The organism is Morganella psychrotolerans (assembly GCF_001676155.1).
Taxonomy (GTDB): domain Bacteria; phylum Pseudomonadota; class Gammaproteobacteria; order Enterobacterales; family Enterobacteriaceae; genus Morganella; species Morganella psychrotolerans.
Genome location: NZ_LZEW01000031.1, coordinates 1 through 57671 on the forward strand (window position 1 = coordinate 1; position 57671 = coordinate 57671).

Here is a 57671-nt window from a genome sequence, read left to right on the forward strand (position 1 = left end):
ACTGCTGCTTCTTTCGAAGCTGCTGTTTTGGTCACTCTTCAAGACTTCTCAAAAATAATATTTTGCGATATGTCCTGTGAGTGCCCACACAGATTGTCTGATAAATTGTTAAAGAGCGTTGCAAACACACGCTGCCGTTGCCGGTCTTCTGCGTTGTTGCGAGGCTGCGTATATTACGCTTTTCACCTCTGAAGTCAAGCATTTGTTTTTCAACTTCGTGCTGTTCTTCTCACTGTCGGCGCGCTTGTCAGCGTGTTGTTCCGTGTCAGTGGGGCGCATTATAGACACTCGTTCAGATCTGGCAAGTGTTTATTTAAAAAAAAATGTGTGTTCGCGTTTTTTTTTAGACAAAACCTGTATATTTGGACTTTTATTCACCAGTTTTGTCATCAATATGCGTCATAATAGCCCTTATTAGTCATTCTCCTGCTTTGTTAATGCATCACGTCAAGGAATCCGAATGCAGTTTTCAGAACAACTCAACGCCTCACAAAAGAATCTGTCCTATCTTCTGGCCGAAAAACTGGGAAAACAGATTTTATCCGGTCACTATCCGCCTGAATCTATATTGCCGGGTGAGATTGAGCTGGCGGCTCAATTTGAAGTCAGCCGGACCGCTGTCCGTGAAGCCGTCAAGATGCTGGCGGCGAAAGGGATGGTGTTACCCCGCCCACGCATCGGAACCCGGGTTATGCCAACCATCAGCTGGAATTTTCTTGATCACGATTTTATTAAATGGTGGCTGAGCAGTGGTGACCAACGCCGGGTACTGACGTATTTCCGCGAGCTGCGTATCGCCATTGAGCCACAAGCCTGTGCACTGGCGGCTGTTAATGCCGCCAAAGAACAAAAACAGTCTCTTTCTTTTCTTTTAAAGGAGATGACATTGTTGTCAGATGATTTTGAGCGCGAAAAATGGATTGCTGTTGATCACCGCTTTCACCATTTGATTTATCAGGCATGCGGAAATCCGTTCTTTGCCTCTTTCGCCAATTTATTCGATTTTGTGTATCACAACTTTTTTGAATCCATCACGACAAACCAGGTAATAGAGGTTGATCTCCATAAAGAGATAGTGGATGCCATTCTTGATGGTAATGGTGAGCGGGCCCGCCATGCTTGTCAGTTGTTGTTGAGCAAGGTATGAATGTGTAATAGTCACGTTCATGACTGTTCATTAATAGCTATATAGTAGTGTAGTAATGACAGAAATAATTACAGAGATAATGCATTAAGGGAAAATATGTTTAAAACAGCCCGGAATATGGCGGGTCTGCCGTGGATTGCCGCAATGGCGTTCTTTATGCAGGCGCTTGATGCCACCATTCTGAATACGGCTTTGCCGGATATCGCCAGAAGTCTGAACCATTCACCACTGGCGATGCAGTCGGCTGTCATCAGTTATACACTGACAGTGGCATTGCTGATCCCGGTCAGCGGCTGGCTGGCAGACCGCTTCGGCACACGGCGTGTATTTATTATTGCTGTTATTCTGTTTTCCCTGGGGTCTTTATTATGTGCCTTTTCCCCTAATCTGCCATTTTTAGTGACATCCCGGGTTATTCAGGGGATTGGCGGGGCGATGATGATGCCGGTTGCCCGACTGGCGTTATTACGTGCCTATCCGCGCAGTGAATTACTGCCGATTCTTAACTTTGTTACGATACCCGGGTTAGTCGGTCCTGTGCTTGGACCGATGTTAGGCGGGATCTTAGTCACCTATGCGACCTGGCACTGGATTTTTATCATTAATATCCCTATCGGGATTTTAGGGATTATCTACGCCATCCGCCACATGCCCGATTTCACTATGCCTAAGCGCCGGTTTGATACATTAGGGTTTGCGCTGCTCGGAGCCGGGTTGGTTTCGCTTTCTGTCAGTCTGGATTTGTTCGGAGATAACGGACAGATCCCCGCCATGCCATTCCTCGTCATGGGCGGTGGTTTTCTGTTACTGGTCTTTTATGCGCTTCATGCACGACGTATTACCGCACCGATTATTCCGTTAAGTCTGTTCCGCACGCGGACATTCAGTGTCGGGATCGCCGGCAATGTCGCCACACGGCTCGGCACCGGATGTATTCCGTTCCTGATGCCACTGATGTTACAGGTTGGATTCGGCTATCCGGCCGTTGTCGCCGGAATGATGATGGCACCGACCGCTATCGGGGCTATTGTCGCCAAATCCGCTGTCACACAAATATTACGCCGCTATGGTTATCGCCTTACATTATTTGCTATCACATTGGTGATCGGGTCAATTATTTCTTCTTTCTGGTTCCAGTCGCCGGGCATGTCGATTTATCTGCTGGTTCTGCCACTGTTTGTTTTAGGGATGGCGATGTCTACCCAGTTTACCGCAATGAACACCATTACACTGGCAGACCTTACGGATCACAATGCCAGCTCGGGGAACAGTGTGCTGGCGGTAACACAGCAGCTTTCTATCAGCTTCGGGATTGCGGTGAGCGCATCGGTATTGCGCTATTTTGAATCGCAGGATGAAGGGTCGGTTGTGGATAATTTCCATGCAACCTTTGTGACGGTCGGTGTGATGACGATTTTGTCCGCGTTTGTATTCTTGTTCCTCAGCCGGACTGACGGACGGAATCTGATTAAAAAGAAAACCCGGCCCACGGATACCCCGGCAACACACCGGTAAAATCAGCGGGCAATCACCGAGCCCCGGTCCACCAGCACCGGGGTCAGTACCAGCAGGTCAGATGGCGCGTCTGCATCATCCATACGGCGCAGTAATTTATCCACAGCCAGTTTACCCAGCTCATCTTTCGGCTGATGAACTGTTGTCAGCGGCGGCGTAAGATAAGCCGCCAGATCGATATCATCATAGCCAATCACCGCGATATCCTGTGGGACACGCAGCCCTTTCTGATATATCGCCTGATATGCCCCGACCGCCATTGCATCATTTCCGGCAAAAACCGCCTGCGGCAATACCGGCAGTGATAACAGCTTATTCATGGCGGTAAAACCGCCGCTGAACTCAAAATCACTTTCCAGCACATACTCTGCGGGCACATTCAGTCCGGCCTGTGACATTGCACAGTAAAAACCCTCCAGGCGGGATTTTGCGGGTGATTTATCCAGCGGACCGGCAATACAGGCGATACGGGTAAATCCGTTTTCAATTAAATGATTTGTGGCAATTTCACCGCCGAGAAATGAATTATCCTGAATAATATCGCCGCCGTATTCAAATGGTGACCAATCCATCATCACCATAGGGATGCGCGGATAGCGGCTGAAGACATCCGGCGACGGTCCCCGGGTTTCCGTACACATTAGCAGTAAACCATCCACCCGCTTTTGTAGCAGCGTTTCCAGGCTGCTGTTCATCCGCTGGTGATCCCCTTCCGTATTACAGAGGATCAGGCTGTAACCCCGCTCATAACAGCTGCGCTCAACGCCACGGACAACTTCGGCATAAAACGGGTTATTACTGGTGGTGACCAGCATCCCGATAGTTTGAGTGCGGTTCATTTTTAAACTACGCGCCAGCGCAGACGGTGCATAATTCAGTTCAGTGATGGCATCATCAACTTTCTTGCGCACACCATCACTAACAAAACGATTGTTATTAATAACGTGGGAAACTGTTGAGGTCGAAACACCCGCCAGCCGCGCCACATCTTTCATTGTCGCCACAGTCTTAACCACGCGCTGCTAAAAAAGCATCAATTTCTTTACGCCATGGCACAGAAGGCTGTGCACCGCGCCGTGTGACTGAGATTGCAGCAGCAGCATGAGCAAAACGCACAGCATCATCCGCCGGTTTACCTTCCAGCAGCGCGGTCACATAAGCACCATTAAATGTATCACCTGCCGCAATCGTATCGACTGCATTAACTTTAAAGCCAGGGATGCAGCGCCCTTCCCCGTTAATACTCAGCCAGACACCCCGGCTTCCCAGTGTGATAAGCACCTGCTCAATACCTTTGTCATGCAGCGCCTGTGCCGCTTTCGCCGCACCGGTTTCATCACTGACGGAAATCCCGGTCAGTTTTTCTGCTTCGGTTTCATTCGGTGTAATGACATCAATCAGGCTCAGCAGGCTGTCAGGTAATTCACGCGCCGGTGCAGGGTTTAAGATAACTTTTGTCTGATTTTTTTTTCGCGATTTCAGCCGCCGCGATTACTGTCTCCAGCGGGGACTCCAGCTGCATCAGCAATGCATCTGACTGTGCCACAATCATCTGATACGGAGAGAACCGTGCCGGCGTCAGTGCGGCATTAGCTCCGGCACTGATCCCAATCACGTTTTCGCCTTCGCCGTTAACAAAAATCATCGCAACACCAGTGGTGGTTTCCGGTATCACATTGATTGCCGCAGTATGAACGCGGTCATGCTTTAATTGTGCGAGGATCTCCGCACCGATGGCATCATCACCCACACAGGCAATAAAGGTAATATCAGCACCACTGCGCCCGCAGGCAACCGCCTGGTTTGCGCCCTTGCCGCCGAATGCTGTCTGGTATTGCTTACCGATCACCGTTTCGCCGGGTGCCGGAAATTGCGCAATATTCATAATGTGATCGACATTAATACTGCCGAGAACTGTCAGACGGGATGTTGTCATTACCTTTATTTCCTTATGGCTTACAATACTGCCGGTACGATACGCCCCGGCACACATGATGCGTGCCGGGGAAATACAGTTAGTCTTTTACAATCAGTTCTAATTCAACCGGGATTGTTTTATCTGTTTTCTCACCTTTGAGAATTTTGTCCGCAGTCTGAATACCGATAATACCAATCTGGTCAGGGCGCTGTGCAACGGTTGCACTTAATTTGCCGCTTTTCACAGCTTTAATACCATCGGCTGTGCCGTCAAAACCCACCACCAGCACATCATCACGACCGGCTGTCTGTAATGCGCGCTGCGCACCTAATGCCATTTCATCATTCTGTGCAAATACCGCCTGAACAGCCGGGTGCGCTGTCAGCAGGTTCTGCATAACATTCAGACCTTTGGTGCGGTCAAAATCAGCAGGCTGGCTCGCCAGGACATTCATTTTGTGTTCTGTAACCGCTTGTTTAAAACCTTCGCCGCGCTCACGCGAAGCAGAAGTTCCGGTTATCCCTTCCAACTGAATAACTTTTGCATCATTACCGGCTTTACGGGCAATAAAATCACCGGCCAGTTTGCCACCAAGAACGTTATCAGAGGCTACGTGGCTGACAACTTCACCTTTGTTGGCAACACGGTCTAAGGTGATAACCGGGATATTCGCTTTGTTTGCCATCAGAACCGCATTACCGACTGCATCAGAGTCTGTCGGGTTGATAAGCATCAGTTTGGTGCCTTTGACGGTCAGATCCTGTACGTTTGCCAGCTCTTTCGCCGGGTTATCCATAGAATCCAGCACGATCAGGTCATAACCCAGTTTGTCAGCTTCTTTCTGTGCACTGTCTTTCATCGTGACAAAGAACGGATTGTTCAGTGTGGAGATAACCAGCGCAATTGACTCTTTTGCCAGCGCATTTGCACTGATTGTGGCACTCAGCGCAACAACAAATAAAAGGGTCGCAATCTTTTTCAGTTTCATGTGTCAGTTCCTGTAGGGTCGGGTAAATAGATTATTTACTGCTTTTATTATCAACGAGTACAGCCAGCAAAATCACAACGGCTTTGACAATCATCTGGTAATTGGATGAAATCCCCAGCAGATTCAGCGCGTTATTCAGAAAACCTAAAATCAGCGCCCCGATAAGGGTGCCCATGATGCGTCCTTTCCCGCCGGCAAGACTGGTGCCACCCAGAACCACTGCCGCAATCGCATCCAGCTCATAACCATTCCCGGCCATTGGCTGTGCAGAGGATAAACGCGCCACTTCAATCACACTGGCTAATGCCGCCAGCAAACCACACAATGCGTAAACAATAATTTTGATCTTATCAACACTGATACCGGACAACCGGGTGGCGGATTCATTACCGCCCAGCGCATAGATATGACGTCCGAGGCGGGTATGGTTCAGCAGATACCAGGCACCGGCGAAAACGACAATCATCAGCCAGACCGGTGCGGGGATGCCGAACAGACGACCGATACCCAGCCAGCTGAATACATCGGCATTATCACTGAAACCGGTACTGACCGGGCTGCCGTCGGTATACACACGGGTTACACCGCGAAGTAACAACATCATCACCAGAGTGGCAATAAACGCCTGTACTTTTCCCTTAGCGACTATTATCCCGGTTACACCACCGATTGCCGCACCCAGCGCCAGTGCGCCAAATACCGCCACAATCGCATTCACATCCGCGCCGACCATGGACGCAGCAACTGCGCCCGTCAGTGCCAGAAGAGAGCCGACAGACAGGTCAATCCCGGACGTCAGGATAACCAGCGTCATCCCCACTGCCATGATGGCGTTAACAGATGTCTGCTGAAGAATATTGAACATATTATTGAGCGTAAAAAAGGTCGGGCTGATCATTGAGACGACAAAAATCAGGATAAATAATGCGATCAGTGATTTCTGCTCAAGCAGCCATTCTTTGGTAAACCAGCGCTTAGACGCCGGGGTTGACTCTGTACGCATATCTTACTCCTGCCCTGCGCCATATTGTTTGCCGACTGCCGCGGCCATTAATGCTTCCTGAGAGACCTGGTCTGCCGCAAACTCGCCGCTTATCCGTCCCTCATGCATAACAAGGATGCGATCACTCATACCCATCACTTCCGGCATTTCCGAAGAGATAAGAATGATGCTCAGTCCTTCTTCTTTAAATTTATTAATCAGCTGATAAATTTCTTTTTTTGCCCCGACATCCACACCGCGCGTCGGCTCATCGAGGATAAGGACTTTCGGCCGGGTCATTAATCCGCGGGCAATCGCCACTTTCTGCTGATTTCCGCCGGATAAGAAGCCAATAGTCTGATCCATCCCCGGAGTTTTGATATTGAACAACTGAATAAAATCACCAACCGTCAGATGCTCTTCTTTATGATTAAGCCGCCCGGTTTTGCTGCTGAAATACGGCAGTGCGGTCAGGGACATATTTTCTTTCACCGACATCCCCAGCACCAGACCATCACGTTTGCGGTCTTCAGAGATATACACGATGCCGTTATCCAGCCCCGCTTTAGGCGATGAAATCTGACAGGTTTTGCCGTCGAGAGTCACGGTGCCGCCGGTTTTCGGCAATGCACCGTAAATGATTTTCATCAGTTCTGTGCGCCCGGCGCCCATCAGCCCGGAAATACCGAGGATCTCATTTTCATGCAATGTGAAGCTGACATCATGCACATCGTGCCCGCTCAGATTCTTCACCACCAGCTTCTCTTTGCCGCGAGGTAAATTCAGGCGCGGATACTGCTCTTCCAGTTTGCGCCCGACCATCATTTCAATCAGGGTATCTTCTGTCAGTTCAGAAACCGGTTTTTCCCCGATAAACTGCCCGTCACGGAAAACCGTCACATCATCGCAAATTTCAAAAATTTCTTTCAGGCGGTGGGAGATATACACAATGCCGCAGCCCTGCTCACGCAGTTCACGGATAACGCTGAAGAGGGATTCGGTTTCAGTGTCAGTCAGCGCGTCCGTCGGTTCATCCATAATGATGACTTTTGACTCAAAACTGAGCACTTTGGCAATCTCAACCATCTGCTGATCACCGATAGAGAGATCGGCCACCAGCCGGTGGCTGCTGTAGCGCAGATTCAGACGAGCCAGCAATTTATCGGCTTCAGCATACATTTTTTTCCAGTCAATCGCGCCGAATGCCCGGGTGAACTCGCGTCCCAGAAAAATATTTTCAGCGATCGTCAGCTCAGGAATAAGGTTCAGTTCCTGATGGATAATCCCGATCCCGGCTTCCTGAGACGATTTTGGTCCCGTAAACTGGCACTCTTGTCCCAGAAACAGAACCTGACCGGCGTCTTTTTTATAGATCCCGGTCAGCACTTTCATCATGGTGGATTTTCCGGCACCGTTTTCCCCGACCAGCGCCATCACTTTACCGGGATACACCCGTAAAGCGGCACCCGATAAAGCTTTCACACCCGGGAATGCTTTATCAATGCCTTTCAGTTCAAGTAACGGTTCCATAGCCACCTCAGAACGTGACGCCGGAGAACAACATTACATTGGCGAACGGCGTACATTCACCAGTACGGATCACCGCACGGCTGTTCTGTGTCTGTAATTTAAAAGAGGCATGAGTCACATACTGAATCTGAATCACATTGCCCTGCTGTAACTCGAGTGCTTTCAGATGCGCCACAATGGCATCATGCAACTCACTGTTACGGGTCTGAATATCTTCAGCCATTAACGCTGCTTCCACCTGCATTTCCTGTGTTACCACTTTAAATACAGACATAAAATCAGGTACGCCCTGCGTTAACGCAAGATCAATACGTGGTGTGGCAGGCGGGATTGGCAGCCCTGCATCGGCGATAGTGATATGATCCGTATGACCCAGACGCGAAATAACGGCGGAAACATCACTGTTAAGTAAAGCCCCTTTCTTCATAAAATCCTCCTGAGCGAAACGTTTCGCTTTTAATGTATGGTAGAAAAAACACAAGAAAACACAATGTTCAACAGCAAAAATTGTGATGGTGATCGAAACGTTTCGCTTATGAATATGTTAAATAAAAAACTAACTGATTGAATGGCTTATAGCTGAATGGATTCACTTCAAAAATACAGACCGCACAAACGATCACACACTGCTGACCCTGTTTAATGTTCTGTTTTCCGTAACTGACCTGCCGGTATATGAAATTCCGGTAAGCACACCTATATCGTTACTATCTCCGGGACACATAACCGGAGATCTATCATGCAAAAAAAACACATAATCATCCCCCTTATCACTATGCTGTTCACCACATCTGTTCTGGCTCACGGGTATATCACCAGCCCGGCCAGCCGTTCTGCAAACTGCAAAACGGGCAGTAACCCTGCAAAAATGTGTGGCTCCGCGCAGTGGGAGCCTCAGAGCATTGAAGCGCTTTCCGGCTTTCCTGCCGGTAATTTTCCGCCGGACGGTCATCTCGCCAGTGGCGGTATTTCCCGCTTCCTGCAACTGGATATGCCGGGTAATGACTGGCATGAGGTTCCGGTTCAGGCCGGAAAAACAGAATTTGTCTGGCACATTACCGCGTCCCACAAAACCCGTAACTGGCGGTATTACATTACCCGTCAGGATTGGGACAGCCACACACCTCTGACCCGTAACTCCTTTGAACCGGAGCCGTTCTGTGTCCATGACGGAAAAGAGAGCGAGCCGCCGGAAATCCTTTCTCATCAGTGTGAATTACCGGCGCGCACCGGCTACCAGGTTATTTACGGGGTGTGGGAGATTGCAGATACCGCCAACAGTTTTTATCAGGCAATTGATGTTCGTTTTAACTGACCACCGCCGCCGGAACTCCCGGCGGTTTTTTTTATCATTAATTGCTTCAAAAACAGAATAAACGTGATTTAACACAGTAAACACGGTAGCTTTTTTAGTTTATAAAGACAGGAACTGCATCAGTAAATTCACGGGGATCGCCATGCAACGTTCAGAACGCATTGCACTGTTAAGCCGCCATCTGGAAACCGGCCTGTATGAACGCCAGCACGCCATCCGGCTCTGTTTATTAGCCACACTCAGCGGTGAGAGTGTTTTTTTGCTCGGTCCGCCGGGAATAGCCAAAAGTATGATTGCGCGGCGGATGAAACAAATATTCAGTCATGCCCGCGCATTTGAATATCTGATGACCCGCTTTTCTACCCCGGAAGAGATTTTCGGTCCCCTTTCTATTCAGGCACTGAAAGATGAAGGGAAATATCAGCGCATCACACAAGGCTATCTGCCGGATGCGGAAATCGTTTTTCTTGATGAGATCTGGAAAGCCGGCCCGGCGATCCTCAATACACTGCTGACTGCGATTAATGAACGGAAATACCGCAATGGTAACAGTGAAGACACTATTCCCATGCGCTTGCTGGTGGCCGCGTCGAATGAACTGCCGGACGATGACAGCAGCCTGGAAGCCCTTTATGACCGGATGCTTATCCGGCTGTGGCTCGATAAGTTGCAGGAAAAACAAAATTTCCGTGCCATGCTGAGCAATACTCAGCGCGTACCCGAAGAGGTAATACCTGCTCATTTACAGGTTACGGATGAGGAATACCATCAGTGGCAGACTGAGATTGACAACATTGTGCTGACCGATCAGATATTCGAGCTTATTTACCAGTTACGCCGGGATATTGAGCGGCTGGATAACGCGCCCTATATTTCTGATCGCCGCTGGAAAAAAGCCCTGCGATTATTACAGGCCAGTGCCTTTTTTAACGGGCACAGCAGTATCACACCCTTAGATCTGATCCTGCTGAAAGATTGCCTCTGGCATGATATGACCTCACTGAAATCTATTCCGCAACTACTGACACAACTGATGAGCGAACAGGCTTACCAGCAGCGCAGCCTGCTGCTGAAACTGGAAAAACACTATCAGGAATGGCTTCTGGCGACACAAACACAACAGCTTCAGGAAGCATTCTGTGTCATCCGCAATTCAGGGCGCTTCGCGCGCAAAGCCAGTTATGCGTTACCGGATAACCAGCCGCCCGGTGCACTGACACTCTTTCTGCATACACCTCTCACATTACATGACATTACCGTTACGCATGTGATTATTGAGCGCAGTGCTTTTTATACCTTTTTTGAAAAAGGTGAGCACATCGCGGTGAAATTCAACGGGATCGGATTTACCCAGTCCGTTTCTGCCGTGATTAATGATAACGGACAGTTAATACTGCGCGATGTCAGTCTGCGCAGTTCCACACTGTTTCCAGCCGGAGAAAACCATCAGATGACGGATATTCAGAGACAAACCTGGCTCGATACTCTGTCACCCATCCGTCAGTCACTGGTACAACAGCGCCAGTTATTCGCACAGCATCAACCGGCACTGTTTATCAGCCATGAATGGATAGCCCTGATTGAAGAGAGCTTTCTGCCGGTTACAGAACGCCTGGAACAACTGACACACCAGATAAGCGGTAACCAGTGTTAAGTCTCTCGGCATTAGACCTGGCACTGGCAGTCAATGAAGGGGAGCTTATTGAAGAGATCCTCCTGACATTATTAGCCGCCCCGCAGTTAGCCTGGTTTTTTGAAAAACATCCGCGTCTGAAGCGGGCGGTATTGCACGACCTTCCTGCATGGCGGAAATCGCTGGAGGAACGGGTAAAAGAAGCGCTCGTTCCGGCCGCGCTGGCAGAAGAATTCCGCCTTTATCAACAAAGTATCAGTGCTGACCGCGTAGAGTTTTACCGCTTGTTACCCGGTGTGCTCACAGCCCTGTCAGAAAATAACTCCCCGTTTTCACCGGAAGCACACCGCCTGCACCGCGATGAACAGGAAACCACCTCGCATCAGATTCTATTTAATCAGCGCTGGCGGCTGAGTCTTATCCTGCAGGTCACGACATACCACAAAAAAAATACTGGAGCAGGAAAAAGAACAATTACTGGCTGAACTTCAGCAGCATCTGGCACTGAGCGGCAATTTAGATCCCATCATCAGTGAGAATGATCGCGCGTCCGGTAAGTTATGGGATCTGGCGAAAGGATCGCTAAAGCAACCTAAACAAACAGATGATCTTCTGCTGCGCTACAGCGAATTTCTGAAATCCCAGCCGGAGCTGGAAAAACTGGCGTCGCTACTGGGGCGCAGCCAAACAGCAAAATCGGTTCCGGAAGAGAGCCATATACTTGAGCCATTCATAGTGACAGAACAGGTACCCGATTTTACACCGGAAGAAGTCAGCGGTGTCGGGCTGAGTGATGATGTACTGCGCCTGTTGCCGGCAGAACTGGCGTTTCTCGGCATAAGCGAGCTGGAACTGGAGTTTTACCGGAAACTGGCTGAAAAACAGTTATATACCTATCGCCTGCAAGGCGACCACTGGCAGGAGCGCCAGGTAATGCGCCCGGTTGTTCATCATCATGATGAACAACAGCCACGCGGACCATTCATTATCTGTATCGATACATCAGGATCTATGGGCGGTTTCAATGAACGCTGTGCCAAAGCGTTTTGTCTGGCACTGGTGAAGATAGCGATGGCTGATAACCGTCAGTGCCATGTGATGCTCTTCTCCACAGAACAGGTGCATTATGATTTTCTGGCGCGGGATGGTATCGAACAAATGACCCGTTTTCTGTTGCAGAGTTTTAAAGGCGGGACTGATCTGGCGTCCTGTCTGGCAGAAACAGCAAAACGGCTGGAGATGCCACAGTGGCGTGATGCGGATGTGGTTGTGATGTCTGACTTTATTGCCCAGCGGTTGCCGGATGACGTGGTAAAACAGGTAAAACGTTCACAGTTACAGGGGAAACACCGCTTCCATGCGGTAGCCCTGTCCCATTACGGAAAGCCCGGTATCATGCGAATATTTGATCATATCTGGTGCTTTGATACCGGGTTAAAAACTCGTTTGCTGCGCCGGTTCAGACAGTGAGCCGCAAAGCTCACCGGGAACATTTACAGCATATCAGCGATAGTTTCGCGCACTTCCGGTGCCCAGACACTGCACTGTACCTGACCGATATGGCTGCGTTGCAGCAGTAACATCACCAGACGTGACTGACCAATCCCACCGCCGACAGTCTGCGGCATTTCACCGGCTGCCAGCGCTTTATGCCAGTCCAGCTCCATACGTACCTGCTCACCGGTCAGATCCAGCTGACGGGCAAGTGTGACCGGGTCCACGCGGATCCCCATGGAAGATAACTCAAACGCATCCTGTAATATCGGGTTCCACACCAGGATATCCCCATTTAACCCTTTATAACCGTCGCTGTTTTCAGTCGTCCAGTCATCGTAATCAGGTGCACGGACGTCGTGTGATTCACCGTGTGATAATTTACCGCCGATGCCGATTAGGAATACGGCACCCAGCTCTTTCGCGATGGCGCGCTCACGACCTTTGGCATCAAGATCCGGATAACGCGCAAGCAGTTCTTCAGAGTGAATAAAATGAATTTGGTCCGGCAGGAACGGTGTCAGACCAAATTCCGTACTTACTGCAAGTTCTGTTTCTTTTATTGTCTGATATATTTTACTCACTGTCTGCTTCAGATAAGGCAACGTGCGCTCCTCATCTGCCATCACTTTTTCCCAGTCCCACTGATCAACATACACAGAGTGGATTGGGGTTAAGCGATCCTCATCAGGACGCAACGCTTTCATATCGGTGTACAAACCCTGTCCCGGCTGAAAATCAAAACGCCCTAACGTTTTACGTTTCCATTTAGCCAGTGAATGTACAACTTCAAAGGTTGAGCCCGGCAATGATTTAACTTTCACCTGAACCGCTTTCTCACTTCCGGATAAATTATCCTGAGTACCATCACCCACGCGGCTTAAAATAGGTCCCTGAACTTCAATCAGGCCCAGTTGTTTTTCCAGCAGACGTGAAAAATACGATTTCACAAAGCTGATTTGTTGCTGCTGTCGGATGAATGATTTTTCCATGATAATAATCCTTGTTATGCGGAACATGTATTGCCTGTGAGATAGATTAAGCAACAGAATAGGGTATAAATTCAATATACTTTAGCAAAAATACCCTTTACCATTTATAAAATTCATTTTAATGGTGCTTAAAATGAATTTTCGCTAATTTAGAGGGCTTAAAATGACCGAAATTTATCAGATCGATAATCTGGACCGTGACATACTTCACGCTTTAATGGCAAATGCCCGCACACCTTATGCAGAATTAGCTAAAAAATTCGCCGTCAGTCCGGGAACCATTCATGTCCGCGTCGAAAAAATGAAGCAGGCTGGTATCATCACCGGAACCCGGGTAGATATAAGTGCAAAGCACCTGGGCTTTGATGTGACCTGTTTTATCGGCATCATCCTGAAAAGTGCCAAAGACTATCCCACCGCTCTGACAAAACTCGATAAGCTTGAAGAAGTGGTTGAAGTCTATTACACCACCGGACAGTACAGTATTTTTATTAAAGTGATGTGTAAAACGATCGAGTCACTTCAGGATGTACTTATCAACAAGATCCAGAGTATTGATGAAATACAGTCCACCGAAACACTTATCTCCTTACAAAACCCGATCATACGAACGATCCATCCGTAAGAAAAAAAATGTTATAACCACAATATCCACAGGTAGATCCCAGCTGTTTCACAGAGTACAATGGCGGCTCTTTACAGCCGGGGATCACCATGACCACAGTTACACTCATCAGCGGAAGTACAATGGGCAGCGCAGAATATGTCGCTGAGCATGTTGCAGAAATACTGGATAACAGCGGGTTTACCACCGATGTACAGCATGGTCCTGAACTGAATGATGTTCCGCAGCAGAACTGCACCTGGTTAATAGTCGCATCAACGCATGGTGCAGGTGACCTTCCTGAAAATATTCAGCCATTCGCTGACGCCCTGCGTGAGCAGAAACCTGATCTGAGCAGCGTCCGCTATGGTGCTGTCGGGATCGGCAGCAGTGAATATGATACTTTTTGCGGTGCAATCCGGACGCTCGATACCCTTCTAGCTTCTCTGGGCGCGCAAAAAATAGGTGAATCACTCGAAATAGATATCCAGAAACATGAGATTCCTGAAGATCCCGCGGAGATCTGGATCAAAGAATGGATAAATTTGTGCTGATTTGCTGATAAAAACAGCAGTCAGATGTGGATAACTCTGGGATCAACCTGCGATCAACCGGTAGTTATTCACTGAATAAGATCGCCTCTCCTACCCCCCTGTGGATAAACAGGTCTTTTAACCCCAGCTTATACGCGCCGGGATCAACGGAACCTCACAGGAAAGGATCCTTTACAGTTAAATGATCTGTATAGGGATTTTTCACTTATCCACAGAAGACCACGATCCTAATAAAAGATCTAATAAAGAGATCTTTAAATAAAAAGATCTTTAAATAATTACCCGGCTCATACCGCACATGGTCAGACACCACGAGTTGAGTTATATTCTTTCCCCCGATGCACAACTGCATTTTGTAATGAAGGTTTAACATGTTTTATCCGGATCATTTTGACGTCATAGTTATCGGTGGTGGCCATGCCGGTACTGAAGCTGCAATGGCTGCTGCACGAATGGGTCGTCAAACTCTTTTGCTGACTCACAATATCGACACTCTGGGTCAGATGTCCTGCAACCCTGCTATCGGTGGGATCGGCAAGGGACATCTGGTAAAAGAGATCGATGCGCTGGGCGGACTGATGGCACATGCCACTGACTGCGCCGGTATTCAGTTCAGAACGCTCAATAACAGCAAAGGACCGGCTGTTCATGCCACCCGTGCTCAGGCTGACCGTGTGCTTTACCGGCAAGCAGTCAGAATGGCTCTGGAAAACCAGCCTAACCTGACAATCTTCCAGCAACCGGTTGAAGATCTTATCGTTGATAACGATATTGTGACGGGCGCCGTAACCAAAATGGGACTGAAATTCAGGGCAAAATCGATTGTGCTGACAGTCGGGACATTCCTGGACGGCAAAATTCATATCGGACTGGAAAACTACAGCGGTGGTCGTGCCGGTGATCCGCCATCCGTTTCCCTGTCACACCGTCTGCGGGAATTACCGCTGCGTGTTGGTCGTCTGAAAACAGGTACACCACCACGCATTGACGCACGAACTATTGATTTTACTCAGTTGGCCGCTCAATACGGTGATAATCCGGAGCCGGTTTTCTCGTTCATGGGAAATGTGGATGAGCATCCGGAACAGATGCCGTGCCACATCACCTACACCAATGAAAAAACTCACGATGTTATTCGTCAGAATTTAGATCGCAGCCCGATGTATGCCGGTGTGATCGAAGGGATCGGGCCGCGTTACTGCCCGTCCATTGAAGATAAAGTGATGCGGTTTGCTGATCGTAATCAGCACCAGATTTTCCTGGAGCCGGAAGGGCTGACCAGCAATGAGATTTACCCTAACGGGATCTCCACCAGCCTGCCGTTTGATGTGCAGATGAAAATCGTTCATTCGATGAAAGGCCTGGAAAATGCACAAATTGTTCGTCCCGGTTATGCCATCGAATATGATTTCTTTGACCCCCGCGACCTGAAACAAACGCTGGAAAGCAAACATCTGCACGGCTTATTCTTTGCCGGTCAGATTAACGGCACAACGGGCTACGAAGAAGCTGCAGCTCAGGGCTTACTGGCAGGACTGAATGCTGCCCGTTATGCGGCTGAACAGGAAGGCTGGTTCCCGCGTCGTGATCAGGCATATATCGGCGTACTGGTTGACGATCTCTGTACACTCGGTACCAAAGAACCGTACCGGATGTTTACGTCCCGTGCGGAATACCGCCTGATGCTGCGTGAAGATAACGCAGATGCCCGCCTGACCGAAACAGGTCGTGAATTAGGGCTGGTGGATGATGCACGCTGGATCAATTTCTGCGAAAAAATGGAGTTGATCGAAAAAGAACGTCAGCGCCTGCGCGATATCCGTGTACATCCGCAATCAGAATCAGTTAAAGAGATCAACGCGATCCTGAACGCTCCATTGTCAAAAGAAGCCAGCGGGGAAGACCTTCTCCGTCGTCCGGAAATGGACTACGCCGGTCTGATGACGCTGAGTACCTTTGCGCCTGGTCTGAATTCTCCGGTTGCTGCTCAGCAGGTGGAAATTCAGGTGAAATATGAAGGGTATATTTCCCGTCAGCAGGAAGAAATCCAGCGTCAGTTACGCAATGAGAATGCCACTCTGCCGGATGATATCGATTATCGTCAGGTGTCCGGTCTTTCTAACGAAGTAGTGGCCAAGCTCATCGATCATAAACCGACATCCATCGGACAAGCTTCCAGGATTTCAGGTATCACACCGGCGGCAATTTCAATTTTGCTTATCTGGCTGAAGAAACAGGGACTTTTGCGGCGGAGTGCGTAAGTGATGAATGATTTACACCAACAATTATCTGCGTTGCTGCGCAGCGCGGATATCCAGCTGACCGATCAGCAAAAGCAGCAACTGGTCGGCTATGTGGATATGCTTCACAAGTGGAACAAAGCCTACAATCTGACATCGGTACGCCAGCCGGAACAGATGCTGGTGCGCCATATCATGGACAGCATCGTTGTTAATCCGCACCTGACCGGCAGCCGGTTTATTGATGTCGGTACAGGGGCTGGTCTGCCGGGTGTTCCGCTGGCGATTGTCCGCCCCGATGCGCATTTTGTCCTGCTGGACAGCCTGGGTAAGCGCATACGCTTTCTCAAGCAGGTTCAGCATGAGCTGGGGCTGACAAACATCGAACCGGTTCAGTGCCGTGCTGAAGAGTATCAGGGCGAACTGTTTGACGGGGTCATCAGCCGGGCATTTGCCTCGCTGGACGATATGCTCAAATGGTGCCGGCATTTATCTGCGACAGATAACGGACGATTTTTTGCACTGAAAGGAAATGTTCCGCAGGAGGAACTGACCCGGTTACCTGAAGGTATTTCTCTGGTGAATGTGGAGAAATTATCGGTTCCGCAACTTGATGAACAACGCCATCTGGTGATTCTTAAAGCAAATTGAGTTTGCTGTACATCAAAAAATTGAAATATATTTAAGGGGTCGGAGTCAGCGCATTTTCTGCACCACCCCTTTATTTTTATCGGTTTGAAAATAAAATGCGTAACGGTGACGTTACAAAGTGACAACCGGTGGCAGAGTAAATATTGGTCTGTTTTTATACCGAAAAAATGATAGCAGACAAATTTTCCCGATAATCTATTTTTTCAAAAAAAATTATTTAATTTAAAATTAATCTGTAAATATCAGATTGCCATTTAAATATTTAATTAACCTTTTGATTGGTATTACTATTTTAACCACCGTTAATCGCTATAAAATGTTAATTCAACTAATGTATTTTATGTTATGTGATTTTTATCACGTTTCAAAAATGAGTTGCGCATCGTATTCTGAGGTAAGGTAGACTCTCTTTTTTTATACGATTTGTGGTGGATGCAGAGAAATTAATTTTTTTATTCACTTTTTTCGCTACTTATTGATTGAAAACAATCTGACTGCCCGTATAATTTGCACGTTTTTGTCTCTTGACACTCTCGCGCAAAGGCAGTTTTATACATCATCAGTAAGCCTGACTCTAAAGGTGCATACGGGGAAAATAAATGTCATGTCTGTCTCCCTTTTTAACGGAAAATTGACTAAAAAACTGTTATTTTTGCAGTTTATGACGTTTGTTGTACTTAGTGCGCTTTTTTGCATAAAAAGTATCGAATGGGGTGCTTCCGCGCTGGCCGGGGGAGTTGCTGCATGGATACCGAATGCGATTTTTCTGCTGATTAGTAACCGGCAGAAAGCGCATGAGGAATTGCAGTCGTACCGGATTGCATGGTTTTTTGTACTGGGGGAAGGGTTTAAAGTTATCTTAGCGATAGCGATACTGATGGTTGCTTTAGGAGTGTTTAAAGCGGCAGTTGTACCACTTGTACTGACCTATTTAGCGGTGCTTTTTGTGCAGATTATTGCACCGGCCGTGCTAAGCCGTTAGCGGTTTTAACAACAAAGGGTAAGAGGCATCATGTCTGCATCAGGAGAAAGTTTAACCACAAAAGAGTATATCGGTGGACACCTGAATAACCTTCAGCTGGACCTGAATACTTTCGAGTTGGTCAATCCCCATGCGAACGTTACTCCATCGTTTTGGACGCTGAACATTGACTCCCTTTTCTTCTCAGTCATATTAGGTATTTTATTTTTATGGCTTTTCAGAAGAGTGGCAAAGAAAGCGACAAGTGGCGTTCCCGGGAAATTTCAGACTGCGGTAGAAATGCTTATCGGCTTCGTTGATGGCAACGTACGTGATATGTATCACGGCAAGAGCAAGGTTATTGCACCTCTCGCATTAACTGTGTTCGTGTGGGTGCTATTGATGAACGCACTGGACTTATTACCAATCGATTTCATTCCGTATATCGGTGAACACATCCTCGGTTTACCTGCTCTGCGTATCGTTCCGACCGCAGATGTAAGTATCACACTGTCGATGGCGATTGGTGTATTCGTTCTTATCCTCTTTTACAGCATCAAGATGAAAGGCGTGAAAGGATTTGCTAAAGAGCTGACATTACAGCCCTTTAACCATCCGATTTTCATTCCGGTCAACCTGATTCTGGAAGGGGTAAGCCTGCTATCAAAACCGGTATCACTCGGTCTCCGACTGTTTGGTAACATGTATGCAGGTGAGCTGATCTTCATTCTTATTGCAGGTCTGCTACCGTGGTGGTCACAGTGGTTACTGAGCCTTCCGTGGGCTATTTTCCACATACTGATTATTACGTTACAAGCCTTTATCTTTATGGTTCTGACGATTGTCTATCTGTCGATGGCGTCTGAAGAGCACTAATTTTTATTATCAATAAACTGTGATTTAACTGAAACAAACTTGGAGACTGTCATGGAAAACCTGAATATGGATCTGCTGTACATGGCTGCCGCTGTAATGATGGGCCTGGCGGCTATCGGTGCTGCGATCGGTATCGGCATCCTCGGTGGGAAATTTTTGGAAGGTGCTGCTCGTCAGCCTGATTTAATCCCTCTGCTGCGTACGCAGTTCTTCATCGTAATGGGTCTGGTTGATGCCATCCCGATGATCGCTGTGGGTCTGGGCTTGTATGTAATGTTTGCGGTCGCGTAGTGACGCGGCTTCACCCTGATATTTACATCAACTCAATTAACAAAAGAGGTATTGTGCTGTGAATCTTAACGCAACAATCCTCGGCCAGGCCATCGCGTTTGTCCTGTTTGTTTTGTTCTGTATGAAGTTTGTATGGCCACCGATTATGGCGGCCATTGAAAAGCGTCAAAAAGAAATTGCTGACGGTTTATCTTCCGCAGAACGTGCTAAAAAGGACCTGGACTTAGCGCAAGCCAATGCGACCGACCAAATGAAAAAAGCGAAAGCGGAAGCATCTGCCCTCATCGATCAAGCGAATAAACAACGCGCTCAGATTATCGATGAAGCAAAAGCAGAAGCGGAAGTTGAGCGTAGCAAAATCGTTGCTCAGGCACAGGCGGAAATTGACGCCGAACGCAAACGGGCACGGGAAGAGTTACGCAAGCAGGTCGCCATTTTAGCTGTCGCGGGTGCCGAGAAAATTATTGAACGTACCGTGGATGAAGCTGCTAACAGCGACATCGTTGATAAACTTGTCGCTGAACTGTAAGGAGGATGGGGCATGTCTGAAATCGTTACTGTAGCTCGCCCCTACGCCAAAGCAGCTTTTGACTTTGCTGTGGAAAGCCGGGCCGTTGAAAAATGGCAGGACATGCTTTCGTTCACCGCTGAAGTGGCGCGCAATGAGCAGATCGAAGATCTGATTTCCGGTTCGTTTGCACCGGAAACCCTGGCTCAGGCGTTCATCACTGTATGCGGTGATCAAATCGATGAGCATGTTCAGAACCTGGTTCGTATCATGGCTGAGAACGGGCGCTTAGTGACCCTGCCGGAAGTTTGCCGTCAGTTCGCATCACTGCGGGCTGCGCTGGAGTCAACTGTTGAAGTTGAAGTAACTTCAGCCGCTGAGCTCAATGAACAGCAGCTGGCGAAAATTTCTGCAGCGATGGAAAAACGTCTGTCACGCAAAGTTAAGCTGAATTGCAAAATTGATAAGTCTGTTATCGCGGGGTTTGTATTGCGAGCAGGTGACCTTGTCATCGACAACAGCATTCGCAATCGACTCGAGCGTTTAGCCGACGTCTTGCAGTCTTAAGGGGACTGGAGCATATGCAACTGAATTCCACCGAAATCAGCGAACTGATCAAGCAGCGCATTGCTCAGTTCAATGTTGTGAGCGAGGCTCACAACGAAGGTACGATTGTTTCCGTCAATGACGGTATCATTCGTGTCCACGGTTTAGCCGAGGTTATGCAGGGTGAGATGATCTCTCTGCCGGGTAACCGTTATGCAATTGCACTGAACTTAGAGCGTGACTCTGTTGGTGCGGTTGTTATGGGTCCGTATGCCGACTTAGCAGAAGGCATGAAAGTTAAGTGTACCGGTCGTATCCTGGAAGTTCCTGTTGGCCGTGGTCTGTTAGGCCGCGTGGTTAACACTCTGGGTGAACCTATTGATGGTAAAGGTCCGGTTGACAATGATGGGTTCTCACCTATTGAGGTTATCGCACCGGGTGTTATCGAGCGTCAGTCTGTTGATCAGCCTGTACAAACCGGTTACAAATCTGTCGATGCGATGATTCCTATCGGCCGTGGTCAGCGTGAGCTGATCATCGGTGACCGTCAGACGGGTAAAACCGCACTGGCAATCGATGCAATCATCAATCAGCGTGATTCTGAAATCAAATGTATTTACGTTGCGATTGGTCAGAAAGCATCCACTATTGCAAACGTTGTCCGCAAATTAGAAGAACACAATGCCCTGGCTAACACTATTGTTGTCGTGGCGAGTGCGTCTGAATCTGCGGCACTGCAATATCTGGCTCCGTATTCTGGTTGTGCGATGGGCGAATACTTCCGTGACCGCGGTGAAGATGCGTTAATCATTTATGATGACTTATCTAAACAGGCTGTTGCTTACCGTCAGATTTCCCTGCTGCTGCGCCGTCCACCGGGACGTGAAGCATACCCGGGTGACGTTTTCTACCTGCACTCCCGTCTTCTGGAGCGTGCTGCGCGTGTAAACGCAGAATATGTGGAAGCGTACACGAAAGGTGAAGTGAAAGGTCGGACAGGGTCACTGACTGCACTGCCTATCATTGAAACTCAGGGCGGAGATGTTTCTGCGTTCGTTCCGACGAACGTTATCTCTATCACTGATGGTCAGATCTTCCTGGAGTCGAGCCTGTTCAACGCCGGTATCCGTCCTGCGGTTAACCCGGGGATCTCTGTATCCCGTGTGGGTGGTGCTGCACAGACTAAGATCATGAAAAAACTGTCCGGGGGTATCCGTACCGCTCTGGCACAGTATCGTGAACTGGCGGCGTTCTCACAGTTCGCATCTGACCTTGATGATGCAACCCGTAAACAACTTGACCACGGTCAGAAAGTTACCGAGTTGCTCAAGCAGAAACAGTACGCACCAATGTCAGTGGCACAACAGTCTCTGTCACTGTATGCCGCTGAGCGTGGTTACCTGGAAGACATCGAATTATCTAAAGTCGTGCCGTTTGAAGCAGCACTGATTGGCTATGCCATGCGTGAACATGCTGATCTTCTTAAAGAAATCGACCAGACGGGTAGCTATAACGATGATATCGAAGCGAAGTTGAAAAACGTCCTCGATACCTTCAAGGCAACTCAGTCCTGGTAATACTAAACGGTCTGTGTGAACAACGCAGGCCGTCTGGTTCATGAGGAGAGCAAATGGCCGGCGCAAAAGAGATACGTTCGAAGATCGCCAGCGTACAAAATACGCAGAAGATCACAAAAGCGATGGAGATGGTCGCGGCGTCCAAAATGCGTAAAACGCAGGACCGGATGGCGGCCAGCCGTCCTTATGCAGAGACCATCCGCAGTGTGATTGGTCACATTGCATTAGGTAATCTGGAATACAAACATCCATACCTCGAAGAGCGTGAGGTTAAACGTGTCGGGTACCTGGTTGTTTCTACCGACCGTGGTTTGTGTGGTGGCCTGAACATTAACCTGTTCAAAAAGCTGATTGTTGAGATGAAAGGTTGGGCTGACAAAGGTGTTCAGACTGATCTGGCTCTTATCGGGTCAAAAGCAGCGTCATTCTTTTCCGCAGTGGGTGGGAATGTGGTTGCTCAGGTTAACGGCATGGGTGATGAACCCTCGCTGGCTGACCTTATCGGCTCAGTAAAAATCATGCTTCAGGCTTACGACGAAGGTCGTCTGGACAAGCTGTATATTGTAACTAACCGGTTTGTGAATACGATGTCCCAGGCTCCGACTATTGTTCAGGTATTGCCATTGCCGCCGAGCGATGATGAAACCCTGAAGAAAAAGAGCTGGGATTATATTTACGAACCTGATCCTAAAGCGTTACTGGATTCCTTATTACGGCGCTACATCGAAGCGCTGGTATACCAGGGCGTGGTGGAGAACCTGGCCAGTGAGCAGGCCGCCCGTATGGTTGCAATGAAATCTGCAACGGATAACGGCGGTAACATGATCAAAGAGCTGAATTTAGTTTACAACAAAGCGCGTCAGGCAAGCATCACACAGGAGCTCACCGAGATTGTTTCCGGTGCTGCCGCGGTTTAACAGCTAGGTTTACGAATTACGCAGAGGATTCAAGATGGCTACTGGAAAAATCATCCAGGTTATCGGCGCCGTTGTGGACGCCGAATTTCCTCAGGATGCGGTACCGAAAGTGTACGACGCGCTTGAGGTTATGAATGGTAAAGAAAAGCTGGTGCTGGAAGTTCAGCAGCAGTTAGGCGGTGGTGTTGTCCGTTGTATCGCAATGGGTACATCTGACGGCCTGAGCCGTAACCTGGTCGTAACCGATTTAGGTCACCCGATTGAAGTACCGGTTGGTGTGAAAACCTTAGGACGTATCATGAACGTTCTGGGTGAACCTATCGATATGAAAGGTGAAATCGGCGCAGAAGAAAACTGGTCTATTCACCGTGCGGCACCTACTTATGAAGAACTGTCCAGCTCCCAGGAGTTGTTAGAGACAGGGATCAAAGTAATGGATCTGATTTGCCCGTTTGCAAAAGGCGGTAAAGTCGGTCTGTTCGGTGGTGCGGGTGTGGGTAAAACCGTAAACATGATGGAGCTTATCCGTAACATCGCGATTGAGCACTCCGGTTACTCTGTATTTGCAGGGGTCGGTGAGCGTACTCGTGAGGGTAACGACTTCTATCATGAAATGACCGATTCAAACGTTCTGGACAAAGTATCACTTGTGTACGGCCAGATGAACGAGCCACCGGGAAACCGTCTGCGCGTAGCACTGACCGGTCTGACCATGGCGGAAAAATTCCGTGATGAAGGCCGCGACGTACTGCTGTTCGTTGATAACATCTACCGTTATACACTGGCCGGTACAGAGGTATCTGCACTGTTAGGCCGTATGCCTTCAGCGGTAGGTTACCAGCCGACTCTGGCGGAAGAAATGGGTATTCTTCAGGAACGTATCACATCGACCAAAACAGGCTCTATCACGTCTGTACAGGCCGTTTACGTCCCTGCGGATGACTTAACTGACCCATCTCCTGCAACCACGTTCGCCCACCTGGATGCGACCGTTGTTCTGAGTCGTCAGATTGCGTCACTGGGTATCTACCCTGCGGTAGATCCTCTGGATTCCACCAGCCGTCAGCTTGACCCGCTTGTTGTTGGTCAGGAGCACTATGATGTGGCTCGTGGCGTGCAGTCAATTCTCCAGCGTTATCAGGAACTGAAAGATATCATCGCAATCCTCGGGATGGATGAGCTGTCAGAAGAAGATAAACTGGTTGTTGCCCGCGCCCGTAAAATCCAGCGCTTCCTTTCTCAGCCGTTCTTCGTGGCAGAAGTCTTCACTGGTTCACCAGGTAAGTTCGTTTCCCTTAAAGACACCATCCGTGGCTTTAAAGGTATTCTGGAAGGTGATTACGATCATCTGCCGGAACAAGCGTTCTACATGGTGGGTACCATTGAAGAAGCCGTGGAAAAAGCGAAGAAGATTTAATCCGGTTGACAGGAGGCTGATATGTCTGCAATGACGTTTCACCTGACGGTAGTAAGTGCCGAAAAACAACTGTTTAAGGGCTTAGTCCAGAAGATTCAGGTGACAGGCAGTGAAGGTGAGCTGGGTATTTACCCGATGCATACCCCGCTGCTGACTGCCATAAAACCGGGCATGGTACGGATTGTTAAGCAATTTGGCGAAGAAGAACTGATTTATCTCTCCGGCGGTATGCTGGAAGTTCAGCCAAATGGCGTTATCGTACTTGCGGACACGGCTATCCGTGCAAACGATCTGGATGCAGCGCTGGCGATGGAATCAAAACGCCGCGCAGAAGAAAACATCCGGAAAGCACATGGTGACGTGGATTATGCTCAGGCATCAGCCGAACTGGCCAAAGCAATTGCAAAATTACGTGTAATTGACGAATTAGCCAAGAAGATGATGTAACGGCAGTAAAAAAAATGAAAGCCAGTCAGCATCCCGCTGACTGGCTTTTTTGCGTTGCGAAATATGTGGTATTTTTTTGTGTAAACAGGTTTACTTGGCACTCTAAAAGAGGAGCGATCAGATTTCTTATGTCAACGAATGCTAAAAGTGTAGTGATTCTCGCTGCGGGTAAAGGCACCCGTATGTATTCCAATTTGCCGAAGGTGTTACATCACCTGGCGGGCAAACCAATGGTTCAGCATGTTATTGATACAGCACTGTCATTGGGCGCGCAGAATGTACATCTGGTTTACGGACACGGCGGAGATCTGCTGCAAAATACGCTGTCGGATCAGAATCTGAACTGGGTTTTACAGGCTGAACAGCTGGGAACCGGGCATGCCATGCAGCAGGCGGCACCTCACTTTGCGGATGATGAAAATATTCTGATGCTGTACGGCGATGTCCCGCTTATCGCCAAAGAGACTCTGGCGCGCCTGATGACGGTAAAACCAGAAGGCGGCATTGGTTTGCTGACAGTTATTCTGGATAACCCGTCAGGTTACGGTCGAATCATTCGTGAAAATGGTCAGGTCACCGGGATTATCGAACAAAAAGATGCTACTGATGATCAGCTGAAAATCAATGAGATCAACACCGGTATTTTGGTTGCTAATGGTGGTGATCTCAAACGCTGGCTGGCAAAACTGAACAATAACAATGCGCAGGGTGAATTTTATATCACGGATATTATCGCGATTGCGCACCAGGAAGGTCGTCGTATTGAGACGGCACATCCGGAAAAACTGAGTGAAATGGAAGGCGTGAATAACCGTCTTCAGCTCGCCGCACTTGAGCGCATTTATCAGCGTGAACAGGCGGATCGTCTGTTACTTGAAGGTGTGATGATCTTAGATCCGGCTCGTTTTGATCTGCGCGGCACACTGACTCACGGCAAAGATATCACGATTGATGTGAATGTGATTATCGAGGGCAATGTTACCCTGGGTGATAATGTTGTGATCGGTGCCGGTTGTGTGCTGAAAGATTGCGCCATCGGCGATGGCTCGGTAATCAGTCCATATTCGGTCATTGAATCCTCTGAAATGGCACGCGATTGCTCTGTCGGTCCGTTTGCGCGTTTGCGTCCGGGTTCTGTTCTGGCGGATAAAGCGCATGTCGGTAACTTTGTTGAGATGAAGAAAGCGACACTCGGTGAAGGCTCCAAAGCCGGGCATCTCAGCTATTTAGGCGATGCTGAGATTGGCAGCAATGTGAATATCGGCGCAGGAACCATCACCTGTAATTATGATGGTGCGAATAAATTTAAAACGGTTATTGGTGACGATGTCTTTGTCGGATCTGATACCCAACTGGTGGCACCGGTCACAATCGGAAAGGGTGCAACTGTCGGCGCAGGAACAACGGTAACCAAAAATGTGGGTGACAATGAGCTGGTGATAAGCCGGGTCAGACAAACACAGATTGCCGGCTGGAAACGCCCGGAAAAGATTAAGAAGTAAGAAATATTAAGAAGTAATATACCCAACGTCATTCAAGATGCAGGCAGGCGGCAAGGGAAGATAGACGGGGAGCATACATCAGTATGTGACCCGGCTGGCTGACCGCGGCCAACGAACCTGCGGTTTGAATGAATAAGGGGATAATAATAATAACCCCGTATCTACATAGCCCGGGGACACGGCAAAGCCGTAAAACAATCAGGCCGGACATCGTCAAATCAGGAATGTACAACTATGTGTGGAATTGTTGGTGCAGTAGCACAACGTGATATCGCAGAAATTCTGTTAGAAGGGCTTCGTCGTCTGGAATACCGTGGTTATGACTCTGCGGGAATGGCAATTGTGGACAGCGACGGAAAACTGACACGGTTACGTGAAGTCGGCAAAGTCAGAATGCTGGCGGAAGAAGCAGAAAAAGCCGCTGTTACAGGCGGAACCGGTATCGCGCACACACGCTGGGCAACACATGGCGAACCTCTGGAGCGCAATGCACACCCGCATGTCTCCGGAAATATTGCGGTTGTTCACAACGGTATTATTGAAAACTACAGTGAATTACGTGAAATACTGAAAGGCCGCGGCTATCAGTTTACATCTGATACTGATACTGAAGTGATTGCTCACCTCGTCAATTGGGAGCAATCACAAGGCGGCACACTGCGTGAAGCTGTACAGCGCGCTATACCGCAACTGCGCGGTGCGTACGGTACTGTCATCATGGATTCACGCACTCCTGAGCTGTTGGTTGCTGCCCGTTCAGGCAGCCCGCTGGTGGTTGGTCTGGGGGTGGGTGAAAACTTCCTGGCATCCGATCAACTGGCACTTTTGCCGGTAACCCGCCGCTTTATCTACCTTGAAGAAGGGGATATTGTTGAAATCACCCGCCGCGATGTGTCTGTTTTTGACAAAAACGGTGATGCAATCGAACGGGACGTTATCGAGTCCAATGTTCAGTACGATGCCGGTGATAAAGGTATTTACCGTCATTACATGCAGAAAGAGATTTATGAGCAGCCGCTGGCCATCAAAAACACGATGGAAGGGCGTCTGCACAACGATACGATTGAGTTCAGTGAACTGGATGAAAAAGCCCGCGAAATACTGTCCGGTATCGAACATATCCAGATTATTGCCTGTGGTACATCATTCAATGCCGGAATGGTATCCCGTTACTGGTTTGAAGCGCTGGCAGGAATTGCGTGTGATGTGGAAATCGCGTCTGAATTCCGCTATCGCAAACCAGCCTGTCGTAAGAACAGCCTGCTAATCACCATTTCACAGTCCGGTGAAACAGCGGATACCCTGGCTGCTCTGCGTCTGGGTAAAGAACTGGGCTATCTGACGTCGCTGGCTATCTGTAACGTCGCCGGTTCATCTCTGGTACGTGAGTCAGACTTTGCGGTGATGACTAAAGCCGGAACTGAAATTGGTGTGGCATCAACAAAAGCATTCACAACACAACTTACCGTGTTACTGATGCTGGTGGCGTATCTGGGTCGTCTGAAAGGAAAAGGTGAGGCGCTGGAGCACAGTATTGTTACGGCGCTGCATGCATTACCGAGCCGTATTGAAAGCATGTTGTCTCAGGATAAAGTGATTGAGCAACTGGCGGAAGATTTCTCCGATAAAAGCCATGCACTGTTCCTTGGTCGCGGGGATCAGTTCCCGATCGCGGTTGAAGGCGCACTGAAACTGAAAGAGATCTCTTATATCCACGCAGAAGCCTATGCCGCCGGAGAATTAAAACACGGTCCGCTGGCACTGATTGATGCTGATATGCCGGTCATTATCATCGCACCGAATAATGAATTACTGGAAAAGCTGAAATCCAATATTGAAGAAGTGCGCGCCCGTGGCGGTTTACTGTATGTTTTTGCAGATAAAGACGCCGGTTTCAGCAACAGTGAGAATATGAAAATTATTCCGCTGCCGTATGTGGAAGAGCTGATCGCACCTATTTTCTATACCATCCCGTTACAGCTGCTCTCCTACCACGTTGCCTTAATCAAGGGTACGGATGTGGATCAGCCCCGTAATCTGGCGAAATCAGTCACAGTAGAATAAATAACAATATGCTTTAGTTTCAACTGACTAAATCAATACATCAGTAGCCCGGTAGTGCTGTCTGTCAGACATGCATTCCGGGCTATTTTTTTGTGAATTTTTCAATTGTTAAGAAAAACAACATAATTAGTTGGTTTATTATTATATTTATAGGCCAGATGTGATTAGGTTCACTGATTAATGAGCAATAGAAATTGAAATATCATGGGTAATAATCAATTATATAGAAAGTAAAAGAAATGGCTGAGTTGCCATTAATATACCTAAAATATCGAAAAACATAAGTGATGGAGTGTGTTATGCTAAAAAATACCAGTATAAGAACCGTCATCGTTATATTTCTCATCTGTAATTTCACTACAATTAATATTATATTTTTGCTACCTCTATCATTTCTGGTTAAGTTAGTCTTGCTTAACGTTGTCAGTGTTTTTACGTTTATCTCATCCTGGATTTACATCACTAAATATTTAGTTATGCCAATCAATGCCGTAAAAAACAGTATTGATGAGGTCAATGCCGGTAACTTGTCTGTGCGTATCCCTGAGTTTGGTAATAACTGTGCCGGTCGTTTGATCCCCGGTGCAAACCAACTTGCGGAAAGTATCTCAGTGTTGGTGACGGAGATCCGCACCTCTTCTGATTCTGCATCGGTATTATCAGAGCAGTTAGCTATGCGCAGCTTTGAGTTATCCGCCAAGACAGAGCAACAATCTGCGATGTTGATTGAAACCTCTGCCAATATGGAAGAAATTGCAGCAGGAACAAAGAATAATGCAGATAACACGGTGCTTGTCAGCAAGCATGCACAGGAAGCGACTCTGTTTGCCGGGCGTGGCGGTGATTTGATGGCAAATGTTGCTACGAATATGCAATCGATTAATAAATGCACGGGTAAGATGACAGAAATTATCACACTAATCGATTCAATCGCTTTCCAGACCAATATTCTGGCATTGAATGCGGCAGTTGAAGCCGCGCGTGCCGGCGAGCACGGAAGAGGATTTACGGTTGTCGCCGGTGAAGTCAGGAACCTGGCTCACCGCAGTTCTGAATCAGCAAAAAATATTAAGGCGCTGATTGATGTCACCACCGGGAATGTAAAACAGGGTACGGATATTGTTGCGGAAGCCGAAGAAAATATGAATAAGATTGTTCAGGGCGCGGAGTTAGTTAATGGATTAATGGCACAAATCTCAGTCTCCACCCAGCAGCAGCAGCAGGGAATTGAACAAATTGCTTCTGCGCTTTCAGAGTTGGAGCAGGCAACACAAGGCAGTGTGATGATAGCCGATGAACTGGCCGGCTCTTCTGATGAGCTGAAAATGCAGGTTGCTGAGCTGCAATCCCGGACCCGTGATTTTCACCTGACGGCATCCGATAAGAAACCAGTGCCTTCAGATCCGGTATTCAAAGCCGGGAAACGCTTGCAGGTATCGCATTTCACCGGACATTGATTATACCCTTATTCATGCAAACAGCAGGTTCACATACTTGTGTATGCTCCCCATCTGCATCTGTCAGTGTTTCATTAAACCGGCTCAGGCCTGGTTGCCGAATACCGCAATGGCCTGTTGCAGGCGGGAAGAGCGCCGTGTTAATTCGGAGGTGGCATGGGTGACATTATCCACCATCTCCGTATTGTTGCCGGTCATCGTACCGATGCGGGCAACTGAGTCGTTAATTAATTCCAGTGCCAGTGTCTGCTCTTTGGTTGCCAGTCCTATCTCATTGATCATTGATGACATTTTAAGTACATCCGCGACCATTTTACTGAGATGTGCTTCTGTTTGCTCTACCATGGTGACGCCGGTGTTTACATTAGTCACATTTTTCTCAATCAGTGTTTTAATCTCTTTTGCGGCAGAGGCAGAATGCAGTGCAAGATTACGGACTTCTGCGGCAACAACAGAAAATCCACGTCCGGCATCACCGGCACGGGCGGCTTCTACAGAGGCATTCAGTGCCAGGATATTGGTCTGGAAGGCGATGCGGTCAATCACACCAATGATATCGACAATCTGACTATTGTCCGTGGAAATAGTATGCATCATATCAATCGTTTTCTGCATGGTATCATTGCTTTGTGTTGCGCTGCTGCTTGCCTTATCCGCAATATTCATGGTCAGATACACACTCTCTGCCGTCTGTTGCACCGCGCTGCTGATTTCCTCAATGGCGACCGCCGTTTGCTGAAGATCCGCTGACGCCTCTCCGGAGCGGGCATGCAGCGCTGTTGTTTCCTGCGATACCCGCAGATTAATCGCCCTGATCCCGGCTATTTGTGTGCTGACATCTTCAATTAATGAACTGAGGTTCAGTCCGGACTGATTCACCAGCCGCATAAGCAACCCGATTTCATCCACCCTGTTCAGGTGTTGCGGAACAGATTTTCTGCCGGAAACGACTTTTTTCATTTGTGATAATAATAACTTAACCGGATCAGTAATTTGTGATTTAAGGTAAATTGACAGCAGGATAAATAGGAAAAGAGTGCCACCCGCCTGAATAAAGGGATTAAACGGAGAAAATATAAGGGATAAAATAAGCAGCATGATGGTTGCTAAAGAATAATTAATACGTTGATTAACCGGGAGCCATTTAAATACAGAGAGTAACGCCATTTTCCCCCGGCGAATAACAATCCCTTTAAAAAGACTAAATCCTTTTAATTTATTATTTGTTATTTTTTTATAAAGAGATTCACTTTTTTCCACTTCGTCGTGAGAGGGAACAGTACGAACAGAAATATAGCCTGTTAATTTTTCGTTATGCCATACAGGTGTAACATTTGCTCTAACCCAGTAATGATCACCATTCCGGCAGCGGTTTTTTATTATTCCGGTCCAGCTGTCACCTTGCTGTAATGTATACCACATATCAGCAAACGCAGCAGGCGGCATGTCGGGATGGCGGATAATATTATGCGGCTCACCTGTTAGCTGAGTTTCATTAAAACCACTGGCCGTTATAAAAGCAGAATTTGCATATGTTATATGGCTTTGTGTATCGGTTGTCGACATTAATATTGCATTGTCGTTAAGTGTATATTCACGCTGTGTGACGGGAGTGTTGTTTTTCATGATAACCCGGTGATTATGTAAAATAATTAACAGATTTCCGCCCTTACAGTAAAGTAACGGTATAGGGAGGTTATTTTATTTTGCAGTAATATATTCTTTATCAGTCAGAAGTGATATGTATTTTTATTTTTAAATGGTTATTTTTTGATAAGGTTAAAATGTAAATAAGATTTATTAATGGTTTTTAATCATAATTGCAAATTAACAAAAAATTGATATATCCCTGGTGTTTGTTTTATATTTTGATGTTTTAAGAATGTACGGTTTTCATAATTGATAATATGGGTTTCAGAGATTATATATCGCTACTTAACCGTAATTTTTGGCACAGACAATCATAAGGGACTTAAATGAAAACTGTTAAGCCGGAACCGGCAGACCGGGAACTATCTGCCGGAATTTTCCGGGATATGGCGCAATGTCATTTCTGAAATATTCAGCGAGCCGGGTAGTGCTATCCGGTAAGTACAGAAGACTTTCCGCAGATTCATATCCACAACCACAGTATCAAGTTGTAAATTTTTCGGGATGGAAAACCCAAGTCCGGATCCGATAAACACAAATATATTTTCAACCGGCACATAAAATGAAACGTGCTGGCGCTCAATTTCTGTGGCAGAGAGCAGACCAAACAGTTTCAATGGTAATTTATTACCGGTTTTGAGATGCGGAATTTGTAATGTCGGGTGTGCGCCGCACCAGTAGTGAAAATTCTCCGGCATCTGAGGCTGATGTGATGACATTTCTTCCTGATGATATGCACCGGCATATTCTGTCCGCCCCAGCCAGTTACGCCCGAAAAAACCCAGGCCATCAGGGCGGATTATCTGACTGATGTGTTCAACCGGCGCGTTAGGTGATTCTATCTGGTTAGCCGGCAGGTATGTTTCATTGCACTGTGCTAAAAATGATGCCGGATACCATCCCATTCCTATCGGATTTGCCGGTGAGGCAATAATGTCATTATTGGCGGTATAGGAGCCACCGAAAGCATGCTCATAACGGATATTAAGATAGCTGATTGGCTCTGATTCCGTTAATAACCATTCATCACCCTCTTTTACCCAATTCCTGGGGCCAAAAATCCGCAGAGCCTTCAGATATTTACCAATCTGAATTCCCACATCAAAAACCGGAACAGGATTATTTTCCGGAACAAATGCAGTTGCATTAATCACAATATCTGTTTTTGGCTTATAAGGTGCTAAATCACTCTCATATTCAATGCTGGTATCTATTGTTTCGTTGTAACTGACATCAGTATAGTTCAGAGGTTGCTGTTCCGGAGAAATGACAAGCAAACTTTGTCCGTCACGATTATTTATTCGGATATCATACGTAACACGCGATGCAACAACATGAAATTTATCATCATGCAGGTAAGCACCGTCATAATTTATTGCCGGAAAAATAGTGTGATTAATAAAATTCATTATATTTTGCCTTTATGATATATCAATATCACAAAAATACGCAATTTCCCTTAGGTCTGTTTAATCCAACGCTGATATGCGGGCGTCAGCGTTACGTTATCGTATTAGTACAGCATTTTTTTATTAATAACATTATGGTGTTATCACCGGAACTTCCGGTAAGCGTATACATATCCTATGTGTAAGTAACGACATTTCCATATTATTTATTATCTTTCATATAGCCTGAATTTATCTTTTTTTCAAAATAAATAAGATAAGAGTTAACTGATATTTTTTTATAACTAAATATACTTTAGTTATTTTTAACATTAAGGGTGGTGTGTAAATAACACCCATATACATTATGATAATAATTAGTATGTATATTCAGTAATGTAATTAATCATGCATCATCAAATACAATAGGTTCTTTTGTGAAAAGATAAACACAATATGTTCAATATATTCATTGGATATCACTGACAATGGTATTGTAGCAAAAGTTTGAGGGTAATATCAGCTATTTATAGCGGAATAAATAAAGATCAGATAGATAACGTTATATCTCCCGCGTTTTACAATAGAAAAATAATTAGTAATGTTACTGTTTTTTGATATACCCAACGTCATTCAATATGCAGGCGGTCGGAGTACAGCCAACGAACCTGCAGTTTGAATGAATAATGAATCAGGGTATAAACGCCCGGCTGACCGGGCATGACGATATTGACTGTCAGTTTGTTAAATTCAGGCAGGCCGCACCCCGCGCACCGCCGGCGTCTCCGTAACGGGCTTTATGAATTGCGGGCAGAGATGCAACACCATAAAGGTATGGCGGCAGATATTCCGGCAGCAGACGGTAAATTTCTTCAAACTGAGATAATCCGCCACCGATAACCAGCAAATCCGGGTCAAATATACTCAGAACATTACCGAGGTAGTGAGCAAGTAGTGACATATAGCGCTCAACATGCTGTTTTTCTTTAATATCACCCCTGTAGTAACGGGTGATAATATCAACGGCACTGCGCTTTTCACCATAGAACGCCGTGAAAATACGTTCAAAACCGGGACCGGCAAGGTAGGTTTCAAAACAACCGGTTTTTCCGCAGCCACAAAGTGTGGCGGGTACTTTATGCTCCAGTAATTTATCGCCTTCCAGCGTCATATTAATATGACCGATCTCACCGGCTATACCATTTTTTCCCGGCAAAATTTTTCCGTCAATGACAAAGCCACCGCCTACACCCGTCCCCAGAATTAAACCAAGCACTGTCGGATATTGGCGGAACTCCGGATCCCAGGCCTCAGAAAGTGCAAAGCAGTTTGCATCATTATCTATTTTTACCGGACGTTTCAGCAGTGTTTCCAGATCATGACGAAGTGGCTGATATTTTGCCGCAGGAACATTGGTGGTAAATACCGTGCCTTTCTCATGATTGACTATCCCGGGCACGCCAATACCAATTTTTCCTGTGCATTTCAGTTCATTATCGGCCTGTTCTGTCAGCAGCCGAAAAGCGTCAAGGAGCGCGGCATAGCTCTCTTTCGGGGTGGGAACCCGTTTTTGCCAGACCAGTTCGAGTGCGTCATTAAAGACTGCCAGCTCAATTTTTGTACCACCCATATCAAAACCGTAATACATCATTATGTTGCCCTGTTCTGGTGATTGTTATGCTTATGCCCGGGTGCTGCCGGATGAAAACCCACAGCCTCTGCTATTAGTGTGGCTTCTTACCCTTGCGGAGTCATCAATAAATTCACTTGCGTCGTTGCTCAGATTTTGTCACGTTAATAGTATTGCAAATACAGTTCAGATAATAAAAAAGGAAAGATCACGATGAAAAATGTGGGATTTGTCGGCTGGCGCGGGATGGTGGGGTCAGTGCTGATGCAACGCATGACAGAAGAGCGGGATTTTGACAGCATTCGTCCGGTATTTTTCTCCACATCACAGACCGGTGAAGAAGCGCCACAGTTTGGCGGGCATCGCAGCACGCTTCAGGATGCGTTTGATATTGATGCACTGAGCGCCCTTGATATCATTATCAGTTGTCAGGGTGGTGATTATACCAATGAGGTTTATCCGAAGCTGCGGCAGAGCGGTTGGAGCGGATACTGGATTGATGCTGCCTCGGCGCTGCGGATGAATGATGATGCCATTATCATTCTGGACCCGGTAAACGGAAAACAGATTGAGGCGGGCCTGAACAACGGGATCAAAACCTTTGTCGGTGGTAACTGTACTGTCAGCCTGATGCTGATGTCACTGGGCGGGCTGTTTACCAACGATCTGGTTGAATGGGCATCTGTTGCGACTTACCAGGCTGCATCCGGTGCCGGTGCCCGGCACATGCGCGAGTTGCTGGTTCAGATGGGCGCACTGAATGCGCATGTGGTAAAAGAATTACAAAATCCGGCGTCTGCAATCCTGGATATTGAGCAGAAAGTAACTGAATTTACCCGCAACGGATCATTACCGACAGAGCAGTTTGGTGCGCCGCTGGCGGGCAGTTTGATCCCGTGGATTGATCAGAAACTGGATAACGGGCAGAGCCGCGAAGAGTGGAAAGGACAGGCGGAAACCAACAAAATTCTGGTTCGCGGTCAGGATATTATCCCTGTGGATGGTCTGTGTGTGCGGATTGGCGCGCTGCGCTGCCACAGTCAGGCATTCACTCTGAAACTGAAAAAAGACCTGCCGGTGTCGGAAATAGAAGCGCTGTTATCGGCTCATAATGAATGGGTACATGTGATACCGAATGATCGTGAGATAACCATGCGTGAACTGACGCCGGCGGCGGTCACCGGGACATTAAAAACACCTGTCGGGCGTATCCGTAAACTGAATATGGGACCGGATTACATTTCAGCTTTCACTGTCGGTGATCAGTTGTTATGGGGTGCAGCAGAGCCATTACGCAGAATGCTGAATATTTTAATAAAATAACGATAAAAATTCAGAATAATCAATAAAAGCCAACGTATTATCTAATTAAGGGTGATGTGTTGGCTTTTTTGTTTGTTATATGTTTTTTTTCGGGTTTTTTCTGCTTTTTGATGATTTTTATCTCTTACCAAAATAATACAAAAACACAAAAGCTGTTTTTTTAATCAAATATAACCGCCAGATTTTTACAGTAATATTTTTCAGGACAATTATTTTATTACATATAATTACTGATTAAATTTCCCCTTGGTAATCTGCTGTTGTTACTGCCAGAGAGCAGAAAAAAAACTATGCAGAACACCCTTTATAAGATGGGTAAGTCTTATTTCGGGTCAGGTGTATTTTGTGGAAAATACCGTTTTATCGTTGTGGCGCAAACCTCTCCCCGGCCGTTCTTTTTTTGCTCTTCACCTACGTGTTTATCCTGTATTTTCTGTTTTTCACTGTTATTTGATCAGTGGAAGAGGGATTACCTGAAAGTGTTTAATCTGAGTAATTTCTATAACCGGTTTTCTTTAACCTGAGATTTGTTCGTTTTCTATGGGGGTCAGATTAATTTACCCCTGTTTTTGTGTGTTATCCGGGCGGTATTCCATCCTCAATTGTCATAATTCCTTCATGAAATGAATTAATATTTTTTTCTTTATTATTTCGTTGTCCTGATATGGGTAATCTATTTTTTTATCTTATGTTCATTTATTTTTCAGATACCTGACATAAAAAACAGTAATGCATAGTCTGCTTGTGAGTTTGAGGTTTGTCTGGTTTATACGCTAACCTACTTAGTGTTCATCACATTTTTTAGTGTGATTTTTTCTTTTTTTATCTCTGCATGTCATTAATCACCGGATGCTACCGGAGTGTGATGTTAATTATTTCTTATGGTTAATAAAAGGGAAGTGAGGAAAATATTATGTCTCTTCATGCTGTGAAAACCAAGAATAGTTCAGAATTTATTGATGTTTATGCGTCAGTGGATGCAGATACAACATTGCCTAAATATAAGATTCCGGAAGAGAGCAGTGATCCCCGGATTGTCTACAGTGTTGTGCGTGATGAGTTGTTATTGGATGGTAATTCACGCCAGAACCTGGCGACATTCTGTACGACCTGGGTCGAGGATGAAGTTAAGCAACTGATGACAGACAGTGTCGATAAAAATATGATCGACAAAGATGAATATCCGCAAACGGCTGAAATAGAAAGCCGTTGTGTGCATATTATTGCCGATCTCTGGCACTCACCACAGGCTGAAGACACTATCGGCTGCTCTACAACTGGGTCCAGTGAAGCTGCCATGCTCGGCGGGCTGGCAATGAAATGGCGCTGGCGTAAAAAGCGTGAAGCGCAGGGTAAAGATACAACAAAACCAAATATGGTGACCGGGCCGGTTCAGGTGTGCTGGGAAAAATTCGCCCGCTATTTTGATGTGGAAATCCGCCAGGTGCCGCTGAAAGGTAATGCATTAGGTATGCAACCTGCTGATTTACGTGAATATTGTGATGAAAATACTATCGGCGTAGTTGCAACGCTCGGGGTAACGTTTACCGGTATTTATGAGCCGGTGGAGGCACTGGCAAAAGAGCTGGATGCCATTGAACGCGATACCGGACTGGATATTCCTCTGCATGTGGATGGCGCCAGCGGCGGGTTTATTGCACCGTTTATTCAGCCGGAACTGGTATGGGATTTCCGTATTGAGCGCGTGAAATCGATTAACAGCTCAGGACACAAGTACGGTTTATCCCCGCTGGGTGTGGGCTGGGTTGTCTGGCGCAGTAAAGAGGATTTACCGGAAGAATTGATTTTTAGTGTGGATTATCTCGGCGGTAATATGCCGACGTTTGCCCTGAACTTCTCCCGCCCGGGCGGGCAAATCATTGCTCAGTATTATAATTTCCTGCGTCTTGGTCGTGCCGGTTATACCAAAATTCAGCAATCCTGCGCGGATACGGCACAGTGGCTGGCTCAGGAACTGAATAAACTGGGGATTTTCGAACTGGTTTATGACGGGCACGGCGCATTACCGGCGGTTGCTTACAAACTGAAGCCGGAAGTCACACAGTTTAATCTCTACGATCTCTCTGACCGAATCCGGGCGCGCGGCTGGCTGATTGCCTCTTACCCGCTGCCGGCAGACAGGGAGCAAACCGTAGTTCAGCGGATTATGATCCGCCATGGTGTCAGCCGTGATTTGGCGGCACTGTTGCTGGATGATATTGAGCGGGCTATCGATCACTTCAGACAAAACCCGGTGGTGAGATCTACGGCGAAAGCGACTTTCCATCACGGCTGACCAAACAGTTCCTCCGGCAGATGAGTTGCCGGAGGCTCTCCTTTATGTTTCTTCCGGGGTGTTTTATGGCTGATAACGCAATAAAAAAACCGTCCGTTAATGCAGCAAAACTGACTGTCGGGACACTTATCGTCATGAATATTGTGGCGGTGGTCAGTCTGCGCGGGTTACCTGCTGAAGCAGAATACGGACTGAGTGCGATTTTTTATTATCTCTTTGCTGCGGTGTTCTTTTTGATCCCTGTTTCATTAGTGGCTGCGGAACTGGCAACCGGCTGGTCAGAAAAGGGCGGTGTGTTCCGCTGGGTCGGGGAAGCCTTCGGTCCCCGTCTGGCATTTCTGGCGATGGCAATGTTGTGGATTGAGGTAACCGTCTGGTTCCCTACCGGTCTGACATTCGGTGCGGTTTCCCTCGCATTTATCGATCCGCATCAGACATTTGATGAAGCATTGGCTGCAAATAAATTCTTTGTACTCGGCATTGTCTTGTTTATTTATTGGCTGGCGACCTTTATTGCGTTTAAAGGCGTCAGTGCATTTGCCAAAGTGTCAAAATGGGGCGGGATTATCGGAACCATTGTCCCGGCTATTATCCTGATTGTTCTTGGGTTTTCTTATATTTTCAGCGGACAGACGCCACAGATTGACCTGGCGTGGGATCAGGTTCTGCCCGATTTCTCTAACTTTGATAATATTGTTCTGGCGGCCAGTATCTTCCTGTTTTATGCGGGGATGGAAATGAACGCAATCCATGTGAAAGATATTGAGAACCCGACAAAAAATTACCCGAAAGCGATTATTCTGGCGGCCGGCGGAACCGTGGCTATCTTTGTGCTGGGGACACTGGCTATCGCGTTTATCATTCCTCAGTCAGAGATAAGCCTGACGCAGAGCCTGTTGGTCGCGTATGACGACATGTTCAGATGGGCACATATTTCGTGGCTGGGACCGATAGTGGCGTTTATGCTGGCAATTGGCGTGCTGGCAAGTGTGGTGACATGGGTTGCGGGCCCGTCTTCCGGGCTTCTGGAAGTAGCTAAAGCCGGGTATCTGCCGCACTGGTTTCAGCGCACCAATAAAAACGGAATGGCAACACATATTCTGTTGGTGCAGGCGGTACTGGTGTCATTACTTGCGGTGCTCTTTGTGGTGCTGCCATCCGTTCAGGCGGCGTATCAGATCCTCAGTCAACTGACTGTTATTCTTTATCTTATTATGTATATGCTGATGTTCAGTGCAGCGATTTATCTGCGTTTCAGTCAGCCGCAGCGCGCCCGTCCTTACCGGATCCCGGGCGGAAATGCCGGGATGATTATCCTCGGCGGCATGGGACTTCTCGGCTCACTGACAGCTTTCCTGTTCAGTTTTATTCCACCGGCGCAAATCGCGGTCGGCAGTCCGCAAGTGTATGTCGGCTCACTTATCGGGTTAACGGTACTGTTTGTTCTGCTTCCGTTTGTGATTTATCAGATCCGCAAACCGGGCTGGCGTGACCAAAACAGTGATTTCGCCCCATTCACATGGGAAAACAAAGGAAAATCATCATGACGGACTTAACCGCGATCAAGCAGGCCGTTGATAACGCCCGGACGCAGTTTTATCAAACCCCGGGCGGTGCAAACGCTGACTATATTCCGTTTCTGGCAAACATCCCGTCAGATCTCGCGGCAGTTGCTGTTGTGACTGCCGCAGGGGATATTATCAGCAGTGGTGATGCCGGTTATCGTTTTGCCATTGAATCCATTTCCAAGGTCTGCACATTGGCGCTGGCACTGGAAGATATCGGTCCGAAAGCCGTTCAGGATAATATTGGTGCTGATCCGACCGGGTTGCCCTTTAACTCTGTCATGGCGCTGGAGTTGCATAATGATAAACCGATGTCGCCGCTGGTAAATGCAGGTGCCATTGCAACCGTCAGCGCAGTTAAGGCAAAATCAGCAGATGAGCGCTGGCAGCGGATTTTATCCATGCAGCGCCGTCTGGGATCTGATCAGATAGCCCTGTCGGATGAACTTAATCATTCAGAGCAAACGACAAACTTTCATAACCGGGGGATATCGTGGCTGCTTTATTCGGCACAAAATTTGTATTGTGATCCGATGGAAGCCTGTGATGTCTATACACGCCAATGCTCCACACTGCTGACAACCATTGAGCTTGCAACCATGGGGGCAACCCTGGCTGCGCGCGGACGCAACCCGGTAACCGGTGAGCAGGTACTGGATCCGGCGCACACACCGTATATTCTTGCAGAAATGACAATGGAAGGATTGTACGGGCGTTCGGGAGACTGGGCATACACGGTCGGGCTGCCGGGAAAAAGCGGGGTTGGTGGCGGGATCCTGGCGGTTGTGCCTGGTGTGATGGGGATTGCAGCATTCTCTCCGCCGCTGGATGATGACGGAAACAGTGTCCGCGGGCAGAAAATGGTGGCATCTGTCGCTAACGCGCTGGGATATAACCTTTACCGGTGATAACAGCAGATAGCAGAAAGCCCGGAAAACCGGGCTTTCTCATACAGCGGGTATCATTAAACGTCGATATTTGCTGCTTTCAGGGCATTCTCTTCGATAAAGGCACGACGCGGCTCTACATCATCACCCATCAGTGTGGTGAATAAGTGGTCGGTTGCAATCGCATCTTTCACTGTGACCTGGAGCATACGGCGGCCTGCCGGGTCCATTGTCGTTTCCCACAGCTGGTCCGGGTTCATTTCACCCAGCCCTTTATAGCGCTGTACATAAAGACCACGACGGGACTCTTTCATCAGCCAGTCCAGCGCCTGTTCAAAGTTGCTGACGTTCTGACGGCGCTCGCCACGGATAACATAAGCACCTTCTTCGATAAGACCACGGATTAATTCACCCAGTTTGGAGATACGGGCGTATTCACTGCCGTGAATAAACTCGAAATCAAGGTTGTAATCCGTATCCACACCATGAGTACGGATAGTCAGTACCGGTTCAAACAACTGGCGCTCTTTATTTTCCGCTATGGTGTAACTGTAGGTACTGCCGTGCTCTTCGTTCTCAGTCAGACGCGCGACCAGGGTTTTCGTCCATTCATCCACCAGCGGCATTGCCATCAGTGCGGACTCTTCCAGTTTCGGCTGGTATACCAGATTGTTCAGCAATGCAGACGGATAGAGACGCTCCAGACGACGGATAATTTTGTGCGCGGCATTGTATTCGTGCAGCAGTTTTTCCAGGTGTTCACCCTGAATAGGTGCGGCAGTTTCATTCACATACAGTGCGGCATTATCCAGCGCGATAGAAACCTGATATTGCTCCATCGCTTCATCATCTTTGATGTACTGTTCCTGCTTGCCTTTCTTCACTTTATACAGCGGCGGTTGTGCGATATAAACATAACCACGCTCAATGATTTCCGGCATCTGACGATAGAAGAAAGTCAGTAACAGAGTACGGATGTGTGAACCATCGACATCGGCATCGGTCATGATAATGATGCGGTGATAGCGCAGTTTGTCCGGGTTGTATTCATCACGCCCGATACCACAGCCCAGTGCGGTGATCAGTGTGGCAACTTCCTGAGATGCAAGCATTTTATCAAAACGCGCTTTCTCGACGTTCAGGATTTTCCCTTTCAGCGGGAGAATTGCCTGGTTCTTACGGTTACGCCCCTGTTTTGCAGAGCCGCCCGCAGAGTCCCCTTCCACTAAGTACAGTTCGGAATGGGCAGGATCACGTTCCTGACAGTCAGCCAGCTTACCCGGCAGACCGGCTAAATCCAGCGCACCTTTACGGCGGGTCATTTCACGGGCGCGGCGTGCGGCTTCACGGGCACGCGCGGCATCAATAATTTTACCGACAATAATTTTGGTATCGTTCGGGTTTTCATCCAGATACTCAGACAGTTTTTCGTTCATGATGGATTCAACAGCGGTTTTCACTTCTGAAGAAACCAGTTTATCTTTTGTCTGTGAGGAGAATTTCGGGTCCGGCACTTTCACTGAAATTACCGCCACCAGCCCTTCACGGGCATCATCCCCGGTGGTGCTGACTTTGGCTTTTTTTATTCAGACCTTCTTTCTCAATAAAGCTATTGAGAGTACGGGTCATTGCCGCACGGAAACCGGCGAGGTGAGCACCACCATCGCGCTGCGGAATGTTATTGGTAAAGCAATATACGTTTTCCTGGAAAGAGTCATTCCATTGCATGGCGACTTCGACATTAATGTTGTCTTTTTCAGTGGAAAAATAGAAAACGTTATTATGAATAGAGGTTTTGGCGCGGCTTAAATATTCCACAAAGGCTTTGATACCGCCATCATAGTGGAAATGGTCTTCTTTGCCGTCGCGCTTATCAATCAGGCGGATGGATACACCGGAATTCAGGAATGAGAGTTCACGCAGGCGCTTGGCCAGAATCTCATACTCGAATTCAGTCTCTGTCTTAAAGGTATCCATGCTCGGCCAGAAACGCACACGGGTACCGGTTTTGTCGGTTTCACCCACGACAGCCAGGTGACCCTGTGGTTCACCGTGGCGGTAAATCTGCTCGTGAACTTTACCTTCACGGCGGATAACCAGTTCCAGTTTTTCAGATAAGGCGTTAACAACGGATACCCCGACGCCGTGCAGGCCTCCGGATACTTTATAAGAGTTATCATCGAACTTTCCGCCGGCATGCAGAACAGTCATGATAACTTCTGCGGCGGAGACACCTTCTTCTTCATGGATCCCGGTCGGGATACCACGGCCGTCATCCTGTACGGAGACTGAATTATCATTGTGAATTGTCACAACAATGTCTTTGCAGTAACCGGCGAGGGCTTCGTCGATAGCGTTGTCAACAACCTCGAAGACCATGTGGTGTAAACCGGTACCGTCATCAGTATCACCAATGTACATTCCCGGGCGTTTACGTACCGCATCCAGCCCTTTTAATACTTTGATACTTGAGGAGTCATAAGTATTCGACATCAACGTTTCCCGCTTATCTAATCCTGATTATTGAACCTGTATTTTACCTTTTTCCACGAAGAACAGACGACTATTTTCATCAGCCATATCGGTCACCTGTTCAGGTGTGATTGCGCTGACGAAAACCTGTGCTTGCGTGGCTTTCAGCCGGTGTGCCAGTAAACGGCGACGCCCGGCATCGAGCTCGGAGGCAAAATCATCAAGCAGATACAGGCATTGCTGCCCGCTCTGACGGGTGAAATATTCACCCTGTGCTAACCGCAGCGCGCACATAAGTAGTTTTAACTGACCGCGTGAAAGTAAGTCTTCCACCGGCACTCCGTCTGCCCTTATCCGTAAATCCGCTTTGTGCGGGCCGGAGGCGGTATACGTAAGTGAGCGGTCACGTTCAAACTGGCGCTGAAGCAGCTCTGAATAATCGGTCTCTTTCTCCCATCCGCGCTGGAAAGAGACGCTCAGTGAAAATTCAGGTAAAAACTGCTGACAGGTCTGCTCAATATCCTGAGCAATCGCTGTCACATAATTTTCCCGCCACTGGCTGACTTGCGTCGCAACCGGAATCAGTTGCTGATCCCAGTGACGGATCTGACTGTAATTCGACACCTGACGAAGTGCGGCATTGCGCTGTTTCACCAGGCGTTTTAAATCACTCCACACGGCAAAAAATTGTGGTTCGTTGTGGAAACAGCCCCAGTCAATAAAAGCACGGCGGAATTTTGGTCCGCCATTGAGCAGGGTAAAGCCTTCAGGGGTGATTAATTGCATTGGCAATAATTTTGCCAGCTCAGCAATTTTGTGTCCGTCAGTACCATCAATACGGACTTTGCTGTCACCCTGCCGGTTTTTACTCAGGCCAACGCTGGTGGCTCTGTCGGTATTTTCCTGACCTAATTTGCCGTGAAGAATAAATTCTTCACTTTCATGACGGATAACCCGACCAGCCTGAACTGACCGGAACGCTCTGCCATGACCGAGTGTATAAATTGCTTCCAGAACACTGGTTTTGCCGCTGCCGTTCGGACCGATTAAAAAATTAAACCCGTTGGCAGGCGACAAATCCGCGTCTTCGATATTACGAAAATCGCGGATAAGTAAACGCGAAAGGATCATATATTACAGGCGCATCGGCATTACAACATACGCGGCTGCATCACTGGCGGCGTCTTCGATTTGTACACTGGACGTCGCATCTGTGAGTTTAATTGATACATTTTCGCATTTTAGTGTGTTAAGGACATCGAGGACATAACTGACATTGAAACCGATTTCCATTTCAGTGCAGGGATAGGTGACATCCACGATCTCTTCGGCTTCTTCCTGTTCCGGGTTATTGGCTGTAATTCTGAGTTGGTTATCACTCAGGTAAATACGAACCCCGCGGAATTTCTCGTTCGACAATATTGCCGCCCGTGAAAAAGCCTGCTTCAGCATATCACAATTTGCCGTCAGGGTTTTGTCCGGGTTTTTCGGCAGGACGCGGCGGTAGTCCGGGAAGCGGCCGTCGACCAGTTTCGAGGTAAAGATAAACCCGCCGACATGGGCGCGGATATTATTACTGCCGATTTCCAGTTTCAGCAGCGTTTCCCCGCCATCCAGCAGACGCATCAGTTCGATAACCCCTTTGCGCGGCACAATAACTGAATGGTCCGGTAGATCCTGTCCGATATCCAGTGAACAGACCGCCAGGCGGTGTCCGTCGGTTGCGACAGTGCGCAGGACAGATCCGCTGGTTTCGAACAGCATGCCGTTTAAGTAATAACGGACATCCTGATGTGCCATGGAAAACTGAGTGGATTCAATCAGGCGTTTCAGTGTGGCCTGCGGCAGGGAAAACGTCACATCACTCTGCCAGTCATCCAGGTTCGGGAAATCCGATGCCGGTAAGGTGGACAAAGAGAAACGGCTGCGCCCTGAGCGGACGAGCAGACGATCGCCATCCAGCTCAACACTGATTTGTGCACCGTCCGGCAGACCGCGCCAGATATCCAGGAATTTCCGTGCCGGTACCGTGGTTTCGCCGTTTTCATGTGGCTGGACCAGGGGAACCCCGGCCATCATTTCCATCTCAAGGTCAGTCCCGGTGAGATGCAATACGCCATCAGAGACTTTCAGCAGTAAGTTACCCAAAATCGGTAGGGTCGGGCGACCGCCCAACGGACTGCTGACCTGTTGCAAGGGTTTTAACAATTGCTCACGTTCAATGATAAATTTCATAGCGCTATGATGATAATGTCCGGATTAGGTTAGAAAAATCTTCTTTGATGTCGTGACTTTCTTCACGCAGCTGCTCGATTTTACGGCAGGCGTGGAGAACGGTGGTATGGTCACGGCCACCAAAGGCATCCCCGATTTCAGGTAAACTATGGTTTGTCAGCTCTTTTGCCAGTGCCATCGCCATCTGGCGCGGACGGGCTACGGAGCGTGAGCGGCGTTTGGAGAGCAGATCCGCGATTTTAATTTTATAATATTCAGCGACCGTTTTCTGAATATTATCAATCGTGACCAGCTTCTCCTGTAGCGCCAGCAGATCCCGCAGGGCTTCCCGTACGAAATCAATGGTGATCGCCCTGCCGGTAAAATTGGCGTTGGCAATCACCCTGTTCAGAGCCCCTTCGAGTTCACGGACGTTGGAACGCAGGCGTTTGGCGATAAAAAAGGCGACTTCATCCGGTAACTGGATGTTGTTTTCATCGGCTTTTTTCATCAGGATGGCAACCCGTGTTTCCAGCTCCGGTGGCTCAATGGCAACCGTTAATCCCCAGCCGAACCGTGATTTCAGACGGTCTTCCACCCCGTTTATTTCTTTCGGGTAGCGGTCGGAGGTCAGGATTATCTGCTGATTCCCTTCGAGCAGGGCATTAAAGGTATGAAAAAACTCTTCCTGAGAACGTTCTTTATTGGCAAAAAATTGAATGTCATCAATAAGTAATGCATCAACAGAACGGTAATAGCGTTTAAATTCTTCAATCGCGTTGTTCTGCAGTGCTTTGACCATATCCTGAACAAAACGTTCTGAGTGCATATAAACCACTTTGGCGTTGGCTTTATTTTCCATAATGCTGTTGCCGACGGCATGTAATAAGTGGGTTTTACCCAGACCGGTTCCGCCATACAGAAAAAGCGGATTATAAGCGCCACCCGGGTTATCTGCCACCTGACGGGCGGCTGCGCGCGCCAGTTGGTTTGATTTACCCTCAACAAAGCTGTCAAAGGTGTGTTTCGGGTTAACGTTTGAACGGTAAGTCACATCCGGCTGTGTGCCGCTGTCATCCCAGCTGGGACGCAGTGCGGGCCGGCGGGTATCATGGGAAGGCTGTTTCATCGTCCGCGATGCCGGGATACGTCTTTCCTGTGTTTCCTGAGCTTGTGGTGCTGCGGTTACCGGCTTATTGCCGACCTCAAAACGCAGCAGCGGAATATCATTTCCGCAAAAATCGGACAGAAGTACATTAATATTATTAATGTACTTCTCCCTGACCCAGTCGAGAACAAACCGGTTAGGGGCGTACAGCGCCAGAGTATCATCACTCAGCTCAGCCTGAAGGGGGCGTATCCACATACTGAATTCTGTGGCAGGTAATTCATCCTGCAAACGGGCAAGACATTGCTGCCAAAGCGAAAGAGACACGGTGAACTCCCCTAAACAAGACCAGTCAAAGAAACGAAATAAGATTTATCACGCAGACACTGCACATACAGACATGTTGTTGCATGCTTTAACGGACACTTTCAGTGATACAAAGTGAGGCTGCGTTAAGAACGATCTTCCACCGCGCTGACGATCAACGCCCGGGTGAAAAAGATCGTGACGACGGATCATATCGTAAAAGCGGGATAAGATCTTCATCCTTTTGCACAGTTTTCCGGGTTTTTATCCACAGGGGCTGCCAGCCCGTCCGGAGTGGGATTCAGCGCCAAAGTATAGCGAATTTCCGGCGGAGAATACAGCAGTCAGATTCAGCTTGGGGATAAGTTATAACGAATTATCCCCGGCGGGGAAAAATCCTCCGGTGATCTGCTGTTGATCGAAAATACCCGGATCGCAGATCGATCCTTGCGCTTTGCCCGGGAGTCCGTATAATCTTGCTCCCTGTGTGCTATATTTGTTGCGTTTGTTTACCGGAAGCTGTCAGCCGGTGAGTGCCGTGATACATACAGGCAGGTTATGGGTAAATGCAAATATGTGCAGAAATCTGTGTTATAGCGACATCTTTGATTGACGAACAGGCCCGGATTTTATTACAATCCCGCATCTTTCCATATTGATGTTGCGATAAGGCACAGAGGTTACCACTCATCGTGTTAACTGTTTCAGTAACTGGGCATGTTTCAGTCTCTGGATTTACTGTTTGCTGACGCGTTTACTAAATCAGTAATAATTTAAAGCTTAGGTAGAAACCGCTATGAAACGCACTTTTCAACCGTCTGTACTGAAGCGTAACCGCTCCCATGGTTTCCGCGCTCGTATGGCAACTAAAAATGGTCGTCAGGTTCTGGCTCGCCGTCGTGCAAAAAGCCGTACTCGTCTGACTGTTTCTAAGTAATAAAGCTAACCATCTCACGTGGTCAAGCTAGCTTTTCCAAGGGAGTTACGTTTGTTAACTCCCAAGCATTTCAACTTTGTCTTCCAGCAACCACAGCGGGCAAGTACTCCTGAAATAACACTTCTGGGGCGCCGTAATGAGCTGGAATATCCCCGCATTGGTCTTACCGTCGCGAAGAAAAACGTTAAACGTGCTCACGAGCGTAACCGGATTAAACGGTTAACGCGCGAATTTTTTCGTCTGCATCAACATGAGCTGCCCGATATGGATTTTGTGCTTCTGGTAAGAAAAGGGGTATCGGAGTTGAGTAATCGCGAGATTACGGAGGCATTGGGCAAGCTATGGCGTCGTCACAGTCGCTTGGCGCACGCTTCCTGATCCTGTTAATCAGAGGTTACCAGCTGGTGATTAGTCCGATGCTGGGGCCCCGTTGTCGCTTCACACCAACATGCTCACAATACGGAATTGAGGCATTGCGCAGGTTTGGTATGGTAAAAGGCGGTTGGTTAACGGTGAAACGCGTATTAAAATGCCACCCTTTACACGAAGGTGGTGATGATCCTGTCCCACCTAAAAATGATGATAACAGAGAACATTAACGATGGATTCGCAACGTAATCTTCTATTCATCGCTTTGCTACTCGTATCCTTCTTTGCATGGCAGACGTGGGAAAGTGATAAAACACAAACACTCAACGCGGCTACTCAGGCAACGCAGCAGACGACAACGCCAAGTGGTGAAAGCAGCGGGCAGAATAAATATATCACGGTCAAAACTGATGTGCTGTTACTGAACATCAATCTGCGCGGTGGTGATATTGATGAAGCCGACCTTCTGGCTTACCCGGCAACATTAAAGTCCGAAGACCCGTTCCGTTTACTGGAAACGACGCCTGAATTCGCATATCAGGCGATCAGTGGTCTTACCGGTACACATGGTCCGGATAACCCGAATAACGGCAAAGAGCGTCCATTGTATACCGCAGCGGGTGACACATTTGTGTTAGCTGAGGGACAGGATGAGCTGCGCGTTCCGCTGACGTATACTCAGGATGGTGTCACTTATGTGAAAACCTATACCCTGAAACGTAAAAATTACGCACTCGGCGTTGATTACACCATCAAAAATGACACCGCGAATCCGCTGGAAATGGCATTTTTTGGTCAGTTAAAACAGTCTGTCAGTTTACCGGAACGCTTAAACAGCGGCAGCAGCAACTTTGCTCTGCACACGTATCGCGGTGCGGCGTATTCGTCTGAAGAGACAAATTATAAAAAATACAGTTTTGGTGATATTGAAGAAAAATCACTGAATATCAACACGAACACCGGTTGGGTGGCGATGTTGCAACAGTATTTTGCCACTGCGTGGATCCCTGAAAAAGACTCAACCAATAACTTCTACACCTTGTATAACGCTAAGTCCGGTGATGCATTTATCGGCTATAAGAGTGATGCAATCCGTGTTGCTGCTAATGGTGAAGCGAAATATAACGCCACACTGTGGGTGGGTCCTGAGTTACAGAATGAAATGGAAGCAGTTGCTTCTCACCTGGACTTAACAGTAGATTACGGCTGGTTATGGTTTATTTCACAACCGCTGTTTAAGTTACTGAAATTTATCCACAGCTTTATCGGTAACTGGGGTTTCTCCATTATCGTGATCACCTTTATTGTCCGCGGTATCATGTATCCGCTGACCCGTGCGCAATACACCTCTATGGCAAAAATGCGTATGCTTCAGCCTAAGCTGAAAGCAATGCGTGAGCGTATTGGTGATGATAAATCGCGTATGAGCCAGGAAATGATGGCGTTGTACAAAGCAGAGAAAGTGAATCCGCTGGGTGGTTGCTTACCACTTGTCATCCAGATGCCAATCTTCCTTGCATTGTATTATATGCTGATGGGCTCGGTTGAACTGCGTCATGCACCATTCATCGGCTGGATTCATGACTTATCAGCGCAGGATCCGTACTACATTCTGCCTATTCTGATGGGTATCACGATGTTCGTGATTCAGAAACTGTCTCCGACGGCAGTGACGGATCCGTTACAGCAGAAGATTTTCACCTTTATGCCGGTGATCTTTACTGTCTTCTTCCTGTGGTTCCCGTCTGGTCTGGTTCTGTACTATATCGTCAGTAACTTAGTGACCATTCTCCAGCAGCAGATTATTTATCGCGGGCTGGAAAAACGCGGGCTTCACAGTCGCGACAAAAAATAAGTGACTGACCGGCAGGGAATACCTGCCGGTCTTATAGTAATATTTAAGGGCGGTCATATTGACCGCCCTTATTATTTATCGCACGGTAAGAAAAGAGAGATTGTTATGAATAACGTTGAAATTCAGAGCACTGATACCATTGTGGCACAGGCAACACCACCCGGGCGTGGCGGCGTCGGGATCTTGCGTGTATCCGGACCGCAGGCGGTACAGGTGGCTCAGATTGTTTTGGGTAACTTCCCAAAGCGCGTTATGCCGATTATCTGCCTTTCCGTGATGAAACAGGCAATATCTTAGATCAGGGAATCGCGATTTTCTTCCCGGGACCGAACTCCTTTACAGGGGAAGATGTACTGGAACTCCAGGGGCACGGCGGACCGGTTATCCTTGATTTATTGCTTAAACGTATTTTACTTATCGATAATATTCGTATTGCCAATCCGGGTGAATTTTCTGAACGGGCATTCCTTAATGACAAATTGGATCTTGCCCAGGCGGAAGCCATTGCCGACCTGATTGATGCCAGCTCAGAGCAGGCCGCGCGTTCTGCCATGAATTCATTGCAGGGTGCATTTTCCGGGGAAGTTCACCAAATGGTGGAAGCACTTACTAACTTGCGGATCTATGTGGAAGCGGCGATAGATTTTCCTGATGAAGAAATCGACTTTCTCTCTGACGGCGTGATTGAGGCAAAGTTAGATACCGTGATCGCCCATCTGGAACGTGTTCGTTCGCAGGCTCGTCAGGGCAGTTTACTGCGTGAAGGTATGAAAGTAGTGATTGCCGGGCGTCCGAATGCAGGGAAATCCAGTTTACTGAATGCGTTGGCGGGACGTGAAGCGGCGATTGTGACGGCTATCGCGGGAACTACCCGTGATGTTCTGCGTGAACATATTCATATCGATGGTATGCCGCTGCATATTATTGATACCGCCGGATTACGTGAAGCCGGTGACGAAGTTGAGCGTATCGGTATTGAGCGTGCATGGCAGGAAATCAGTCAGGCAGACCGCGTTCTGTTTATGGTGGATGGCACTACGATTGATGCGCAGACACCGGAGCAAATCTGGCCTGAATTTATGGCGCGCTTACCGGCAGGTATTCCGGTGACGGTGATCCGCAATAAAACCGATATCACCGGGGAATCTACCGGTATGACGGAGCTGAACGGCAATACATTGATTAAACTCTCTGCCCGCGAAGGTAACGGGATTGATTTGCTGCGCGATCATCTGAAAGTTACGATGGGGTTTGAAGGAAATACCGAAGGGGGATTTCTTGCCCGCCGCCGGCATTTACAGGCACTGAATACCGCCGCAGAACACCTGATATCCGGTCATGAACAGTTAGTGGTTGCGTGCTCCGGCGAATTACTGGCAGAAGAGCTGCGTCTTGCTCAGCTGACTCTGAGTGAAATTACCGGCGAATTTACCTCTGATGATTTACTCGGACGTATTTTCTCGAGTTTTTGTATTGGTAAGTAGTTTTTCGTCCATATAGGTCCGAGAACGTTCTCTAACCCGTATTAATTGTCTGTTAATACGGGGTTTTATTTAATTTTATGCGTAATTATATGTGATGTTGTGAATTGAGCCTATTTCTACTTTTTCGGTGTGTCATCGTTTATTTTCGTGCTCAAAATTATATCAAATGGATACGCTGTTGAGGTGAGATATGGCACTATTCAGATATCAAACTACACACATTCCCAAAATTTCCTTGGTAACTTACATAAAAGCTGGGTGAATACCCAGCTTTTATGTAAATCATTCAAGTTTCCCCAATTTATTATCTACTAAGTACAAAAAAATATAAGATATTGTATGATGAAACTCACTAATATTGTAATACATCAATGTTATTGAATTATAGATCAAATTTTTTTTAAAATTTGATCTAACTGGTGAATATTGTATATTTTAATTGAAAACTAATAAATAGTATTTTACTCTCAATAAGTTAATAATTATTTATATAAGGAATTATGATGAAGCAAGAGCATGTACTTATACAATTTTCTACGAAAAGACCATTTTCTAATAAACCTGAAATGCCAGATGGTGCTGTTTATAATCAAGCAAAGGGCTATTGGATGAGAAATGGAGAACCTTTGGTGTCATATAATTCAGAATATGGAACTAGAGCCACCAAAAAAATGTGATGTAGAAACTGGTGAGGATCAAAAAGGAGAATGAAAAATTATATATTGATTCTATCAAGTATGTATGACTTTTCCACGGATTTGGTTGTTCAGAGGTTGGAAGATAATGGTGATTCTTTTATTCGACTAAATAAAGAACAATTAAGTAATTATGAGATTTTTTTTAGATCCTGTAAATACAACTTTAAAGGTGAGAAATGAATATATTGATTTAGAGATATCTAAAATAAAATCAATTTGGTTTCGACAGCCTGTTTTTCTAAGAAATACTCCAGGACGGACTATTGATATAAACGAGCAACTTTCATTATCACAATGGAATGCTTTTCTTAGGGGGTTAATGGTTTTTGATAAGGCATATTGGATGAATTGGCCACAAGCAACATATGCTGCTGAATCTAAGCCATATCAGTTAATGACCGCAAAAAAAATGGGATTTTCTGTACCTCAAACGATTATTAGTAACTCTCTTGGTTTTGATAAACTCTCTTCAACAAATTTTATTATAAAGTCTATGGATACTGTTTTACTTAAAGAAAATGATGACTGCTATTTTACATACACATCCAAAGCTAGTCCTGAGGATTTTTCTTTAGACCAAACTAGGCAAGCACCGATAACATTTCAAGAATACATTGAGGATAAATTAGATATTAGAGTTACTGTTATTGGCTATAAAGTATACGCTGTTGCAATAAAATCTAATGGTAATGCTATCTCTGATGACTGGAGAACTTTAAAAAAAGGACGACCTTGAATATGTAGATATTGAGCTTCCTATTAGAATTAAAAAAACTTTGCATAGATTATGTTAAGTCTCTTGGGTTAAATTATGGCGCTATTGATTTTATCAAAACAAAAGATGAGTATATATTTATTGAAATAAATCCAACTGGAGAATGGGGATGGCTTTCTAATGAGAAAAGGAAAATTGATTATAGTATTGCAAGGGAATTATCTGAGGCTAATTAAAATATTCTCTAGAGTTATTGAAGAAGCATTCCCATTTATTTACTTTTATTATATTTTTAACAAAAAAAAAAGATAGTATATATGATGTCACTTTTTCAAATTTAGAATCTTACTCAAAACTTGCTGATGAAAAAATAGTTGAGAGACTTGAGGATGAACATAATAGAGCCAAGGAAATAGATGATAAAACTTTTAAATTTACATTGGCGTTAAGTATATCATTAAGTATTGTAAGTGCAGGAGCCAGTGGGGTTGTTAAATTTCTTCCTGAAAGTTATTTAAGTTCATATATATCATTTGTTTTTTTTTCTTTCTTCTTTTTATATGCTTTGTGGGGGGCTTATCTCATTGGGTTCATTAAAAACACTACCAAAATTTGGGTATGGAACATATTTTGAAATTAACAAAAGTAGAGATGGTTTAATTAAAGCCATTGCTGGTCAGGAAAAGGTAAATACAATACGTCATATAAGGAATGAACTTTCTTATATGAGTTTGAGAAATGGATTCTTGCTAATCCTCTTTGCTCTTATTTTGTGCTTATTTATATTAGCTACCTGTTTTTTTTACGAGTCATTTACGATATGAACCTTTGATATCATACTACCTATGAATTGTATGTATTTCCTTTCTGTATTGGACTAAAAAAATAGCCAGAGTAATCTCTGGCTGAAAAAATTCTAACACCGATCCGGTTTAATTATTTCCACATTCACTGCCTGTGTCTTACCGCTTACGCTGTGCAAGCATACCTATTATTTTTATATTCACAAAAAATAATCACTGCCGTTAAAACCCCTTGTTCAACTGAAAACGCAATGAAAACGTCACTTCCCGTTTAGCGTCCGGCGGCGGCGCTCCGATAGCGGTAACATTCATCACGGCTTCCATTGCTGCATTATCCAGTAATTCGTAACCGGAAGAGCGGGTTACTGTGGGTGAAAATGGTTTACCGTTGTTATCGAGTGAAAATGAAATCTCACTGATACCCCGTTGTCCGGCACTTCGTGCCCGGCGAGGATAGTGTTTTTGTTCCTCAATTTTTTGTCTCAGCAGATTAAAGTAATCATCCTGCACTTTTTGATTATCACGACCTTGTGTGGCTGAGTGTGTTGGAGAGATGGCCTGCCCGCCCGATTGTTGCCGGGTGGTTTTATCCTCACCGGTGTCCATAGTGGTATCAGCTGTTACGGGCGAAGGTTTTTCCTGTTTTTTCCTGATCGTTTTTTGTATGGGTTTTGGCGGGGATTTTGATGTCTCCTGTGTTCGCATGTCCCTGCGGGCGGTGGCCAGCTCAGCCTGAGATGGAGAATCCTTTGGCGGAGGTAATTTTTCCGCCTCTGGTTGTAGCTCCTGATAAGCTGGTGCTGCATTCATATGCACTGCCATGGTTATTGCAGGTGTTTCCCCTCTGTTATCAATCTGATGTAACCGGGTTGAGGGTAACGGGGGGCTGCCCGTAAGGAGCAGCCCGGTGAAGCATAACAATACACATAACCCGGCAGAGAAAAATGTCTGCTGTTGTGTTCCGTATTTTGCCAGCACGCGCAAAAAAGGCGGATGCGGTAATGCCACTATTGTACAGGTATTCATTTCATCAGAATCTCGCAGACATACTGAGCTTCACCGCTCTGCCCGGTGCCGGCATCATCGAGCGCGTAAGCGGATCGAGGTAATATTCATTGGTCAGGTTAGTTGCGGTCAGCTCCAGTGAGACATCGGGTGTCACTTTATATTTGGCGTAGGCATCCACCGTCAGTACTGAATTCCAGCGCATCGGGAAGTTATTAAAATTACTGTATTTATTTGGCACAATCGTCATTAAGCGCTTTTCCTGACTGTTTTCCACGGCACTGTGGTAAAGCCAGCGGCTGCCGATTTCTAATGACTCCTGTAATAAACGCCCGCCCAAATTGAGGGTGACAGAGTATCGCGGCTGGATTTGGGTGCGCAGGAAACCGCCCGGATAACCACCGTCAAGGCATGATGGCAGGTTCTTCAGCCCGGTCGGGTCCATGTAGGCATTGGATGTTTCATCACACACTTTGTTCGTCAGGTTATATGTCACGCCTAAGTCACTGAAAATCCAGCCGTGGTCATACCTGGCCTGTACTTCTATCCCTTTCAGTATCTGCTTATCCATTTGTGTGAAGCGGAAAAAATTGTCACGATCAAAGACATTGTGGATATCGGTATGGAAATAGTTCAGACGGATATCGGCATGACGGGCAGCGTTGAGCAGTGATTTACCATTTAAGACTGCACCGTATTCGCGGGTGACAGCGCGCTCCGGTTTATAATGGTAACCAATATGCGGGAAAGAGATACCGGAGAAACCGACCGTATCTTCAAACAGGCTCGGCATACGCACGGTTTCTGCATAGCGCCCGTACAGGCGCAAATCATCTGTCAGATGAACGGATGCCGATAGTACGGGAGTCCAGGCACCGGCCTGGCGGCGGGGTTTTTCTTTCCAGGTGTGGGTGACGGGTTGCAGGACTTTATCACCGTCCATAATAGGATAATCGTTATATTCATAGACATAGGTTTCTTTGCCTGTGTAGGGATCAATACCCCGCAGTGCGGTATCAATCTCTGGTTTATCTTTGTTTTTCAGGCGTCCGTCGCTGGTGTCAACAGCCCAGAATTTTTTTTTCATGTACCATAACCCGTGATTTTTTGCCGGTAGGGTCGTCCCGGTGAAGTAATGGCTGAAACTTCTTTTTTGAGAGAATTTTCTGTTGTTCAGGTGGTAATGTTGTTCTGTTTTTGTATCGATTGTTGTAAGCCAAAGCTTCGGTGTCTGTCATATTCCGGTAGTAATTAAGGTAATAGCCGGTGACTTCATAATTTTGTTTGCAATAGGGTTCTTTGCGGGCGGCACATTCATTGGATAAGTCATCAACACTCCAGTAGACAGTCTGTTTTCCCCCGGCGCTGAGTGTCAGCCAGGAGGCGGGTTGCCAGTCAATATTGACGGATTGCTGATATTCAAAGCGGCGGCCTTTACGGGCAGGAACCGCAAACATAAATAATTTGTAGTTTTCCTGGCCGGTATTACTGTCCAGATGTTCAAACTGCATATTGGCAGCCAGTGTCATGGACAGTTCCGGGGTAAAGGCGAATTTATTCGAAAAATCCAGTCCGTAGCGCTGATTCTGTACATTAAGGGTGGCGGTGTTAATTAATGTCCCGTCGATAGCCGGGTTAATAGTACTGGCATCCCCCTGTTTATAGCCATCGTCCATATTTTTAGGGTAGCGCGGCCAGCCACCGGCAGAGTTGGTGTTGCTGGTGGTCAGGGTGGTCCACAGACGAATATCAGAATCGATGTAGGCAAAATGTGCAGGTTGTGACTTCAGATGGATATAGCCTGCCTGCGCATGAAGGTCCGCCAGCGGCCATTGCGGAATAATATTATCTTCTGCACGTATCCAGCCCAGCCGGGAAGGCATAATATCGCCGAAATCTGACCGGGTATCCCGCCAGCTCAGTTGCAGCGCGTGATCATCATTAAGGTACCAGGTATTTTTTATCAGTATAGACTCGGTTTTTGCCGAGGTATTCGGCACTTCATTGCCTTTGCGGTAAATCCGGGATACAAACGGCATATAGGGGTCATAGGTCATATTAGACGTTTGCAGAATACCAATATCTTCTTCTGTCATTGCTTTATTGTAGCTTTCGCTGTGGCGTTTACCGGCGAAATAGTTTCCCCGGTCGCGGTAAGCATAAGCAAACAGCAAGTCCATATTCTCCCTGCGTGCACCCAGTGCCAGCCGCCAGGCGTAATCGCTTTTATTCAGCAACGGAGCATTATCACGGTTTTCCGGGGTTAAATGGGTGCCGGGGTCATCAATGATAAACCACTGAAAATTCATATTATCCACAAGGCGGTAGTCTTCCCCGATCCCCAGATCCGGCACTCTTGTCTTTGTTGTGTTGCTGCTGTTTTCCAGCATCAGTGCAGCACCGAACTGTTCGCCTTTTTTTACCACATCATTGATGGCCAGTGTTTTCATGGCAACGCCACCACCCACGGAGCTTTTTAGGTGTGGATTAAGAGATGGGCCTTTCTCTATTTCAATTTCACTGATAAGCATCGGGTCAAGGTAATTGCGGTTATTAGCACCGTTATACCCCCGGTAGACGGTAACCGCCTGCTCGGTACCGTCGATAGTGACCGGAACACGCCCCGGCCCTTGTATACCGCGGATATTCACATCCAATGCATTGCCGTTACGGGCGTCGCCACTGAATACACCGTTGGCACCTTTGAGAATATCGGCGGCAGATGTGCCTTTATAGCGCTCAATCTCTTCTTTAGTGAGGATCAGTGTGGAGACATTTTTGTCATAGATTTTATCTTTGGCGCTGTCTGCTGCCGACTGTTCGTTTCGGAGTGTAATTTC

47 protein-coding genes and 4 pseudogenes (1 of these 51 running past the window's edge) are annotated in these 57671 nt (G+C 47.1%); 34 read left to right on the forward strand and 17 right to left on the reverse strand.

Translation table 11 applies throughout. The features are described 5' to 3' along the window. Nucleotides 1–460 precede the first annotated feature (460 nt). Together AYY16_RS16095 and mdtD are read left to right on the forward strand one after the other, a co-directional pair. Nucleotides 461–1147, forward strand: a complete 687-nt coding sequence (locus tag AYY16_RS16095; RefSeq protein WP_067368945.1) for a FadR/GntR family transcriptional regulator — start codon at nucleotides 461–463, stop codon at nucleotides 1145–1147. 96 nt (nucleotides 1148–1243) lie between these two features. Next, nucleotides 1244–2662: a multidrug transporter subunit MdtD gene (gene mdtD, locus AYY16_RS16100; protein WP_067368947.1), complete on the forward strand. Its 1419-nt coding sequence runs from the start codon at nucleotides 1244–1246 to the stop codon at nucleotides 2660–2662. Between the two features lie 2 nt (nucleotides 2663–2664). Here the strand turns inward: mdtD and rbsR are convergent, their stop codons facing one another. The 6 genes and pseudogenes from rbsR to rbsD form a co-directional block, all read right to left on the reverse strand. Next, on the reverse strand, nucleotides 2665–3666 hold the full coding sequence (gene rbsR / locus AYY16_RS16105; protein WP_396673447.1) for a ribose operon transcriptional repressor RbsR: 1002 nt from the start codon (nucleotides 3664–3666) through the stop codon (nucleotides 2665–2667). A gap of 4 nt (nucleotides 3667–3670) precedes the next feature. After that, nucleotides 3671–4598: pseudogene (gene rbsK / locus AYY16_RS16110) on the reverse strand (ribokinase). Between the two features lie 79 nt (nucleotides 4599–4677). Then, nucleotides 4678–5568: a ribose ABC transporter substrate-binding protein RbsB gene (gene rbsB, locus AYY16_RS16115; protein ID WP_067368951.1), complete on the reverse strand. Its 891-nt coding sequence runs from the start codon at nucleotides 5566–5568 to the stop codon at nucleotides 4678–4680. Nucleotides 5569–5599: 31 nt separating this feature from the next. Then, nucleotides 5600–6571 carry a ribose ABC transporter permease gene (gene rbsC, locus AYY16_RS16120; RefSeq protein WP_067368953.1) on the reverse strand — a complete coding sequence of 324 codons (972 nt, stop codon included), beginning with the start codon at nucleotides 6569–6571 and terminating at the stop codon, nucleotides 5600–5602. Nucleotides 6572–6574: 3 nt separating this feature from the next. Then, nucleotides 6575–8080 carry a ribose ABC transporter ATP-binding protein RbsA gene (gene rbsA / locus AYY16_RS16125; RefSeq protein WP_067368955.1) on the reverse strand — a complete coding sequence of 502 codons (1506 nt, stop codon included), beginning with the start codon at nucleotides 8078–8080 and terminating at the stop codon, nucleotides 6575–6577. Between the two features lie 7 nt (nucleotides 8081–8087). Continuing rightward, the gene (gene rbsD, locus AYY16_RS16130; RefSeq protein WP_067368957.1) at nucleotides 8088–8507 is read right to left on the reverse strand and encodes a D-ribose pyranase; all 420 of its coding nucleotides are present in this window, start codon (nucleotides 8505–8507) and stop codon (nucleotides 8088–8090) included. Nucleotides 8508–8819: 312 nt separating this feature from the next. Here rbsD and AYY16_RS16135 point away from each other — a divergent pair, with 312 nt between their 5' ends. The 3 genes and pseudogenes from AYY16_RS16135 to viaA all read left to right on the forward strand — a co-directional run bounded on the left by AYY16_RS16135 (nucleotide 8820) and on the right by viaA (nucleotide 12498). Continuing rightward, nucleotides 8820–9395: a lytic polysaccharide monooxygenase gene (locus tag AYY16_RS16135; protein WP_067368960.1), complete on the forward strand. Its 576-nt coding sequence runs from the start codon at nucleotides 8820–8822 to the stop codon at nucleotides 9393–9395. Nucleotides 9396–9537: 142 nt separating this feature from the next. Next, nucleotides 9538–11049, forward strand: coding sequence for an ATPase RavA (gene ravA / locus AYY16_RS16140; protein WP_067368963.1), 1512 nt, complete (start codon nucleotides 9538–9540; stop codon nucleotides 11047–11049). Beyond that, nucleotides 11043–12498 (forward strand): annotated as a pseudogene (gene viaA / locus AYY16_RS16145) (ATPase RavA stimulator ViaA). The gene ravA and the pseudogene viaA overlap by 7 nt, the downstream one beginning before the upstream one ends. A 23-nt stretch (nucleotides 12499–12521) precedes the next feature. On the opposite strand, the gene asnA reads toward viaA, so the two are convergent. After that, nucleotides 12522–13514, reverse strand: coding sequence for an aspartate--ammonia ligase (gene asnA, locus AYY16_RS16150; RefSeq protein WP_067368971.1), 993 nt, complete (start codon nucleotides 13512–13514; stop codon nucleotides 12522–12524). Nucleotides 13515–13677: 163 nt separating this feature from the next. Here asnA and asnC point away from each other — a divergent pair, with 163 nt between their 5' ends. The 16 genes from asnC to AYY16_RS16230 all read left to right on the forward strand — a co-directional run bounded on the left by asnC (nucleotide 13678) and on the right by AYY16_RS16230 (nucleotide 30126). After that, nucleotides 13678–14139 carry a transcriptional regulator AsnC gene (gene asnC / locus AYY16_RS16155; RefSeq protein WP_067368974.1) on the forward strand — a complete coding sequence of 154 codons (462 nt, stop codon included), beginning with the start codon at nucleotides 13678–13680 and terminating at the stop codon, nucleotides 14137–14139. An 89-nt stretch (nucleotides 14140–14228) separates the two neighbouring features. Next, the gene (gene mioC, locus AYY16_RS16160) at nucleotides 14229–14672 is read left to right on the forward strand and encodes an FMN-binding protein MioC (protein ID WP_067368977.1); all 444 of its coding nucleotides are present in this window, start codon (nucleotides 14229–14231) and stop codon (nucleotides 14670–14672) included. 371 nt (nucleotides 14673–15043) lie between these two features. Next, entirely contained in the window at nucleotides 15044–16933 is a 1890-nt protein-coding gene (gene mnmG, locus AYY16_RS16165) for a tRNA uridine-5-carboxymethylaminomethyl(34) synthesis enzyme MnmG (protein WP_067368981.1), read from the forward strand. Nucleotides 16934–16936: 3 nt separating this feature from the next. After that, nucleotides 16937–17563, forward strand: a complete 627-nt coding sequence (gene rsmG, locus AYY16_RS16170) for a 16S rRNA (guanine(527)-N(7))-methyltransferase RsmG (RefSeq protein WP_067369308.1) — start codon at nucleotides 16937–16939, stop codon at nucleotides 17561–17563. A gap of 604 nt (nucleotides 17564–18167) precedes the next feature. Continuing rightward, nucleotides 18168–18545, forward strand: a complete 378-nt coding sequence (atpI, locus tag AYY16_RS16175) for a F0F1 ATP synthase subunit I (protein WP_067368983.1) — start codon at nucleotides 18168–18170, stop codon at nucleotides 18543–18545. 30 nt (nucleotides 18546–18575) lie between these two features. Beyond that, complete coding sequence (gene atpB, locus AYY16_RS16180; RefSeq protein WP_067368988.1) at nucleotides 18576–19400, forward strand: F0F1 ATP synthase subunit A; 825 nt, start codon at nucleotides 18576–18578, stop codon at nucleotides 19398–19400. 51 nt (nucleotides 19401–19451) lie between these two features. After that, entirely contained in the window at nucleotides 19452–19691 is a 240-nt protein-coding gene (gene atpE, locus AYY16_RS16185; RefSeq protein WP_000429386.1) for a F0F1 ATP synthase subunit C, read from the forward strand. A 58-nt stretch (nucleotides 19692–19749) separates the two neighbouring features. Next, complete coding sequence (atpF, locus tag AYY16_RS16190; RefSeq protein WP_067368990.1) at nucleotides 19750–20220, forward strand: F0F1 ATP synthase subunit B; 471 nt, start codon at nucleotides 19750–19752, stop codon at nucleotides 20218–20220. 12 nt (nucleotides 20221–20232) lie between these two features. Next, entirely contained in the window at nucleotides 20233–20766 is a 534-nt protein-coding gene (atpH, locus tag AYY16_RS16195; RefSeq protein WP_067368993.1) for a F0F1 ATP synthase subunit delta, read from the forward strand. Between the two features lie 14 nt (nucleotides 20767–20780). Further along, nucleotides 20781–22322 (forward strand): F0F1 ATP synthase subunit alpha, encoded by a 1542-nt coding sequence (atpA, locus tag AYY16_RS16200; protein ID WP_067368995.1) that lies wholly within the window; start codon nucleotides 20781–20783, stop codon nucleotides 22320–22322. A gap of 53 nt (nucleotides 22323–22375) precedes the next feature. Next, on the forward strand, nucleotides 22376–23239 hold the full coding sequence (atpG, locus tag AYY16_RS16205) for a F0F1 ATP synthase subunit gamma (RefSeq protein ID WP_067368998.1): 864 nt from the start codon (nucleotides 22376–22378) through the stop codon (nucleotides 23237–23239). A 34-nt stretch (nucleotides 23240–23273) separates the two neighbouring features. Further along, entirely contained in the window at nucleotides 23274–24656 is a 1383-nt protein-coding gene (gene atpD / locus AYY16_RS16210; protein WP_067369001.1) for a F0F1 ATP synthase subunit beta, read from the forward strand. A gap of 21 nt (nucleotides 24657–24677) precedes the next feature. After that, the gene (locus tag AYY16_RS16215) at nucleotides 24678–25103 is read left to right on the forward strand and encodes a F0F1 ATP synthase subunit epsilon (RefSeq protein ID WP_004236731.1); all 426 of its coding nucleotides are present in this window, start codon (nucleotides 24678–24680) and stop codon (nucleotides 25101–25103) included. Between the two features lie 128 nt (nucleotides 25104–25231). After that, a complete protein-coding gene (glmU, locus tag AYY16_RS16220; protein ID WP_067369004.1) occupies nucleotides 25232–26605 on the forward strand; it encodes a bifunctional UDP-N-acetylglucosamine diphosphorylase/glucosamine-1-phosphate N-acetyltransferase GlmU in 1374 nt (457 codons plus the stop codon). Between the two features lie 234 nt (nucleotides 26606–26839). Further along, nucleotides 26840–28669: a glutamine--fructose-6-phosphate transaminase (isomerizing) gene (gene glmS / locus AYY16_RS16225; RefSeq protein WP_067369008.1), complete on the forward strand. Its 1830-nt coding sequence runs from the start codon at nucleotides 26840–26842 to the stop codon at nucleotides 28667–28669. Between the two features lie 476 nt (nucleotides 28670–29145). Continuing rightward, the gene (locus AYY16_RS16230; RefSeq protein ID WP_082970774.1) at nucleotides 29146–30126 is read left to right on the forward strand and encodes a methyl-accepting chemotaxis protein; all 981 of its coding nucleotides are present in this window, start codon (nucleotides 29146–29148) and stop codon (nucleotides 30124–30126) included. Nucleotides 30127–30210: 84 nt separating this feature from the next. Here AYY16_RS16230 and AYY16_RS16235 read toward each other — a convergent pair whose 3' ends face one another. The 3 genes from AYY16_RS16235 to nagK form a co-directional block, all read right to left on the reverse strand. Beyond that, on the reverse strand, nucleotides 30211–31752 hold the full coding sequence (locus AYY16_RS16235) for a methyl-accepting chemotaxis protein (RefSeq protein WP_067369014.1): 1542 nt from the start codon (nucleotides 31750–31752) through the stop codon (nucleotides 30211–30213). A 386-nt stretch (nucleotides 31753–32138) separates the two neighbouring features. Then, nucleotides 32139–33185 carry a DUF2169 family type VI secretion system accessory protein gene (locus AYY16_RS16240; RefSeq protein WP_067369017.1) on the reverse strand — a complete coding sequence of 349 codons (1047 nt, stop codon included), beginning with the start codon at nucleotides 33183–33185 and terminating at the stop codon, nucleotides 32139–32141. A 715-nt stretch (nucleotides 33186–33900) separates the two neighbouring features. Further along, nucleotides 33901–34812 carry an N-acetylglucosamine kinase gene (nagK, locus tag AYY16_RS16245; protein ID WP_067369311.1) on the reverse strand — a complete coding sequence of 304 codons (912 nt, stop codon included), beginning with the start codon at nucleotides 34810–34812 and terminating at the stop codon, nucleotides 33901–33903. A gap of 195 nt (nucleotides 34813–35007) precedes the next feature. Between nagK and asd the strand changes: the two genes are divergently transcribed. From asd to glsA, 4 genes are all read left to right on the forward strand, one after another. After that, nucleotides 35008–36117, forward strand: coding sequence for an aspartate-semialdehyde dehydrogenase (gene asd, locus AYY16_RS16250; RefSeq protein WP_067369020.1), 1110 nt, complete (start codon nucleotides 35008–35010; stop codon nucleotides 36115–36117). A gap of 913 nt (nucleotides 36118–37030) precedes the next feature. After that, complete coding sequence (locus AYY16_RS16255) at nucleotides 37031–38413, forward strand: glutamate decarboxylase (RefSeq protein WP_067369022.1); 1383 nt, start codon at nucleotides 37031–37033, stop codon at nucleotides 38411–38413. A 65-nt stretch (nucleotides 38414–38478) separates the two neighbouring features. Then, the gene (gene gadC, locus AYY16_RS16260; protein WP_067369024.1) at nucleotides 38479–39960 is read left to right on the forward strand and encodes a putative glutamine/gamma-aminobutyrate antiporter GadC; all 1482 of its coding nucleotides are present in this window, start codon (nucleotides 38479–38481) and stop codon (nucleotides 39958–39960) included. Continuing rightward, the gene (gene glsA / locus AYY16_RS16265) at nucleotides 39957–40886 is read left to right on the forward strand and encodes a glutaminase A (protein WP_067369026.1); all 930 of its coding nucleotides are present in this window, start codon (nucleotides 39957–39959) and stop codon (nucleotides 40884–40886) included. Before gadC ends, glsA begins: the two co-directional genes overlap by 4 nt. A gap of 56 nt (nucleotides 40887–40942) precedes the next feature. On the opposite strand, the pseudogene gyrB reads toward glsA, so the two are convergent. The 4 genes and pseudogenes from gyrB to dnaA all read right to left on the reverse strand — a co-directional run bounded on the left by gyrB (nucleotide 40943) and on the right by dnaA (nucleotide 46986). Further along, nucleotides 40943–43358: pseudogene (gene gyrB / locus AYY16_RS16270) on the reverse strand (DNA topoisomerase (ATP-hydrolyzing) subunit B). Between the two features lie 27 nt (nucleotides 43359–43385). Next, entirely contained in the window at nucleotides 43386–44468 is a 1083-nt protein-coding gene (gene recF / locus AYY16_RS16275; RefSeq protein ID WP_067369029.1) for a DNA replication/repair protein RecF, read from the reverse strand. A gap of 3 nt (nucleotides 44469–44471) precedes the next feature. Then, a complete protein-coding gene (gene dnaN, locus AYY16_RS16280; RefSeq protein WP_067369032.1) occupies nucleotides 44472–45572 on the reverse strand; it encodes a DNA polymerase III subunit beta in 1101 nt (366 codons plus the stop codon). Between the two features lie 4 nt (nucleotides 45573–45576). After that, on the reverse strand, nucleotides 45577–46986 hold the full coding sequence (dnaA, locus tag AYY16_RS16285; RefSeq protein WP_067369034.1) for a chromosomal replication initiator protein DnaA: 1410 nt from the start codon (nucleotides 46984–46986) through the stop codon (nucleotides 45577–45579). Between the two features lie 775 nt (nucleotides 46987–47761). Between dnaA and rpmH the strand changes: the two genes are divergently transcribed. From rpmH to AYY16_RS16310, 9 genes and pseudogenes are all read left to right on the forward strand, one after another. Beyond that, entirely contained in the window at nucleotides 47762–47902 is a 141-nt protein-coding gene (gene rpmH, locus AYY16_RS19925) for a 50S ribosomal protein L34 (protein ID WP_004393543.1), read from the forward strand. Between the two features lie 18 nt (nucleotides 47903–47920). Beyond that, nucleotides 47921–48280 (forward strand): ribonuclease P protein component, encoded by a 360-nt coding sequence (gene rnpA, locus AYY16_RS16290; protein ID WP_067369036.1) that lies wholly within the window; start codon nucleotides 47921–47923, stop codon nucleotides 48278–48280. After that, nucleotides 48244–48501 carry a membrane protein insertion efficiency factor YidD gene (yidD, locus tag AYY16_RS19930; protein ID WP_082970775.1) on the forward strand — a complete coding sequence of 86 codons (258 nt, stop codon included), beginning with the start codon at nucleotides 48244–48246 and terminating at the stop codon, nucleotides 48499–48501. The genes rnpA and yidD overlap by 37 nt, the downstream gene beginning before the upstream one ends. Nucleotides 48502–48503: 2 nt before the next feature. Continuing rightward, nucleotides 48504–50126 (forward strand): membrane protein insertase YidC, encoded by a 1623-nt coding sequence (gene yidC, locus AYY16_RS16295; protein ID WP_067369039.1) that lies wholly within the window; start codon nucleotides 48504–48506, stop codon nucleotides 50124–50126. 120 nt (nucleotides 50127–50246) lie between these two features. Then, nucleotides 50247–51610 (forward strand): annotated as a pseudogene (gene mnmE, locus AYY16_RS16300) (tRNA uridine-5-carboxymethylaminomethyl(34) synthesis GTPase MnmE). A gap of 500 nt (nucleotides 51611–52110) precedes the next feature. Further along, entirely contained in the window at nucleotides 52111–52287 is a 177-nt protein-coding gene (locus AYY16_RS20335) for a hypothetical protein (protein WP_156665017.1), read from the forward strand. Between the two features lie 151 nt (nucleotides 52288–52438). After that, complete coding sequence (locus AYY16_RS20340; protein ID WP_156665018.1) at nucleotides 52439–53044, forward strand: ATP-grasp domain-containing protein; 606 nt, start codon at nucleotides 52439–52441, stop codon at nucleotides 53042–53044. Between the two features lie 11 nt (nucleotides 53045–53055). Then, the gene (locus AYY16_RS20345) at nucleotides 53056–53259 is read left to right on the forward strand and encodes a hypothetical protein (RefSeq protein WP_156665019.1); all 204 of its coding nucleotides are present in this window, start codon (nucleotides 53056–53058) and stop codon (nucleotides 53257–53259) included. Between the two features lie 17 nt (nucleotides 53260–53276). Next, nucleotides 53277–53657 (forward strand): hypothetical protein, encoded by a 381-nt coding sequence (locus AYY16_RS16310; RefSeq protein WP_067369042.1) that lies wholly within the window; start codon nucleotides 53277–53279, stop codon nucleotides 53655–53657. Between the two features lie 391 nt (nucleotides 53658–54048). On the opposite strand, the gene AYY16_RS16315 is transcribed toward AYY16_RS16310, so the two are convergent. The 3 genes in view from AYY16_RS16315 to AYY16_RS21245 are tightly spaced (at most 4 nt apart) and all read right to left on the reverse strand, a layout consistent with a single transcriptional unit that may run on beyond the window. Then, complete coding sequence (locus AYY16_RS16315; RefSeq protein ID WP_067369045.1) at nucleotides 54049–54852, reverse strand: energy transducer TonB; 804 nt, start codon at nucleotides 54850–54852, stop codon at nucleotides 54049–54051. 4 nt (nucleotides 54853–54856) lie between these two features. Next, on the reverse strand, nucleotides 54857–55918 hold the full coding sequence (locus AYY16_RS21240) for a TonB-dependent receptor domain-containing protein (RefSeq protein ID WP_235846335.1): 1062 nt from the start codon (nucleotides 55916–55918) through the stop codon (nucleotides 54857–54859). Beyond that, on the reverse strand, nucleotides 55893–57671 hold the 3' portion of the coding sequence (locus AYY16_RS21245) for a TonB-dependent receptor plug domain-containing protein (RefSeq protein WP_328585683.1). It continues 30 nt past the right edge of the window; the window shows 1779 of its 1809 coding nt (coding positions 31–1809); the start codon falls outside the window, past its right edge; its stop codon occupies nucleotides 55893–55895. Before AYY16_RS21245 ends, AYY16_RS21240 begins: the two co-directional genes overlap by 26 nt.

Bases quoted from the DNA above. Each gene is read 5' to 3' on its own strand.
- atpH (WP_067368993.1), top strand. From the start codon at position 20,233: ATGTCTGAAATCGTTACTGTAGCTCGCCCCTACGCCAAAGCAGCTTTT.
- asnC (WP_067368974.1), top strand. From the start codon at position 13,678: ATGACCGAAATTTATCAGATCGATAATCTGGACCGTGACATACTTCAC.
- AYY16_RS16215 (WP_004236731.1), top strand. From the start codon at position 24,678: ATGTCTGCAATGACGTTTCACCTGACGGTAGTAAGTGCCGAAAAACAA.
- yidD (WP_082970775.1), top strand. From the start codon at position 48,244: ATGGCGTCGTCACAGTCGCTTGGCGCACGCTTCCTGATCCTGTTAATC.
- rsmG (WP_067369308.1), top strand. From the start codon at position 16,937: ATGAATGATTTACACCAACAATTATCTGCGTTGCTGCGCAGCGCGGAT.
- atpA (WP_067368995.1), top strand. From the start codon at position 20,781: ATGCAACTGAATTCCACCGAAATCAGCGAACTGATCAAGCAGCGCATT.
- rbsC (WP_067368953.1), bottom strand. From the start codon at position 6,571: ATGCGTACAGAGTCAACCCCGGCGTCTAAGCGCTGGTTTACCAAAGAA.
- glsA (WP_067369026.1), top strand. From the start codon at position 39,957: ATGACGGACTTAACCGCGATCAAGCAGGCCGTTGATAACGCCCGGACG.
- AYY16_RS16230 (WP_082970774.1), top strand. From the start codon at position 29,146: ATGCCAATCAATGCCGTAAAAAACAGTATTGATGAGGTCAATGCCGGT.
- AYY16_RS21240 (WP_235846335.1), bottom strand. From the start codon at position 55,918: ATGAAAAAAAAATTCTGGGCTGTTGACACCAGCGACGGACGCCTGAAA.
- AYY16_RS16255 (WP_067369022.1), top strand. From the start codon at position 37,031: ATGTCTCTTCATGCTGTGAAAACCAAGAATAGTTCAGAATTTATTGAT.
- mioC (WP_067368977.1), top strand. From the start codon at position 14,229: ATGACCACAGTTACACTCATCAGCGGAAGTACAATGGGCAGCGCAGAA.
- recF (WP_067369029.1), bottom strand. From the start codon at position 44,468: ATGATCCTTTCGCGTTTACTTATCCGCGATTTTCGTAATATCGAAGAC.
- asnA (WP_067368971.1), bottom strand. From the start codon at position 13,514: ATGGAAAAATCATTCATCCGACAGCAGCAACAAATCAGCTTTGTGAAA.
- rbsD (WP_067368957.1), bottom strand. From the start codon at position 8,507: ATGAAGAAAGGGGCTTTACTTAACAGTGATGTTTCCGCCGTTATTTCG.
- rbsB (WP_067368951.1), bottom strand. From the start codon at position 5,568: ATGAAACTGAAAAAGATTGCGACCCTTTTATTTGTTGTTGCGCTGAGT.
- dnaN (WP_067369032.1), bottom strand. From the start codon at position 45,572: ATGAAATTTATCATTGAACGTGAGCAATTGTTAAAACCCTTGCAACAG.
- atpE (WP_000429386.1), top strand. From the start codon at position 19,452: ATGGAAAACCTGAATATGGATCTGCTGTACATGGCTGCCGCTGTAATG.
- AYY16_RS16235 (WP_067369014.1), bottom strand. From the start codon at position 31,752: ATGAAAAACAACACTCCCGTCACACAGCGTGAATATACACTTAACGAC.
- AYY16_RS16135 (WP_067368960.1), top strand. From the start codon at position 8,820: ATGCAAAAAAAACACATAATCATCCCCCTTATCACTATGCTGTTCACC.
- rpmH (WP_004393543.1), top strand. From the start codon at position 47,762: ATGAAACGCACTTTTCAACCGTCTGTACTGAAGCGTAACCGCTCCCAT.
- gadC (WP_067369024.1), top strand. From the start codon at position 38,479: ATGGCTGATAACGCAATAAAAAAACCGTCCGTTAATGCAGCAAAACTG.
- AYY16_RS16315 (WP_067369045.1), bottom strand. From the start codon at position 54,852: ATGAATACCTGTACAATAGTGGCATTACCGCATCCGCCTTTTTTGCGC.
- glmS (WP_067369008.1), top strand. From the start codon at position 26,840: ATGTGTGGAATTGTTGGTGCAGTAGCACAACGTGATATCGCAGAAATT.
- atpB (WP_067368988.1), top strand. From the start codon at position 18,576: ATGTCTGCATCAGGAGAAAGTTTAACCACAAAAGAGTATATCGGTGGA.
- glmU (WP_067369004.1), top strand. From the start codon at position 25,232: ATGTCAACGAATGCTAAAAGTGTAGTGATTCTCGCTGCGGGTAAAGGC.
- mnmG (WP_067368981.1), top strand. From the start codon at position 15,044: ATGTTTTATCCGGATCATTTTGACGTCATAGTTATCGGTGGTGGCCAT.
- asd (WP_067369020.1), top strand. From the start codon at position 35,008: ATGAAAAATGTGGGATTTGTCGGCTGGCGCGGGATGGTGGGGTCAGTG.
- atpD (WP_067369001.1), top strand. From the start codon at position 23,274: ATGGCTACTGGAAAAATCATCCAGGTTATCGGCGCCGTTGTGGACGCC.
- nagK (WP_067369311.1), bottom strand. From the start codon at position 34,812: ATGTATTACGGTTTTGATATGGGTGGTACAAAAATTGAGCTGGCAGTC.
- AYY16_RS16240 (WP_067369017.1), bottom strand. From the start codon at position 33,185: ATGAATTTTATTAATCACACTATTTTTCCGGCAATAAATTATGACGGT.
- yidC (WP_067369039.1), top strand. From the start codon at position 48,504: ATGGATTCGCAACGTAATCTTCTATTCATCGCTTTGCTACTCGTATCC.
- AYY16_RS20340 (WP_156665018.1), top strand. From the start codon at position 52,439: ATGAGATTTTTTTTAGATCCTGTAAATACAACTTTAAAGGTGAGAAAT.
- ravA (WP_067368963.1), top strand. From the start codon at position 9,538: ATGCAACGTTCAGAACGCATTGCACTGTTAAGCCGCCATCTGGAAACC.
- atpI (WP_067368983.1), top strand. From the start codon at position 18,168: ATGTCTGTCTCCCTTTTTAACGGAAAATTGACTAAAAAACTGTTATTT.
- atpG (WP_067368998.1), top strand. From the start codon at position 22,376: ATGGCCGGCGCAAAAGAGATACGTTCGAAGATCGCCAGCGTACAAAAT.
- AYY16_RS20335 (WP_156665017.1), top strand. From the start codon at position 52,111: ATGATGAAGCAAGAGCATGTACTTATACAATTTTCTACGAAAAGACCA.
- rbsA (WP_067368955.1), bottom strand. From the start codon at position 8,080: ATGGAACCGTTACTTGAACTGAAAGGCATTGATAAAGCATTCCCGGGT.
- AYY16_RS16095 (WP_067368945.1), top strand. From the start codon at position 461: ATGCAGTTTTCAGAACAACTCAACGCCTCACAAAAGAATCTGTCCTAT.
- mdtD (WP_067368947.1), top strand. From the start codon at position 1,244: ATGTTTAAAACAGCCCGGAATATGGCGGGTCTGCCGTGGATTGCCGCA.